At 63.9% G+C, this 56,415-nt stretch carries 57 protein-coding genes (1 of these 57 running past the window's edge); 27 read left to right on the top strand and 30 right to left on the bottom strand.

Going from position 1 to position 56,415, the window contains the following annotated elements:
• Positions 1-73 precede the first annotated feature (73 nt).
• From CDV46_RS17480 to CDV46_RS17455, 6 genes are all read left to right on the top strand, one after another.
• A complete protein-coding gene (locus CDV46_RS17480; protein ID WP_087723915.1) occupies positions 74-970 on the top strand; it encodes a LysR substrate-binding domain-containing protein in 897 nt (298 codons plus the stop codon).
• A gap of 138 nt (positions 971-1,108) precedes the next feature.
• The gene (locus CDV46_RS17475; protein WP_058380070.1) at positions 1,109-2,029 is read left to right on the top strand and encodes a LysR family transcriptional regulator; all 921 of its coding nucleotides are present in this window, start codon (positions 1,109-1,111) and stop codon (positions 2,027-2,029) included.
• A 175-nt stretch (positions 2,030-2,204) separates the two neighbouring features.
• Positions 2,205-3,068: a VOC family protein gene (locus CDV46_RS17470; protein WP_087723912.1), complete on the top strand. Its 864-nt coding sequence runs from the start codon at positions 2,205-2,207 to the stop codon at positions 3,066-3,068.
• A gap of 76 nt (positions 3,069-3,144) precedes the next feature.
• The gene (locus CDV46_RS17465) at positions 3,145-3,909 is read left to right on the top strand and encodes a class II aldolase/adducin family protein (protein ID WP_087723910.1); all 765 of its coding nucleotides are present in this window, start codon (positions 3,145-3,147) and stop codon (positions 3,907-3,909) included.
• A 139-nt stretch (positions 3,910-4,048) separates the two neighbouring features.
• The gene (locus tag CDV46_RS17460) at positions 4,049-5,389 is read left to right on the top strand and encodes an MFS transporter (protein WP_087689736.1); all 1,341 of its coding nucleotides are present in this window, start codon (positions 4,049-4,051) and stop codon (positions 5,387-5,389) included.
• 162 nt (positions 5,390-5,551) lie between these two features.
• Complete coding sequence (locus tag CDV46_RS17455; RefSeq protein WP_441339338.1) at positions 5,552-6,694, top strand: porin; 1,143 nt, start codon at positions 5,552-5,554, stop codon at positions 6,692-6,694.
• 27 nt (positions 6,695-6,721) lie between these two features.
• Here the strand turns inward: CDV46_RS17455 and CDV46_RS17450 are convergent, their stop codons facing one another.
• Entirely contained in the window at positions 6,722-7,771 is a 1,050-nt protein-coding gene (locus CDV46_RS17450) for an aldo/keto reductase (RefSeq protein WP_087723908.1), read from the bottom strand.
• A 343-nt stretch (positions 7,772-8,114) separates the two neighbouring features.
• Here CDV46_RS17450 and CDV46_RS17445 point away from each other — a divergent pair, with 343 nt between their 5' ends.
• Entirely contained in the window at positions 8,115-9,086 is a 972-nt protein-coding gene (locus CDV46_RS17445) for an AraC family transcriptional regulator (RefSeq protein ID WP_254916099.1), read from the top strand.
• Here the strand turns inward: CDV46_RS17445 and CDV46_RS17440 are convergent.
• Both CDV46_RS17440 and CDV46_RS17435 read right to left on the bottom strand, forming a co-directional pair.
• Positions 9,083-9,385, bottom strand: a complete 303-nt coding sequence (locus CDV46_RS17440; RefSeq protein ID WP_087723906.1) for a type II toxin-antitoxin system RelE/ParE family toxin — start codon at positions 9,383-9,385, stop codon at positions 9,083-9,085. The genes CDV46_RS17445 and CDV46_RS17440 overlap by 4 nt on opposite strands.
• A 3-nt stretch (positions 9,386-9,388) precedes the next feature.
• On the bottom strand, positions 9,389-9,694 hold the full coding sequence (locus tag CDV46_RS17435; protein ID WP_087723904.1) for a type II toxin-antitoxin system RelB/DinJ family antitoxin: 306 nt from the start codon (positions 9,692-9,694) through the stop codon (positions 9,389-9,391).
• Positions 9,695-9,970: 276 nt separating this feature from the next.
• Between CDV46_RS17435 and CDV46_RS17430 the strand changes: the two genes are divergently transcribed.
• Positions 9,971-10,624: a hypothetical protein gene (locus CDV46_RS17430; RefSeq protein ID WP_249277625.1), complete on the top strand. Its 654-nt coding sequence runs from the start codon at positions 9,971-9,973 to the stop codon at positions 10,622-10,624.
• A gap of 71 nt (positions 10,625-10,695) precedes the next feature.
• On the top strand, positions 10,696-10,947 hold the full coding sequence (locus tag CDV46_RS17425) for a hypothetical protein (RefSeq protein ID WP_087689731.1): 252 nt from the start codon (positions 10,696-10,698) through the stop codon (positions 10,945-10,947).
• Here the strand turns inward: CDV46_RS17425 and CDV46_RS17420 are convergent.
• The 3 genes from CDV46_RS17420 to CDV46_RS17410 all read right to left on the bottom strand — a co-directional run bounded on the left by CDV46_RS17420 (position 10,941) and on the right by CDV46_RS17410 (position 13,766).
• Positions 10,941-12,239 (bottom strand): MFS transporter, encoded by a 1,299-nt coding sequence (locus tag CDV46_RS17420; RefSeq protein WP_140413408.1) that lies wholly within the window; start codon positions 12,237-12,239, stop codon positions 10,941-10,943. The genes CDV46_RS17425 and CDV46_RS17420 overlap by 7 nt on opposite strands.
• Positions 12,232-12,507, bottom strand: a complete 276-nt coding sequence (locus CDV46_RS27285; RefSeq protein WP_217896748.1) for a carboxymuconolactone decarboxylase family protein — start codon at positions 12,505-12,507, stop codon at positions 12,232-12,234. Before CDV46_RS27285 ends, CDV46_RS17420 begins: the two co-directional genes overlap by 8 nt.
• A 119-nt stretch (positions 12,508-12,626) precedes the next feature.
• Positions 12,627-13,766 (bottom strand): aKG-HExxH-type peptide beta-hydroxylase, encoded by a 1,140-nt coding sequence (locus CDV46_RS17410; protein WP_176399101.1) that lies wholly within the window; start codon positions 13,764-13,766, stop codon positions 12,627-12,629.
• A gap of 339 nt (positions 13,767-14,105) precedes the next feature.
• Here CDV46_RS17410 and CDV46_RS17405 point away from each other — a divergent pair, with 339 nt between their 5' ends.
• Positions 14,106-14,834, top strand: coding sequence for a helix-turn-helix transcriptional regulator (locus tag CDV46_RS17405; protein WP_087689723.1), 729 nt, complete (start codon positions 14,106-14,108; stop codon positions 14,832-14,834).
• Positions 14,835-14,872: 38 nt separating this feature from the next.
• Here CDV46_RS17405 and CDV46_RS17400 read toward each other — a convergent pair whose 3' ends face one another.
• The 6 genes from CDV46_RS17400 to gtdA all read right to left on the bottom strand — a co-directional run bounded on the left by CDV46_RS17400 (position 14,873) and on the right by gtdA (position 21,208).
• Complete coding sequence (locus CDV46_RS17400; RefSeq protein ID WP_087724166.1) at positions 14,873-15,781, bottom strand: 2-hydroxyacid dehydrogenase; 909 nt, start codon at positions 15,779-15,781, stop codon at positions 14,873-14,875.
• 268 nt (positions 15,782-16,049) lie between these two features.
• Positions 16,050-17,393 (bottom strand): MFS transporter, encoded by a 1,344-nt coding sequence (locus CDV46_RS17395; protein ID WP_087723898.1) that lies wholly within the window; start codon positions 17,391-17,393, stop codon positions 16,050-16,052.
• 100 nt (positions 17,394-17,493) lie between these two features.
• Positions 17,494-18,711 (bottom strand): 3-hydroxybenzoate 6-monooxygenase, encoded by a 1,218-nt coding sequence (locus CDV46_RS17390; RefSeq protein ID WP_087723896.1) that lies wholly within the window; start codon positions 18,709-18,711, stop codon positions 17,494-17,496.
• Positions 18,712-18,766: 55 nt separating this feature from the next.
• On the bottom strand, positions 18,767-19,408 hold the full coding sequence (maiA, locus tag CDV46_RS17385; protein ID WP_087689716.1) for a maleylacetoacetate isomerase: 642 nt from the start codon (positions 19,406-19,408) through the stop codon (positions 18,767-18,769).
• Between the two features lie 13 nt (positions 19,409-19,421).
• A complete protein-coding gene (locus CDV46_RS17380) occupies positions 19,422-20,120 on the bottom strand; it encodes a fumarylacetoacetate hydrolase family protein (RefSeq protein WP_087723894.1) in 699 nt (232 codons plus the stop codon).
• Between the two features lie 50 nt (positions 20,121-20,170).
• Positions 20,171-21,208, bottom strand: a complete 1,038-nt coding sequence (gene gtdA / locus CDV46_RS17375; protein ID WP_087723891.1) for a gentisate 1,2-dioxygenase — start codon at positions 21,206-21,208, stop codon at positions 20,171-20,173.
• A gap of 193 nt (positions 21,209-21,401) precedes the next feature.
• Between gtdA and CDV46_RS17370 the strand changes: the two genes are divergently transcribed.
• A complete protein-coding gene (locus tag CDV46_RS17370; RefSeq protein WP_058377237.1) occupies positions 21,402-22,355 on the top strand; it encodes a LysR family transcriptional regulator in 954 nt (317 codons plus the stop codon).
• An 8-nt stretch (positions 22,356-22,363) separates the two neighbouring features.
• Here CDV46_RS17370 and CDV46_RS17365 read toward each other — a convergent pair whose 3' ends face one another.
• The gene (locus tag CDV46_RS17365; protein ID WP_170936041.1) at positions 22,364-23,110 is read right to left on the bottom strand and encodes a GntR family transcriptional regulator; all 747 of its coding nucleotides are present in this window, start codon (positions 23,108-23,110) and stop codon (positions 22,364-22,366) included.
• Between the two features lie 561 nt (positions 23,111-23,671).
• On the opposite strand from CDV46_RS17365, the gene CDV46_RS17360 reads away from it, so the two are divergent.
• The 11 genes from CDV46_RS17360 (at position 23,672) to CDV46_RS17310 (ending at position 32,984) form a co-directional block, all read left to right on the top strand.
• A complete protein-coding gene (locus CDV46_RS17360) occupies positions 23,672-24,703 on the top strand; it encodes an ABC transporter substrate-binding protein (RefSeq protein WP_087723887.1) in 1,032 nt (343 codons plus the stop codon).
• Positions 24,700-25,560 carry an ABC transporter ATP-binding protein gene (locus CDV46_RS17355; protein WP_087689707.1) on the top strand — a complete coding sequence of 287 codons (861 nt, stop codon included), beginning with the start codon at positions 24,700-24,702 and terminating at the stop codon, positions 25,558-25,560. The genes CDV46_RS17360 and CDV46_RS17355 overlap by 4 nt, the downstream gene beginning before the upstream one ends.
• The gene (locus tag CDV46_RS17350; protein ID WP_087723885.1) at positions 25,548-26,318 is read left to right on the top strand and encodes an ABC transporter permease; all 771 of its coding nucleotides are present in this window, start codon (positions 25,548-25,550) and stop codon (positions 26,316-26,318) included. Before CDV46_RS17355 ends, CDV46_RS17350 begins: the two co-directional genes overlap by 13 nt.
• Positions 26,319-26,423: 105 nt before the next feature.
• Complete coding sequence (locus tag CDV46_RS17345; RefSeq protein WP_087689703.1) at positions 26,424-26,846, top strand: cupin domain-containing protein; 423 nt, start codon at positions 26,424-26,426, stop codon at positions 26,844-26,846.
• Complete coding sequence (locus CDV46_RS17340; RefSeq protein ID WP_087723883.1) at positions 26,836-27,909, top strand: Ldh family oxidoreductase; 1,074 nt, start codon at positions 26,836-26,838, stop codon at positions 27,907-27,909. Before CDV46_RS17345 ends, CDV46_RS17340 begins: the two co-directional genes overlap by 11 nt.
• 31 nt (positions 27,910-27,940) lie before the next feature.
• A complete protein-coding gene (locus tag CDV46_RS17335) occupies positions 27,941-28,342 on the top strand; it encodes a RidA family protein (protein WP_087723881.1) in 402 nt (133 codons plus the stop codon).
• Positions 28,343-28,401: 59 nt separating this feature from the next.
• The gene (locus CDV46_RS17330; protein WP_087723879.1) at positions 28,402-29,322 is read left to right on the top strand and encodes a fumarylacetoacetate hydrolase family protein; all 921 of its coding nucleotides are present in this window, start codon (positions 28,402-28,404) and stop codon (positions 29,320-29,322) included.
• A 25-nt stretch (positions 29,323-29,347) separates the two neighbouring features.
• Positions 29,348-30,286: a VOC family protein gene (locus CDV46_RS17325; protein WP_087689697.1), complete on the top strand. Its 939-nt coding sequence runs from the start codon at positions 29,348-29,350 to the stop codon at positions 30,284-30,286.
• A gap of 63 nt (positions 30,287-30,349) precedes the next feature.
• Positions 30,350-31,312 (top strand): amidohydrolase family protein, encoded by a 963-nt coding sequence (locus CDV46_RS17320; protein ID WP_087723877.1) that lies wholly within the window; start codon positions 30,350-30,352, stop codon positions 31,310-31,312.
• Positions 31,313-31,456: 144 nt separating this feature from the next.
• Complete coding sequence (gene ruvA / locus CDV46_RS17315) at positions 31,457-32,038, top strand: Holliday junction branch migration protein RuvA (RefSeq protein WP_058377247.1); 582 nt, start codon at positions 31,457-31,459, stop codon at positions 32,036-32,038.
• 37 nt (positions 32,039-32,075) lie between these two features.
• Positions 32,076-32,984, top strand: coding sequence for a LysR family transcriptional regulator (locus CDV46_RS17310; RefSeq protein WP_058377248.1), 909 nt, complete (start codon positions 32,076-32,078; stop codon positions 32,982-32,984).
• A 43-nt stretch (positions 32,985-33,027) separates the two neighbouring features.
• On the opposite strand, the gene CDV46_RS17305 is transcribed toward CDV46_RS17310, so the two are convergent.
• Together CDV46_RS17305 and CDV46_RS17300 are read right to left on the bottom strand one after the other, a co-directional pair.
• Positions 33,028-34,053, bottom strand: coding sequence for a MerR family transcriptional regulator (locus CDV46_RS17305; protein ID WP_087723874.1), 1,026 nt, complete (start codon positions 34,051-34,053; stop codon positions 33,028-33,030).
• A 193-nt stretch (positions 34,054-34,246) separates the two neighbouring features.
• Positions 34,247-35,566 carry an MFS family transporter gene (locus tag CDV46_RS17300; RefSeq protein WP_058377250.1) on the bottom strand — a complete coding sequence of 440 codons (1,320 nt, stop codon included), beginning with the start codon at positions 35,564-35,566 and terminating at the stop codon, positions 34,247-34,249.
• A 557-nt stretch (positions 35,567-36,123) separates the two neighbouring features.
• Between CDV46_RS17300 and CDV46_RS17295 the strand changes: the two genes are divergently transcribed.
• Both CDV46_RS17295 and CDV46_RS17290 read left to right on the top strand, forming a co-directional pair.
• Entirely contained in the window at positions 36,124-37,071 is a 948-nt protein-coding gene (locus tag CDV46_RS17295) for a 2-hydroxyacid dehydrogenase (RefSeq protein ID WP_087723872.1), read from the top strand.
• A 5-nt stretch (positions 37,072-37,076) separates the two neighbouring features.
• Positions 37,077-37,835, top strand: a complete 759-nt coding sequence (locus tag CDV46_RS17290) for a GntR family transcriptional regulator (protein WP_087723870.1) — start codon at positions 37,077-37,079, stop codon at positions 37,833-37,835.
• Positions 37,836-37,848: 13 nt separating this feature from the next.
• Here CDV46_RS17290 and CDV46_RS17285 read toward each other — a convergent pair whose 3' ends face one another.
• The 11 genes from CDV46_RS17285 to CDV46_RS17235 all read right to left on the bottom strand — a co-directional run bounded on the left by CDV46_RS17285 (position 37,849) and on the right by CDV46_RS17235 (position 50,422).
• Positions 37,849-39,507: an ABC transporter ATP-binding protein gene (locus CDV46_RS17285; RefSeq protein ID WP_087723867.1), complete on the bottom strand. Its 1,659-nt coding sequence runs from the start codon at positions 39,505-39,507 to the stop codon at positions 37,849-37,851.
• Positions 39,508-39,557: 50 nt separating this feature from the next.
• Positions 39,558-40,343, bottom strand: a complete 786-nt coding sequence (locus CDV46_RS17280; protein WP_087723865.1) for an SDR family oxidoreductase — start codon at positions 40,341-40,343, stop codon at positions 39,558-39,560.
• A complete protein-coding gene (locus CDV46_RS17275; protein ID WP_087723863.1) occupies positions 40,340-41,902 on the bottom strand; it encodes a class I adenylate-forming enzyme family protein in 1,563 nt (520 codons plus the stop codon). The genes CDV46_RS17280 and CDV46_RS17275 overlap by 4 nt, the downstream gene beginning before the upstream one ends.
• Before the next feature lie 49 nt (positions 41,903-41,951).
• Entirely contained in the window at positions 41,952-42,863 is a 912-nt protein-coding gene (locus tag CDV46_RS17270; protein ID WP_087723860.1) for an ABC transporter permease, read from the bottom strand.
• Between the two features lie 53 nt (positions 42,864-42,916).
• On the bottom strand, positions 42,917-43,909 hold the full coding sequence (locus CDV46_RS17265) for an ABC transporter permease (protein ID WP_087723858.1): 993 nt from the start codon (positions 43,907-43,909) through the stop codon (positions 42,917-42,919).
• Between the two features lie 24 nt (positions 43,910-43,933).
• Positions 43,934-45,595, bottom strand: a complete 1,662-nt coding sequence (locus CDV46_RS17260; RefSeq protein WP_087723857.1) for an ABC transporter substrate-binding protein — start codon at positions 45,593-45,595, stop codon at positions 43,934-43,936.
• Positions 45,596-45,693: 98 nt separating this feature from the next.
• Positions 45,694-46,122, bottom strand: a complete 429-nt coding sequence (locus CDV46_RS17255; protein ID WP_087723854.1) for a PaaI family thioesterase — start codon at positions 46,120-46,122, stop codon at positions 45,694-45,696.
• The gene (locus tag CDV46_RS17250; protein ID WP_087689677.1) at positions 46,119-47,135 is read right to left on the bottom strand and encodes a quinone oxidoreductase family protein; all 1,017 of its coding nucleotides are present in this window, start codon (positions 47,133-47,135) and stop codon (positions 46,119-46,121) included. Before CDV46_RS17250 ends, CDV46_RS17255 begins: the two co-directional genes overlap by 4 nt.
• Before the next feature lie 178 nt (positions 47,136-47,313).
• Positions 47,314-48,429 carry a M14 family metallopeptidase gene (locus tag CDV46_RS17245; RefSeq protein ID WP_087723852.1) on the bottom strand — a complete coding sequence of 372 codons (1,116 nt, stop codon included), beginning with the start codon at positions 48,427-48,429 and terminating at the stop codon, positions 47,314-47,316.
• Positions 48,426-49,286, bottom strand: a complete 861-nt coding sequence (locus tag CDV46_RS17240; protein ID WP_058377261.1) for a VOC family protein — start codon at positions 49,284-49,286, stop codon at positions 48,426-48,428. Before CDV46_RS17240 ends, CDV46_RS17245 begins: the two co-directional genes overlap by 4 nt.
• A 188-nt stretch (positions 49,287-49,474) precedes the next feature.
• Complete coding sequence (locus CDV46_RS17235; RefSeq protein WP_176399100.1) at positions 49,475-50,422, bottom strand: LysR family transcriptional regulator; 948 nt, start codon at positions 50,420-50,422, stop codon at positions 49,475-49,477.
• Between the two features lie 125 nt (positions 50,423-50,547).
• Here CDV46_RS17235 and CDV46_RS17230 point away from each other — a divergent pair, with 125 nt between their 5' ends.
• Positions 50,548-50,991, top strand: coding sequence for a cupin domain-containing protein (locus tag CDV46_RS17230; protein ID WP_087723847.1), 444 nt, complete (start codon positions 50,548-50,550; stop codon positions 50,989-50,991).
• Between the two features lie 13 nt (positions 50,992-51,004).
• Here the strand turns inward: CDV46_RS17230 and CDV46_RS17225 are convergent, their stop codons facing one another.
• Both CDV46_RS17225 and CDV46_RS17220 read right to left on the bottom strand, forming a co-directional pair.
• Entirely contained in the window at positions 51,005-51,808 is an 804-nt protein-coding gene (locus CDV46_RS17225; protein WP_087723844.1) for an aldolase, read from the bottom strand.
• Positions 51,809-51,848: 40 nt separating this feature from the next.
• Entirely contained in the window at positions 51,849-52,559 is a 711-nt protein-coding gene (locus tag CDV46_RS17220; protein ID WP_087723842.1) for a haloacid dehalogenase type II, read from the bottom strand.
• A gap of 119 nt (positions 52,560-52,678) precedes the next feature.
• Between CDV46_RS17220 and CDV46_RS17215 the strand changes: the two genes are divergently transcribed.
• Positions 52,679-53,527, top strand: coding sequence for a LysR family transcriptional regulator (locus tag CDV46_RS17215; RefSeq protein ID WP_087723840.1), 849 nt, complete (start codon positions 52,679-52,681; stop codon positions 53,525-53,527).
• Positions 53,528-53,532: 5 nt separating this feature from the next.
• On the opposite strand, the gene CDV46_RS17210 is transcribed toward CDV46_RS17215, so the two are convergent.
• Both CDV46_RS17210 and CDV46_RS17205 read right to left on the bottom strand, forming a co-directional pair.
• Positions 53,533-55,158, bottom strand: a complete 1,626-nt coding sequence (locus CDV46_RS17210) for an MFS transporter (RefSeq protein WP_087723837.1) — start codon at positions 55,156-55,158, stop codon at positions 53,533-53,535.
• Complete coding sequence (locus CDV46_RS17205) at positions 55,136-55,690, bottom strand: GlcG/HbpS family heme-binding protein (protein WP_087724163.1); 555 nt, start codon at positions 55,688-55,690, stop codon at positions 55,136-55,138. Before CDV46_RS17205 ends, CDV46_RS17210 begins: the two co-directional genes overlap by 23 nt.
• Positions 55,691-55,910: 220 nt before the next feature.
• Between CDV46_RS17205 and CDV46_RS17200 the strand changes: the two genes are divergently transcribed.
• Positions 55,911-56,415: the 5' portion of a LysR substrate-binding domain-containing protein gene (locus tag CDV46_RS17200; RefSeq protein ID WP_087723834.1), read on the top strand. The gene runs 404 nt beyond the window's last position; 505 of the gene's 909 nt are visible here — the first part of the coding sequence; it begins with the start codon at positions 55,911-55,913; its stop codon lies beyond the right edge, outside the window.

The following is a 56,415-nucleotide window of genomic DNA, read 5'->3' as shown; positions in this document are numbered from 1 at the left end:
CGGCAGGGTGATAAGCTACTGCACTATTCGATAGCAAGCTGTGAGCCAGATTCACATCTACGAACGTCCCCCCATGAACGTAACGCCGCGCGCCCGTCCACCGTTGGCCAATCTCGAAACTGTCTGCCTCGTTGCGCGGCACGGTTCGTTCAGCGCAGCCGCCGACGCGAGCGGTCTCACGCACGGCGCGATCAGCCGGCGAGTGAGCGCCGTTGAAAACTGGCTCGGTTGCATGCTTTTCGAGCGGCACGCGCGCGGGGTGAGCCTGACATGCGACGGCCAGCGATTTCTTGGCCGCGTCGAACATGCGTTCGACGTGATCGATGCCGCGGCCGATCAATGGCATCAGTCGCGCAAGGCCCCGGCGGTGCGGTTGAGCGTCGTGCCGTCGTTCGCCAAGCTGTGGTTGCTCGACCGTCTGGGCTCGCTCGAAAAGGGTAAACCGTTCATCGATATTCAGGTGACCACCGAGCATCGCAACGCTGATGTGGGGGCGGGCGAAGTGGACGTCGCGATTCGCTACGGGCGCGGCGCATGGGCCAACGTCGATTGGGAGCCGTTGCTGCCCGAGACGCTCTACCCGTTGGCATCGCCCGAGATTGCCGCGCGCCTCAAGGGCACAAGTGCGGCTGACCTGCTGGCATTCCCGTTATTGCATGACTCCGACCTCACGGGGTGGCGTGCGTGGTGTGCTGCACAGGGCGTCGCACTGCGCCCGCGTGCGCGCGACCGGCGCTTCGAAGATTACACAGTGGTGCTCGCTGCGGCCGAGGCCGGACTGGGGATCGCCTTGGCACGCACGCCGCTCGCCGACGCGTGGCTCACGCGAAGCCGGCTTGTACGGGTGTCGGACGTGGAAGTCGAGTGTCCGCTGCGCTACAACATCGTGACGTCCAAACGAGAGAAACGCCCCGAAGTGCTCGAAGTGATCGCGCGCCTGCGCGCCGCTGTCACCGCGAGCGGGTACTGAGACAGAAATACAGGCAACGCGCACGCAAATACCACGAACGCGCTGCGACGCTGGCGGGGGTTTCCCGCAATGCGCACAACGCGTCAGGTTGCCTACAATGCGTCGCGTCACCGTTCTGGCATGGATACACGGCAGGGGATGAACCTACGCTCGCTCGATCTGAATCTGCTGCTCGTCTTCGAGTCGCTGCTCCGCACGCGCAGCACCACCGTGGCGGCCGAGGAGCTCAACCTCACGCAATCGGCCGTGAGCAATGCGCTCAAACGCCTGCGGCTGGCGTTCGGCGATCCGCTGTTCGTGAAAACACCGCAGGGCATGCTGCCCACCGATCTCGCGCGACAACTCGCCCAGCCGGTGACCGACGGCCTGAGTCTGATTCGCGGCGCCGTCGAAGCGCCGCAAGACTTCGTGCCCGCCAATGCGCAGCGCACGTTCCGTCTTTACCTGAGCGACATCGGCCAACTGATCTTCATTCCGAAGTTGATGGCCACGCTGGCCAAAGAGGCACCGGGCGTACGCATCGTTACCGTCGACACGACACCGCGTGAAGCGCAAAACGCGATGGCGATGGGCGATATCGATCTCGCGCTCGGACTGTTCACGCGCTTCTCGTCGGGCTTTCACCAGCAGCGTCTTTTTCGCGAACACTACGTCGCCCTCGTGCGTGACGGGCATCCGGCCGTGCAGGAAAGCCTCAGTGCCGAAGCGTTTTTCAGCGCCGCGCATGCGGTCTATCGGCCGACGGCGGGCAATCACGACGTGTTCGAGACCGCCGTCGAGCAGTGGTTTGCGCAGGCAGGCAGGCAGCGTCACGTGGCCCTTCGCATGGCGCACTCGATGGGACTCTCGGCGCTGATCGCGGCGAGCGATCTCGTGGTGTGCGTGCCGACCCGGCTCGGCCGCGCCCTCAAAGCGGCCGCCGAACTGCGCACGTGTGCGTTGCCGTTCGAGAGCCCGGTGTTCGACATCTCGCAACTCTGGCACGAACGCTTTCACACCGATGCCGGCCATCGCTGGCTGCGCAGCACGATGTTCCGCCTCTTTCACGGCGAAGACTGACCACCACCCGGTCCGGCACTTTCGCGCAATGCTGCACCCCTGATTCACACCGTAAATACCCCGCATTTACGCAATTCGTTGGCGTCATGCGGCGGCGCTCCTTATCGTGTTCATCACCAACCGGGCACTCGCCCGCAATACGAACAACACGAACAATATCCGCAGGAGACAGGCGGTGATCAATCTGCACGACATTCGTTACGTGCGGCTGGGCACACGCGACCTCGAAGGTGCCACGCGCTATGCACGCACCATTCTCGGGTTGCAGGAAGTGCGCCGCGAGGTCGGCTACGTGTACCTTCGCAGCGACAGCCGCGACCATTCCGTTTGCTATTTCGAAGGCGACCCCGTCGACCACACCGTGGCGTTCGACATCGCGAGCGACGCGCACTTCGACGCCGCTGCCGCTCAGCTCGAAGCGATGCACATCGACTTTCGCCGTGGCACCCGCGATGAAGCCGACATGCGCCGCGTGGCCGACTTCCTCGCGTTTCGCGACCCGACGGGCAACCAGATCGAACTGGTGCTGCGCGCAGCGCAAACCGGTCGCGGCTATCACGGCGAGCGCGACGCTGGTATCGACTCGTTCAGCCACGTGGGGCTCTGCACCACCGACGCGCGCCGCGACGAAGCGTTCTGGACGAGCGTATGCAATGCGCGGGTCTCCGATCGCATTGGCGACGCGCCGTTGCTGCGCATCGACGACGTGCATCACAAAATTGCGCTGTTCCCGGCCAAACGTGCGGGCATTCAGCACGTGAATTTTCAGGTGAACGGCATCGACGACCTGATGCGCTCGTGGTACTTCCTGCGCGAGCAGGGCGTGCCGATTCGCTTCGGCCCGGGGCGTCACCCGACATCGCACGCCATGTTCCTGTACTTCGCAGGGCCGGACGGCATGGTCTACGAATACTCCACCGGCGTGCGCAAGATCGCCCCCGAAGACGAAGCCACGTACGTGCCCCGCCAGTTCCCGTTCGATCCGACCGGGTTCTGCATGTGGGGCGCGAAGCCCGAGATTCCCGAGTTTTCGGCCTGATTGCCGTAGGCGGCGCGCCCCGGTATCGCCCGGGGCCGCTGCTTACCTACCCGTGGCGGCGACGCCCGGTTTCCCCATGACACAGAACACACACGCTGCGCCCTCGCTTGCGCTCGCCGCGACGCGCGCAGACGTCTCCGAAGCCGACCGCGCCGTGCGCGTGGCCGCCCGCACGTTGGCGCGTGCAGGACTGGCACACGCCTACGGGCATTGCAGTGTGCGTCTGGACGACGAGCACTTTCTCGTGTGCGCCGCCCGCCCGATGGGACTCATTGGCGTGGGCGAAGCGGGCACGGTCGTGCCTATCAACGGCCCGCTGCCTGACGGTGTCCTTGGCGAAGTGCGATTGCACCAGCAGATCTATCGCCGCCGCCCCGGCATCGGTGCCGTGGCGCGCACGATGCCGCCGAAGACGATGTCGCTCTCTACGCTGCGTCGCACCCCGCGCGCGCTGCATGGTCCGGGGACTTACTTCGCCCCGGGCGTGCCGCTGTGGGACGACCCGCAACTGATTCGCTCAGATGCGCAGGCACAGGCCGTCATCGACACGATGGGCGAGAACGCGGCCGTGGTAATGCGTGGCAATGGGGCGGTGGTAGCTGCCGACACGCTCGAAGCGATGGTGGCCCTCACGTGGTATCTCGAAGACGCCGCGCGCGTCGATCTCGACGTGCTCGCGCTCGAAGCCACTTTGCCCGCCGCTGTGCTCGACGCTACGGAGTGCGAAGCGCGCGCCACCCGCTCGGGCCGAATCATCGAGCGTATGTGGGAATACCTGTCGGCGGGCGATCCCGAGCTTCACGACATCACTTCCGACAACACGACGGCATCCATCCGATAAGTCATGTACCCGAGCACAACCGGAACACCCCGAATTACCTGAATCGCCCCCCCACCGGCACCGGCCTTCCAAGAGCGTTTTCAACAGACGCCACGGCCGCTGACGTTAGCCCACGGCAACTGCCGTACAGGAGACAGACATGGAAATAACCGCTTTGATGAATCGACGGGGCATCACGCCATTTCAATGGCGCGTGATTGCCCTGTGCTTTCTGATCGTGACGCTCGACGGCTTCGACACCGCCGCCATCGGCTATCTCGCGCCGGCCATCCGCAGCGAATGGACGATGGCGACGACCAGCCTCGGCACGGTCTTCGGTGCGGGGCTTGGCGGCCTGATGCTCGGCTGCTTCATCTTCGGCCCGTTGGCCGATCGCATCGGCCGCAAGCGCGTGTTGATCGTGTCGGTGGTGATGTTCTCGCTGGGCAGCATCGCGTCGGCGTTTGTCCATAGCCCGACCGAACTCGCGATCATGCGTTTCATCACAGGCATCGGCCTTGGTGGCGCTATGCCCAATGCGATCACGCTCAGCTCCGAGTACTGCGCCGAGCGCATTCGTTCGCTGCTGGTCACGGCCACGTTCTGCGGCTTTACGCTGGGCTTCGCCATCGGTGGCGAAATCGTTGCACAGACGTTGCCGCACATCGGTTGGCGCGGTGTGTTGATTGCAGGCGGTGTGGTGCCGTTGGCCGTCGTGCCAGTGCTCATGCGCTGGTTGCCCGAATCGATGCGCTACCTCGCGGCCCGTGGGGATCGTGGCGAGCAGTTGTTGGCGATTGCGAAGCAGATCGATCCGCTGGTCACGCGCATCGATCCCGAAGCGGCGCCGGCGGGCGCGGCCACGTCGGCGGTGGGCGGGCTTTTCACACGTCGATATGTGATCGGCACACTGCTGTTGTGGGCCACGTATTTCTGCACGTTGTGCGCGTTTTATCTGCTCACCAGCTGGCTGCCGCTGGTGGTCAAGGACTCGGGTTACACGCTGGCAGAAGCGGCACGCATCGGCGCCATGCTGCCCCTCGGCGGCACCGTGGGCGCCGTGATGATCGGCTTCGCGATGGACCGCACGAGCCCTTACCGCGTCCTCGCAGCGTCGTATGTGATGGCTGGCATTGCGCTTTGCATTCTCGGCACGGTGACCCATCAATCCGGCTGGCTGATGGCCGTGGTCTTCCTTGCGGGCTTCGGCATTGCCGGGTCGCAGACGGGCGCTAACGCACTTACCGCGGCTTACTACCCGACGGCCTCGCGGGCCACCGGCGTGGCATGGGCGCTGGGCGTGGGCCGTCTGGGCTCGATTCTCGGTTCCAGCCTCGGCGGAGTGCTGATCGCGACGGCATCGAGCACGGCGCAGGCGTTCCAGATCGTCGCCATTCCGGCCTTTATCGCGGCGGCGCTCATGCTCGTGATGCGTCGACGTGTCGGCCGTGACGGTGCGGTGAGCACCCATACCGCGAAGCCCGCAGCACGCGCCGTCTGATCCGTCGCTGGCGTTGCCGTCAGCACTGCGTCGGCGACGTCCTTCCCCCCGTTGATTGCTGTACCCGCCACGCGAGCGTCCCCCCCGACGCGTGCGTGGCGGTTTGCTTGTTACCGGCCGACACAGGCCGGACCACCACAACGCTTCACAGGAGACAACACCGTGACCCACAAGGTACTGCCCGCGCTTGCGCTGGCCGCCGGCATCGCGTTGGCGCAAACCCCGGCGATGGCGCAGAGCGTCACGCTCTTCGGCATTCTCGATGCCGGCGTCGAATACATTTCTCACGCGGGCACCAACAACAGCTCACTCGTGCGCATGCCCGCCAATACAGGCTCGCTGCCGTCGCGCTGGGGCATGCGGGGTGACGAGGACCTCGGCGGCGGTTTGCACGCCTTGTTCATGCTGGAGAACGGTTTCAACGTGCGCGGGGGCGATCTGAATCAGGGCGGGCGATTGTTCGGCCGTCAGGCGTGGGTCGGCTTGTCGAATCAATACGGCACGCTGTCGATCGGTCGTCAGTATTCGATGACGTTCTGGGTCATGGCCGACGCCGACATTCTCGGCCCGGACTTGTACGGCAGCGGCTCGCTCGACAGCTACATTCCGAATGCACGCAGCGACAACACTGTGGCCTACAAGGGCGTGTTTCAGGGGCTGACGGTGGGTGCGACCTACTCGTTCGGACGCGACAGCGGCGGCACGGGCAATTCACCGGGGCAGGGCACATGCGCAGGACAGGTGCCGGGGCAGATGACAAGCTGCCGGCAGGTGTCGACGATGCTCAAATACGACACGCCGTGGTTCGGTGTGGCGGGCGCATGGGACGAGCAGCGTGGCGGCACTGGCGCGGCCGCGAGCTTCTTCAACGGTGCGGCGGCGGTGCCGCTCACGAGTTCTGCCGACAGGGACACGCGTTGGCAGTTGAACGGGTATGTGAAGGGAGGAAACTGGAAGGTCGGCGCGGGTTGGCTGGGCCGACGTGTGCAGACCGCGTCGGCGGCGGTGGCCGACGTCAATTCCGATATGTTCTACGTGGGTGCGCTGTACCAGTTCACGCCGACATTCGCGGTGGATGGTGAAGTGTTCCGCATGCTTAACGCGCGGCAGAACACGCGGGCGACGATGGCGACACTGCGCGGCACGTACTTCTTCTCGAAGCGCACGGCCGTCTATACCCAAGTGGGCTATCTCGCCAACAGCGAGCATGCGGCGTATTCCGTGAGTTCGGGCGGTGCGGGCGGTTCGCCCACGCCGGGCACGAATCAGCTCGGCGTGAACGTGGGCATGCGGCACACGTTCTGATGACGTGCACCGCATGCCCTGCGGTGCTTACAGCAGACCGGCTTCGGCCAGTTGCGCACGGCGCGGGTCGCCCTGACGCGAGAGCATCCAGCCCGGATACTCGGCGGGCAGGGCGCTCGCGGCGTCGATCGCGGCCAGCTCACGGGCTTCGAGCTTGACGCCGGTGGCAGCGATGTTGTCATCGAGCTGATCGGTACGCTTGGCGCCGATGATGACCGTCGAGACGACCGGCTGGTGCAGCAGCCACGCGAGGGCGATCTGCGCGACCGACACGCCCTTTTCCGTAGCGATGCCACGCATCACGTCGATGACGTCGTAGGCGCGCTCCACTTCCACGGGCGGGAAGTCGAAGCTTTGACGGCGGCTACCCGCTTCCGACTGACCGTCGCGGGTGTACTTGCCCGAGAGCAGACCACCGGCGAGCGGGCTCCACACCATGAGGCCGACATTTTCGCTGCGCAGCATCGGAACGATTTCGCGCTCCAGATCCCGCCCGGCGACGGTGTAGTAGGCCTGTAGCGATGCAAAGCTCGCGAGGTTGAGCCGGGCCGAGATGCCGAGCGCCTTGGTGATTTGCCAGGCGGCCCAGTTCGATACACCGATGTAGCGCACGTCGCCCTGACGCACAAGGGTGTCGAGTGCCGAGAGCGTTTCTTCGATGGGCGTGGCCGGGTCGAAGCCGTGCACCTGATACAGATCGATGTGATCGAGGCCGGTGCGCTTCAGGCTGGCCTTGACGCCGTCCATGATGTGATAGCGCGACAGCCCGCGCGAGTTGGTGCCTTGGGCACCGGTCGCACCGAAAACCTTGGTGGCGACCACGACGCTGTCGCGCGGCACCTTGAGGTTGCGCAGTGCCTGCCCGGTGAGAATTTCCGACTGACCTTCCGAGTAGACATCGGCCGTGTCGATGAAGTTGATACCGGCGTCGAGTGCGCGGCCCACGAGGGTGTCGACGTCGTTCTGCTGCAAGTGTCCGATCTTGCTCCACAGCTCGCCCTGACCGCCGAAGGTCATCGTGCCGAGGCACAGTTCCGAGACGAAAAGGCCGGTGTTGCCAAGTTTTCTTTGTCGCATTGCATTGCTCCGTTGAAGTCGCCACCCGCTGCGGGTGCCATCGGGGGAGATGGCAGGCACGGGATGGGATGCATTATGCGTCGCGGTGCATCAGGCAAGCAGTACCTGTTTCTACATATTTCCTGCCTGATTCTGCAATGACGATCCGGATGCCCGGAGATGACGCGAAATATGGCTGTGAGATGACAGGCGGGGTGGCGAGAGAGCATGGAAATTGTCGGATTCTCCGAGTTTCGTGCTTGATCGTGTCGATCTGTTGTTGGAGGATCAGGCAAATTCCTTCGGCGGGCGTATGCTGTGCAACATTGCTGTCTTGCACGGCTTGGCTTGTGGAGCCTTTCAAATGCATCTGATCAAAACACAACCGCCGGTGACGCCCGCGAGCGCGTTTGCCGACGATCCGTCGCACACGGCGCGAAGTGAACTGGTGAGATTGCTGGAGCGCGCGACGCACGGGCTGGAAGGGACGACGCCCACGGCGGTCGAGGGCCTTTTTGTCCACCGTATTCTGCATCCGGGCGGGCCGAAACCGGCGTTGCAATTGCCTGCGTTTGCGGTGATCGCACAGGGCGCGAAGCGCGTGCGGATCGGCGACGAGAGTTATGCCTACGATCCAATGCACTACATGGTCTCGTCGGTGCACTTGCCGGTGGTGGCGCAAGTCAGCGGGGCAAGCGAGCATGCGCCGTATCTTGGTTTGCGGCTCGATCTCGCGGTCGACGACGTGACGGCGTTGATTGGCGATGAACACTTGCCGCCGCCCGCGCCTGCGGAGAGCGGCCGTGGCATGTATGTGAATCGTCTTGATGCGTTATTGCTCGATGCCGTGTTGCGTCTGTTGCGTTTGCTGGAGACACCGCGGGATATTCCGATTCTTGCGCCGATGATCAAGCGCGAGATTGTCTATCGTCTGCTGATGAACGGGCAGGGCGTGCTGCTGCGGCAAATGGCGTTGCAGGATAGCCAGATGAACCGCGTCGCGCATGCGGTGCGCTGGTTGCGCGAGCATTACACGCAGCCGCTGCGGGTGGAGACGCTGGCGCAGGAGGTGCACATGAGCGTGTCGTCACTGCATCACCACTTCAAGTTGGTGACGGCGATGAGCCCGTTGCAGTATCAGAAGCAGTTGCGATTGCAGGAAGCACGCCGGCTGATCTTCGCGGCAGACATTGCCGTGGCCGCCGCTGCGCAGGCGGTTGGGTACGAAAGCGCGTCGCAATTCAGCCGTGAATATGCGCGCGTATTTGGTGAAGCGCCGCTGCGTGACAAACGTCGATGGCTGCAAGAGGGCGATGCGGGTGTGGGGGCACGTTAGTGCCTCGATCGCTCTTGTGAGATGTCAGGCCACTGTTGCGCCGAGTGCAGAATGCGAAGCACCCGGACACGCATGGGCAACAGACGATAAGCCGCAATATAAGGCGTGCGTGTGATGACCAGTTCGCGTGTGCCGCGAACTCGGCCCAGTCTTCCGGAGGCGGGATGCCGAAGCAAGGCACGAAGCTGCTGATGGATCCGTGAGTCGATCCAGACGGCGGCACCCGGGCTGTGTTGCTCGATGAAATCGAAAATATCGTTTCGATCCTGAACTGCGTGTTGCGACCACTCTAATCTCACGGATTACCTTTTGCTCGAAGTGCGTTTGCGGGCGGTTGCCCGGCGTGCTGCGAAATGGGCCTCGACCTCGTCGTCGGGGATGGCGGGACGGGTGTCTTCGAGCGCTTCGTGCACTTTGCGGCGAAACCAGGCGTCGTGAGCCTCTGGGTCCACTGCGAACGCGAACGGCAACGTTCCCTCGTTGGCGATACGCGTGAGAAGTATGCGGACGACGTCCGAAACGGTCAGGCCCATGTTCTCTAATACGGCAGTGGCGCGCTCCTTGAGCGCGGGATCGATGCGTGCTTGCACCAATGCGCTAGCTACCATGGTGGGGGCTCCTTGGCAAAGTTGATTGGCATGAATTGTAATTCAATTGAATGACAAAAGATTTTCCTACGTTGATGACGTCGAGACCCTCATTGAGGGATGAGCGCCTTGTGATTGAAGGTTTATGCGATGCCGTCACGGCGGGGTGTTCGCGTATTGATTTTCTCAATGCGTACGCGCCGCATCCAAGAATTCATCAATGAAACAAAGTGGAAAACCTTCCATCCCACAGTAATGGGTGCCGTAAGTCAGCACCAGACTGAAGGGAGGTTTTCGATGGCGATGATCGTGGCAGGCCGATTCACGACGTTCGATCAGGCGAATCTGGTGGCGCGCCGGTTGTATGACCGGGCGTTTCCACCGACTGACGTGTCGGTTTTCTTTCTGAACCCGACCGGACAGCATGCGAAGTTTCCGACGGGGGGCGACGTAGACGCCGATGCAGCCGCACGACCGGCAGGTAAGGGCGCGGCGCAGGGGGTCATTGCGGGTGGTGCCTTCGGGTTGGCCGTCGGCGCGTTGTTGTTCGTCGTCGCGTGGCGATTCTGGCTCGTGCCGGTGGTCGGCATGATGGCCGGTGCCTATCTGGGTGCGTTTCTCGGCGCACTGCGCCGCTTGCGTGGGCGCGAAGCCGTGACAGCAGCGCAGGCAGGCATGCGTGACGCGGGCGTGATGCTCGCAACGCACGTGAGCGAATCCAATGCCGATACGGCCATCGCAGTATTGCGCGACGCCGGTGCTGCGTCGATCGAGCAGGCCAACGGTGTCTGGGAGGATGGCGAGTGGCGCGATTTCGATCCGCGCCAGCGGGGCCGCAATGCAGGTGCGACCGACGGTCCCGGTGAGCCGACCGTGGGCGTCGCGGCAAACGATCATCCGGCGTCGGACGCGTCTACGAGGCGAAAACCTCGTCGCACCGATTGGCTGTGAGCCATCCCGCGACGAGCAATCCTGATCGGGCCCATGTATTCTTTAGCGACCTACCTCGCAGGAGGCTTGCCATGCTGTCGATTCACACCGGGTTCGTTGTTTGTCCGACCTGCAAGTCCCGCTTTGCCGTCGTCGCGAGCGAGCCGACCGTGCAGGCCCTCCACGACTATCTCCACTCCGATGCGCAGGTGAAATGCCCCACGTGCGACACCGTCTTCGCGACGGGGAGTGCAAAGAGCAGCATTGAATTCGAACCCGTCAACGACGGCGTGACACTCTCACCCTCTCCCGAGCGGAGCGTCGACGGGCTCGATAATCACTGACCGCGCTGTTCGCGTGCTCTGAAGGCTTCGGGGTAGCGCCGAAGGTAGGCGCCCTCAAGAGAATTGTCGTCCAGCGCCATCAGATACCGGAAGTTCGGCACAAGCATCAGCGCAATCGAGCAGGCCAGTAGCCCGAAGCCAGCGTAGCCGATGATGTCGGAGACCTCTGCGCTCACCATCGCGCGGGTAAAACATGCGGTGCCAAATGGGATGGAGGCGGCGCAAACCATCAAGAAGCAGGCCTCAAGGCGGCTCCGGTATTCGGGCGGTGTGGCCATGCAGCGTACGGTCATCGTGTTCACATTGAAGAGAATCAAACCCGCGCCTCCCAACAGTGCGCCGACGCAGATCCATAAGAGCGATTGGGTGCAAGACGCCCAGATCAGCATCGTGGCCATCGCGACACCGCCGATGACGGTTGTCATGGCACGGCCGAAGCGGTAATTGGCGGTGGATAGAACCCTGCCGCTGGCAAGCATCATGCCAACGCCGAAGGCGCCTTCTGCACAGCCGAGTGCGAGCGCGCCTAGCGACAGCCGTTGAAGGATCAACACGGGCAGCAGAAGCGTCAGCCACGGGACAATGACAAAGTTGAACGCTGCCGACAGCAACGCCAGTGCTCGCTCAGTCGGCAGACGTAGCAGTAATGCGGTGCCCGACGGCGTCCCCCCGCTACGTCTGACGGCGGGGGAAGGGTATCGCGAACACCGCTGCGTACCACCCAGAAAAAAGCACGCCATGAGCGCGGCAGAGAACGAAAAAACCGTCGTCGCTGCGATACCCGCCAGTGAGATCAACCCGCCGGACAATGCAGGTCCCAGAATCAGGTTCGCTGAGCTGACCTTGCCACGATGCGCGAAGGCTTCAGCGGTCTTTCCTGTCGGACAGAGTTCGGGGGTAATGCTGACATGTATCGGCTGACAGACGCCGCCCGCCGCAGAAATGAGGCAGAACATGCCGGCGAGCCAATAAGGCGAGCCCGATGCACCCATCAGCGCGAATACCAGCGTTGCGACACATCCCGTCATCACCGCGGTCATCGCAATGCGCTGTTTCGGAAAGCAGTCACCGAGCTTGCCAGCGACATACATTCCCACTAGTTGCAGCGACCACGCCAGCGTAAGCGCATTACCGAGAAAGTTGTCGTCGTGATACCGCTCGATCATGATCCACGCAAAGCTCATCGCGCAAATCCTGATAGATGCGGAAAAGCACAGATCGGAAAACTGATAAAAGACAAAGGCCGTCCATGCGTCCCGACCCGGGGGGATGCTGCTGCGTGCGTCAGACACCTTCACCCTCCGCTTCAAGGGCGTGGTACGCCTCGTTTAGCACCAGCGCTGCATTGATGGCTCGCGAAAAGCCGCAAAAGGCGGCGTTCTGAATCAAAATTTCCTCGATGTCGCGCCACGTGAATCCATGACGGAACGCTGCATGGCCCTGGAATCGAAGTTGCCGCTCCGTGTCACCGAAAGCCACCAGCGCTGACAAGGTTGCGATATGGCGCTCGCGAAACGACAGTCCGTCACGTTGATAGGCATCTTCATAGATCGATTTCACAAGCCGTTCGACGAGGTGCGGGGCAATCGGGTGCAAGGTCTCGTCAATACGCGTCAGTGCCCGCGGATCGAACGCGTCGATCAGTTCGCGAGCGCGCGGGCTCAGACTCTCGGTAAAACTCACGCGTGTACCTCCTGCATAAGATGACGGCATTGTTCGAGCATGTGCTTTGCGCCTGCCGTCAACTTGCCGTGCTCGATCAACACGTGATGGGCGTCGACAAATTTTCTTTGGTATTGCGTGATGGCGTCCGCGATATAACCACGTTCCGCGTCCGTCAAGCGTTGCGTGGCGAGCGTGCGCCGAAAGCAATGCACGATGCGGTAGACGACGAACATCGCGTGATAAATACCGGTCACCGTGCGAGGCTCTTTGCGCAAAGGCGAGGTATAGCGCTCGCTGTCGTCGTTCAATACGAACTCGTCGTGAATCATCAACGACAACATCACCTGATGTGCGGACTCGTGCACCAGCTTGTCGAGCCAGAACCAGGCGGGTTTTGAAGTTGCGATGACATTGACGTAGAGGCATCCGAGCCGGTGAAAGTCGCTGCCGGCATACAGCGTGTCGCGCGAGTGGCATGTGGTCGCCTCGAACAGATATATCTCGTTGACGATCTCGGCGACTTCACCGTGCAGAACCGGGTCGATGTCGCGGAGTCGTCGAAAGCAGTCGTCGAGTGTATGCATTCGCGCGAGTGCTGCGTTCGGGGAGGCATCGTGAAAGACGGTCTTGTAGGTGTCGTCTCCCAGGCCGTGAAGGAAGTTGCGATCGGCGTCGCACGCCCCTGCCGTGCTTCCCACGAGGAATCGACACGACCGGGCACTCAACGCTGAGCCCATCACCAGATTGGTGAGCACCACGTGAATCTCGGATTCATCCTTGCGCCGTATCGCATTCGCCAGACGCCAGATGGCCGTGAAAACCAATCCGCTTGCCCGTGTCGTTGCGTCGTCAGATAGCGAACGAAGGAAATCGTGACTCGCCGCGTGCAATGCGTCGGGAAGGCAGCCTTCACAGGCATCGAGCAGGTAGTCCAACGATTTTTGACTGTGCAGCAGGTTCTCTCGCGCCAACCAGGCAGCGCGTTCCGTACTCGGGCGCGGGTCAAAGATATCCATCAAATCGCTCCTCATCCTCATTCGCAGGCAACCTGTCCGAACGGTGTCCGAGCGGTGAAGACCCACCCGGACACCCGCTATGCGCGATTCGCGACGATGGCGGATCAGCCTTCGCCAACGGTCACGATAATGGCGCACGAGGACTGATTCTTGAGATGAACGATGCGACGGGCGTCGATGTTCTTGATCATGGTGAAAGCTCCTGAATGAGTGAACGGAATGTGCGCCACAGGCATCGCCGGTCGAATGTTCGGTAACGCACGACCCCATCCTAGGACGGCCGGCATGCCGATGGAATCGTATCGATTACGAGGGACGCGAATCGCGCAGAAGCGGTCACCCATCGAGCACATTGGGGCGCACAGAGACGGGTGCTTGGGATTTTTCTGATGAGGCTATTGCTGGATCCCCAATGACCGATGGGTGACGTGCAACGCGGCATGATGTGGGTCATCGTCAAGACGAGGGGACACACGAATGACCGTCGATATCGGACAGCGACTCAGGAGTTTTTTCGACGCCATGCCCGGGTGCTGGGGATGCAAGGACGCGGACTCCGCATTTCTCTATGTCAACGAGAGCTACGCACGGCTAATGGGTATTGCCCATCCACGGGATCTTCCGGGACGAACAGACTTTGAGCTGCCCTGCCGGACCGTCGAGTGCGCGAGCGAGTTTCGTGCGCAAGACGCTGAAGTCATGCGTACCCGGCGGACATTGGAGGTGTTCGACTGGCATCCGTACGCCGGTGACGCGTGGCAGGCACACGTCGTCACGAAGACGCCGTTGATGGACGATGCCGGTCAAGTCGTCGGCACGATCTTTCACGGCGCGAATTTGTCCAGCGTGCCGGCGTATGTCGCGCTCGGGCCTTTGCTGAATCAGATGTGGTGCGGCGACAGGGTAACGATGCGCGAAGGACAGACCAGTCTTGCGATCGATCGGCATGTCGATATCGCGCTGTCGTCACGTGCTTGCGAGGTCATCTTCTTCTATGTGCGCGGCTGGTCAGCCAAAATGATAGGAAAAGTCTTGGGCGTGTCGCCGCGCACGGTCGAGATGCATCTGGAGGTTTTGAAGGATAAGTTTCGCGCGAGTACACGAGCCGAGCTGATGGATGCGGCCATCGCGCTCGGCTACCTGACCCGGATTCCCGCCTCTTTGTTCAACCGTCAGTTGTCGGTGGTGTTGACGCCACGCCAGTGAGATTGACGAAAGATGAGATCCGAGGCGACTCACCCAATTTACAGCGGCGTCAACACCGCTTCGCCCGCCTGATAGCGACGCGTGTTCTCGATGAACATGGCGATCGTGGCGGCTTCGGCTTCCGGCGACCGGCCGGCGACGTGCGGGCTCAGCACGATGTTCTGCAAGTCGATGAGTGCCTTCGGCGGTGACGGTTCGCCCTCGTACACATCCAGCCCGGCACCGGCAATCGTGCCGTTGCGCAGGGCATCGGCGAGTGCGGCCGTATCCACCGCGCTGCCTCTACCGAGATTGACGAGAAAGCCGTGCTCGCCCAGCGCGCGCAACACCTCGGCATTCACCATGTGCAGCGTTTCCGCGCCGCCCGGTGCCGTCACGACCAGGTAGTCGGCCCATTCGGCCAGCGCGACTACGCTATCGAAATATTGATAGTGCGCAGGCACGTCGTCGCGCTGTTTGCGATTGCGATAGCCGATCTGCATGTCGAAGCCTTCGCCGCGTTTGGCAAACTGCTTGCCCACCGCACCCAGCCCCACGATCCCCAACTTCTTACCCGACACGCCCGGTTGCATCGGCAACGCGTCGCGCCACACGCCCTTACGGCATGCGGCGTCGTATTCGGGAATGCGGCGCACGGCGGCCAGCAGCAGCGCAAATCCCTGATCGGCCACGGTCGGCGCATTGGCCCCGGCACCGTTCACGGCAACGATCTTGCGCGCATGCAACGCGTCGAGATCGAGGTTTTCGTAGCCAGCGCCCAACGCACTGACCAACTCGACCTTCGGCAGATGCGTCAGCTCGGCGGCGCTTATGCCGCGTGAGCCATTGGTCAGCACGAAGCGTGCGCGCGCGCCTTCGTCACCCCAGCCTTCCGGCGTGGCGTGATGGCTCGGGCGATAGATCACATCGAAATGGGTTTGCAGTTCGGACAACTGCTCGGGATGCATCGGGATAATGACCAGCAGTGGGGGCAGCGACACCTTCAATCTCCGGCGACAGGGTGGAATGACAGCCGATACTGTATTCCTATCTGCGATGTCTTGCGCAATGCAGCAACGCAATTTCTTTGTGTCGACGAGAGGCAGGCCCCAAATGCCTGCGGGCGCCTTCGCATGAAGCGAAAGGCGCCCGCATCGCATGGCATTACGTCACATCATCAACGGCGTTACGTCTGACGAAACGACGAGCAAAAATCACGTGAACTGACCGCGTCCCTCAAGCCGTTGCCTCCAACGCCATCGTCGCTTCGCGATGACGCAAACGTCCCAGCGTCAGCATGGTCGCACCGGCCAGCACGGCCGGCACACCGATAGCGGCGAACAGTGCCGGCATCGACCAGCCCATGGCAAGCATCGACGCACCGCCGACCGACCCGACCACCGACCCGAGACGGCCCACGCCGTTGGCCCAGCTCACCCCGGTCGCACGGCAGTCGGTCGGATAGAACTCGGCCGACAGCGCATTGGCACCGACTTGCCCGCCCGACACGCAGAACCCTGCCCAAAACACGGCCACCGACGCGAGCACCGGCGAACTGGCGAGCGGGCCGACGGCAGCGACACAGACACCGGCCAGCGCATAAGCTGCCGCGAGCACGTAGTGCGGATTGAAACGGTCCATCAGCCAGCCGAGCACAATCGCCCCGAGCGTGCCGCCGACCTGAAACATGGCGGTGACGATCGCGGCATTGCGCAGCGTCAGGCCGTTAGTGCGTAGCAGCGTGGGCAGCCAGCTCGAGAGCAGATAAATCACCAGCAGGCTCATGAAGAAAGTGAGCCAGAACAGCAGCGTGCCGCGTAGCAGCGCCGGTTTAAACAGATGCCTCACGGGCGACGTGGTCGACGGCTTGGTCGCGATGTTGAACGTTGCGCCGCGCAGGTCTTCATTCGGGGCGATCCGTTGCAGCGACGCCGCAATACGCGCCGGTGCCTTGCCGGCCATCACGAGGTATCGCACCGATTCCGGCAACGCACGCACCAGAACGGCACCGAGCACGAGCGGCATCACACCGCCGACAATCAGCACCGAGCGCCAGCCGAACACCTCGATGAGCCCGGCAGATGCCAGTCCACCGAACGCCGAGCCCAGCGTGAAGCCGCAGAACATCGTGGTCACGAGAAACGACCGGCGCGACTCCGGGCAGTACTCCGAGGTCAGCGTGATCGCATTGGGCATTGCACCGCCCAAGCCGAGCCCGGTCAGAAAACGCAGCGCAATCAGTTGCCACAATTCCATCGACCATGCCGAGGCCAGACTCGCCAGTCCGAAAAAAACGACCGAGAAAATGAGGATCGACTTGCGGCCGAACTTGTCGGCAAGCGGTCCGAACAGGAACGCACCCGCCATCAGGCCGGCCAGACCCGCACCGAAGAGCGGTGCGAGATGCGCGGGCGTGAGCGACCACTCGGCACGAATGGCTGGAGCGATAAAGCCGATGGCGGCCGTGTCGAAACCGTCGATGGCGACGATCAGAAAACACAGCACGACGATCATCACCTGAAACGGCGAAATACGATGCCGGTCGATGAACGCCGTAACGTTGATGGGACTCACTGGCATAGGTTGTCTCCTCGAAGGTGCCAGAAGCGTCGCGGCATGACTGCCGCGTACGCGAATGCATTGCGTTGTTTTTGTTATCTGAACGGCAATGCCACTGCTGTTATGCGTTGCGCAACCACGGGGTTTGCGACAGGCAGTTCTCCGCGCGCCAGCCGTGCAGCCATTGCAGCGCGTCGTAGAACTGCGGCTGTGTGCGACCCTGCCAGAGCGAATTGCGCACCCAGCGATCCACACCCTTGGCGTGATACACGCGGCCCATGTCGCGAGCGCCGTACAGCACGCGTGCCGTGCGCGGAATGCGCGCGTATTCATAGCGGCGGAAGGCGTCGACGAAGTCGCCCTTGGCCGCGACGTATGCGGCGCCCAGCGTGACCGCGTCTTCCAGTGCCTGACAGGCGCCCTGCGCGATGTATTGCGTCATCGGATGCGCGGCATCACCGAGAATGGTGGCGCGGCCAAAGCTCCATTGCTCCACCGGGTCACGATCGGCTGTCGCCCAACGGCGCCACGAGGTCGGGCGATCGAGCATCTGGTGCGGCAGCGGGTCGATGCCGTCGAAGTACGACAGCACTTCTTCCTTGCTGCCGTCGCGCACGCCCCAAACTTCCTGCTCGCGGCTGTGAAACGTCACCACGAGGTTGTATTGCTTGCCGCCGCGCAACGGGTAATGCACCAGATGGCAATGCGGGCCTGCCCACACCACCGGCGCGTTGACCTGCAAATCCTTCGGCATGTTCTCGACGTCGACTACGGCGCGATACACCACGTGCCCGGTCACACGCGGCTCGTCACCGATGAGCGCATCGCGCACGGCAGACTTCACGCCGTCGCAACCGATCACGGCATCGGCCGTGTGCCGCTCGCCATGCTGATCGATCACGGTGACGCCGCTGTCGTCCTGCTCCAGCGAGACGACGCGGGTGGCCGTCTTGAACTGAATCAGCGGATTGCGTTGCACGGCTTCCAGAATCGACAGATGGATGTCGGCGCGGTGAATCACCGCATACGGGTTGCCGAAGCGCTCGCGATACGGTGCGCCTACGTCGACTTCGGCAATCACGCTGCGGTCGATGGCGTCGCGCAACGTGATGTGATCGGTGAAGACCGACCGGTCGCGTGCGGCCTCGCCGACACCCAGCGCGTCGAGCGCGGCGAAGGCGTTGGCCGCAAGCTGAATGCCTGCGCCAATCTCGCCGATGGTCTCGGCCTGCTCAAGCAGTTCAATGCGTACGCCCTGATTCGCGAGGGCGAGCGCGGCGGCCAGACCGCCGATGCCGCCGCCGACGACGAGCGCTTTCGGTTGATGGGGTTGTGTCATGGTTGTCTCCTGCTGCCTCTTCTGGCGCTACTGCTTTCTTTCCCGGCCGTCGATCTCACGCCGTGAAATCTGGCTGCTTGTCCGGCGCTGCCGCCACGAAGGCGGGGTGGGCTGCGGCGTGCTCGAACACGGCCAACGCGCGCGGATACGCCGATAAATCGCACCCCATGCGCCGGGCATTCGCGATCTGCGGGATCAGGCACACATCGGCCAGCGTCGGTGCTTCACCGAAACACCACGGGCCGTGGCCGTGCTTCATCAGCAGACGCTCCACGCCGGCCATGCCTTCGGCGATCCAGTGCTGATACCACGCGTCCTTTTGCGCAGCGGTCAGGCCGAGCGTGCCTTGCAGATACTTCAGAATCCGCAGGTTGTTGACCGGGTGAATGTCGCAACTGATCAGCGCGGCCAGTTCCAGCACCCGGGCACGCGCTTCCATGTCTTGCGGCAACAGGCGCGGCGTGGGGTACTTCGCGTCGAGGTAATCGAGAATCGCGAGCGACTGGCCGAGCGAGAAGTCGCCATCGACAATCGCGGGTACCACGGCCGACGGATTGACCTCGTCGACATAGGCCTCAGCGCGATGCTCGCCGACGCGAATGTTCACGCCGATGGTGTCGAACGCGAGACCCTTGAGCGCCAGCGCAATGCGCACGCGATAGGACGTCGAGCTATTGAAGAAGCTGTAGAGCTGCATGACCATAATTGCCTCAGACCACGCGCACGGTGATCTCGCCCAGACCTTCGACGGCCGTGACCATCGTCTCGCCTGCCTTGACCGGACCCACGCCTTCGGGCGTGCCGGTGTAGATCAGGTCGCCCGGTTCGAGGCGGAAGAACTGCGACAGATACGACACGGTTTCCGCCACCGACCAGATCAGGTGGGTGATGTCGCTCTTTTGCTTTTGCACGCCGTCGACGGTCAACGAAATCGCGGCCTTCGCGATGTGACCCACGCTCGACACCGGATGAATCGGGCCGATCGGTGCCGACGCGTCGAACGCCTTGCCGATTTCCCACGGACGGCCCATCTCGCGCATTTTCATTTGCAGATCGCGGCGCGTCATGTCCAAACCGACGGCGTAGCCCCATACGTGTTCCAGCGCTTGTTCGAGCGGAATGTCGGAACCCGCCTTGCCGATGACCGCAACGAGTTCGGCTTCGTAGTGATAGTTGCTCGTCTGCGCCGGGTACTTCACTTCCAACGTTTCACCGTAGGCGACCGGCAGCACGGCGTCGGCCGGCTTGCAGAAGAAGAACGGCGGTTCGCGGTCCGGATCGAAGCCCATTTCACGCGCATGGGCGGCGTAGTTGCGGCCCACGCAATACACGCGGCGTACGGCAAATTGATCGTTGCTGCCGGCAACGGGGACGACGACAGTGGCAGGCGGAGCGAAGACGAAAGACATAGTGTTTGACTCGACGAAGAAATGAAAAATTGTGGGGTCGTGTGCGGCGATCAGGTGCGTGATTCGCGCAGCAGATTCAGCGCGGTGAGCACCGGGCGGTCCGAATAGCTGAACAGCACGGCGTCTTCCAGCGCGGCGAGCTGCACCGGCGCCCACGACGGCACGACAAAGTGATCGCGCGGTTCGAACTGGAACTGCTCGTCGCCAATGCGCACCGTGCCGCGCCCTTCGACCACCGAGAACACGGTGGCGTCGGTGCTGCGGTAGGTCTTGCCTTGGAAGCCGGCCGGCAGGTATTGCATGAACGTCGCCATGGTCGGCATCGGCCAGCCACCTGTGGCCGGATTGACGTAGCGCAGCTTGATGCCGTCCCACGGATCGAGTTCGCCATTGCGATACAGCGTGTCCAGCGCTTCGCGCGAGCGGGCGTACGGATAGCTGAAAATCGGCGACGTCGGGTCGCTCACCTTGTGGCGCACGGGCAGCATGTTGAAGCCGTAGCGCGCGAAGCTGTCGCCCTCGGGGCGTTGCACCGGCTGCTGCGACTCGGGGTAGTTCTCTGCAAAGCCGGCGTCGAAATACTGCACCAGCGGAATATCGAGCCCGTCGAGCCAGACCACCGGCTCGCCATCGGACGGATTGCCGTGGTCGTGCCACGTCCACGAGGGCGTGATGATGAAATCGCCCGGATGCATGGTGGTGCGCTCGCCATTCACGGCGGTCCACGCGCCACGGCCTTCCACGATGAAGCGCAGCGCCGATTGCGTGTGACGGTGGCTCGGGGCGATCTCGCCCGGCAGAATCAACTGCAACCCGGCGTACAGCGAGCCGGTAATGCTTGATGAGCCCGGCGTGCCCGGATTTTGCAGAATCAGCACACGGCGCACGGCTTCCTCGGCGCTGATCATGCGGCCGGCTTCCATCACCAGCGGGCGCACTTCGTTGTATTTCCAGATGGCGGGCACCACACGCGGGCGCGGCTGGGGCGGCACGAGACTGTGCAGCGATTCCCACAGCGGGGCCATGTGGTTGCGGCCAATGTGCTCGTAATAGGCAGCGCGCTCGGCGCAGGGGGCGCGTTCGGACATGCGTGTCTCCATATCGGTGTTTTTGGCCCGGCGGCCCCGCTGGATGGGGCCCCGGTCGGTCTATGGATAGCGTTATACTCGGCCAGACATAACTTCTGAAATGAAAAAATCATCGGATCCATACGAAAAATCGTATGGCTCGGACGGTGTTTGAATCGAATTGAAGGCACCGACGTGTGCCCGGAGACTGCGCATGGATTGGACCCACCGCTTGCGTCTGCGCAACTTGCAGATGCTGCTGACCCTCGCGGAGACCGGCAACATGAGCCAGTCGGCGGCGTTGCTCAACACCACGCAGCCCGGCCTGTCGAAGTGGCTGAAAGATCTGGAAGACGATATCGGCCTGCCGCTGTTCGAGCGTCAGGCGCGCGGCTTGCGGCCGACGGCCTACGGGGAAGCCCTGATCGAACACGCGCGCCGCATCGAGGCACAGCTCGACACCGCACGCGACGATCTCGACGCGATGCGCGAGGGCGGCAGCGGGCTGGTGGCGATCGGGACGTCGGGCGCATCGTCGGCGGATACGGTGCCGCTGGCAGTGCTACTGCTGTTGCAGCGCATGCCGCGCGTGCAGGCGCGCGTGATTGAAAACACGATGGACCGGTTGATGAACCAGCTCGCGCACAGCGAAATCGACATCGTGGTGGGACGTTCGGCGCCGGAATTGCAGGATCGCAGCGTGCGCGCGGAAGCGCTCTATCTTGAGCCGCTGCACTTTGTCGCGCGTGCCCGGCATCCGGTGTTTTCGCTCGATCAGGTGGATTGGCCCGACATGCAGCGCTATCGCTGGGTAGTCTGGCCGCGCGGCACCCCGATTCGTAACGCATTGGAAGCGGCGCTTGCTGAGGCGGGCTACCCGTTGCCGAGCGATACGGTCGAATCGAATTCCACCATCCTCAACCTCACGCTGCTCAACAATAGCGACATGATCGGGCTGGCGTCGCATCGCACGGCGAGCCGCTTGCAGGCACTGGGCGCATTGCGCATCGTGCCGCTGCGACTCGCAGGCTTCGGCGCCATTTCGATGTACTGGCGCGACGACGGTGCAAACCGCGCGGCCGTGGTGGCCGCGCTGGATTGCCTGCGCAGTGCGGCGAATCGCTCGTTAGGCGACGCCGTTGCGGGCATCGAAAGCGACGGGCAGTAACTGGGTAATCAGCCTGCGGGCGCGACACGCCGGCGTCGCAGCGACGCCAGATGCGCGGCCATCGCATTGGACGCCGCCACACTATCGCGCGCTTCAATCGCGTCGAGCACGGCGTGGTGCTCGTCCTGCGTGTGCGGAAGGTCGCCGGGCGCCAGCACCCGCAGCTTCCAGAGCCGTGCGGAGCGCTCGTGCAGCGAGCGCATGATGTCGGTCAGTGCGCTGTTGCCTGCCGCCTCGGCAATCACGGCATGAAAGTCGTGATCGATCTGCATGAAGCGGTCGCGATCGTCGTCGCGATTCAATTCGCTCGACGCCGCCAGCAGCGCGCGCATGCGAACCAGTTGCTCGTCAGTGCGACGTTGTGCAGCCAGTGCTGCCACGTTGGCTTCCACGGCCCATCGCGCTTCGAGCAGATCGAGAATCTCGTCCATCGACTCGCGGCGAATCTGCAAACCCTTACGCGGAATGATGTCGATCAGGCCTTCGAGCTTGAGACGTTGAATCGCGTGATGCACCGGTGAGCGGCTGAAGCCGATGAGCTCACAAATCATCAACTCGTTGAACAACTGACCGGGACCGAATTCGAGCGACAGAATGCGGCGCTTGATCTCGTCGTAAGCTTGTTCGGCAAGCGACGGCCCCTTGCGGATACGTGTCGACGTGTTGCCGTTGGCGTCGCGTGAGGGCGCGGCGTGTGACGTGCGGATCGGTTGTGCGGCGCTGGCCGTGGCGGGCATCTCTTTAAAGCTTTTCATCGATTCTTTCCAACGGGATGACGCCTGCGGGGCAGGCAAGCGCGGCGATGCCACTTCGGGGTCAGGCAAATGGCCAGTTGCGCGAGGGCAACCGAGCGGCGTACGTCGCGCCAGGTGGCGATTGCATCGGCCACGACAGGCTGCGCGCATTCTATCGCAGCGCCATCTCGCGTCTGCCGCTGTCGACATGCGGCCAGCGACGCGCCGCACACACCAGCCGCCATGAGGCGCCGCGTCAGCAGTCCGACTGCCGCGCGACGGCATAACCGCAACGCCCGGCGTACCGTCTGACGCATCGACTGATGCAGCGCGCACCGAACCACGCCGCCAATGTTCAGAAGCCGCGTCGACATCGCTTCACGACCCAGAAACCTCGACATGAATAATTTTCCGGTTGCAATTCTGTAACATATCACACAACATTTCACACACTATATTACGACCCGCAAGCGCACACAACTGCTTTTCTGGGAAGTGTGAAGGGTGTAGTTCCTACCCGCAGCGGGGCGTGAGCATTGGCGTGCAAGTGTCATCGGCTGGTATCTCCTTGGGAGTCGGGTAATGGCAATGAACAGCAAGCGTCGGCAGGTAGTACAGGCGATCGGGGCCGCGACAGCGGGTTGGATGGCGGGGTCGTGGGGCAGCGCGCACGCGCAGAACAAGCCGCCGGGCGAGCTCACCTTGTCGCTCGATTTCACGGTACTCGGACGTCACGCGCCGTGGTACGTCGCCCTCGGCAAGGGGTACTTCAAACAAGCCGGTCTGAACGTCAAGATCGTGCCGGGGCAGGGCACCGCCCAAGCCATTCAGGCACTCGAATCGGGGATCGCGCAGTTTGCGTTTTCCGATGTGGTGTCGCTGGCACTGGCCCGCGCTCGCGGCGCCAGCAGCGCGCGCTTCGTGGCGATGAACTACCAGAGCGCGCCCTACGCCATCTTCTCGCTCGCGTCAGGCGCCAACGCCGGCTCGCCCGACAAGCTCACCGGTCTCGAAGTCGCCAGCGGCGCGGGCAGTTTCTCGCCCAAGGTGATTCAGGGCTTCATGAAGCAGCACAAGCTCGACCCAGCGTCGATCAAGTTCGTCAACGTCGACGGCTCGGCGCGCGTGAGCATGCTGCTGAGCAAGAAGGTGCCGGCCATCGAGAACTTCATCTTCAGTCAGGTAGGCATCGAGAAAGTCTTGCCGCCGGGGCAACTGACCACGTTGCTGCTCGCGTCCAACGGACTGGAGTTGTACGCCAACGGCCTGCTGGTGAAAGACGAAATGATCAAGGCGCAGCCCGACACCGTGCGCGCTTTCGTCAAGGCGGCGATGCAGGGTTGGCGCGACACATTGGCCGATCCCGAGGGCGCCGCCACTGTTATGGCGAATTACGTGCCCGGTCTTAATCACGAAGTTGCCGTGGGCGAAATCAAGTTGCTCGCCACGCTCGCGCAGAGCCCGGCGACCCAGCAGAACGGGTTGGGCTGGATCGACGCCGATCGCATGAAACGCAGCCTCGACTTCATCGCGCAGAACATCGGCATCACCGGCAAGGCCCCCACCGCGGCCGAGTTGTACACGACAGAATTTCTACCGAAGGTGGGCGCATGAACGCACCTCGCGACGCCGCGCACGCCATTGCGTCTCAAGCCAGCGCGGCTCCCGCTGCTCAACCCGCTGTTCAACGTGTTTCCCAGCCGTTCGCCGAAATCGAAGGCGTGAGCAAGGTCTACCCGCCGCGCGGCAAGAATGCGCAGACGGTCGCGCTGGAGAGCGTGAGTTGCAGTTTCGAAGCGGGCCAGCTGGTCGCGCTGCTGGGGCCGAGTGGTTGCGGCAAGACCACGTTGTTGCGTGTGGTCGCCGGGCTGACTCGCCCGACGACCGGCGTGGTGCGCATCGACGGGCAGCCGATTACCGGCGCGCAGCGCGACTTCGGCATCGTGTTCCAGAGTGCGAATCTGATGCCCTGGCGCAACGTACTGACCAACGTGTTGTTCCCGATGGAAATCCTCGGGCGCGCCGACGCCGCAGCCAAGTCACGGGCACGAGAACTGCTTGAGCTTGTCGGTCTGGCATCGTTTGCCGACGCCCGGCCGCACGAACTCTCCGGCGGCATGCAGCAACGCGTGGCGCTCTGCCGTGCGCTGATTCACGCGCCGCGCCTGTTGCTGATGGATGAGCCCTTCGGTGCACTCGACGACTTCACCCGCATGGAGATGCACGACTTGCTGCTCAATGTGCGCGAGCACACCCGCGCTGCGGTGATGTTCGTCACGCACAGCATTTCCGAGGCGATCTACCTCTCCGATCAGGTACTCGTGTTCAGCCGCCGCCCGGCGAAGATTGCCGAGCGCATCGACATCGATCTGCCGTATCCGCGCACGCAAGAAATGCGCTTCACGCCGCAGTTCACCGCGTACGAGCGCCATGCAAGCGCGTCGCTGGGAGTCGTGAAATGTCAAAAGTGAATCTCCGTGCCGTGGCCTATCCGACGCTGGGCATCGTCTTCGTCATCGTGCTCTGGCAGCTCTACGTCACGATGTTCAACGTCTCCATCGCGGTGTTGCCCACGCCTGCCCAGATTGCGCAGTCGTTCGTCAGCGACCGTGCCGCGCTCGTCTCGCAAGGCTGGGTGACGTTGCAGGAATGCATCTACGGCTTCGGACTGGCGTTCATTGTGGGCGTGCCTATTGCCTTCGTCATCGCGAATTCCCCCGTACTCAACCGCATGTTCTATCCGCTGCTCATCGCGATGCAGTCGGTGCCGAAAGTCGCGCTCGCACCGATCATTCTCGTGTGGCTGGGCACCGGCATCGAATCGAAGCTCGCGCTCGTCTGGCTGGTGGCGTTCTTCCCCATCGTGGTCGATACCGCTGCCGGGCTGCGTAACACGCCGGTGAGCCTGCTGGAACTGGCGACGTCGTTGCGCGCCACGCGCATGCAGATATTCACCAAGATCCAGATGCCGGCGGCGCTGCCGCACATCGTCTCGGGGGCCAAGATCGCGGTGACGCTGGCGGTCATCGGTGCGGTGATCGGTGAGTTCGTGGGGAGCAACGAGGGTTTGGGCAATCTGTTGCTCGTGGCGAACTCGCAACTCAACACGCCGCTGGCGTTCGCCGCCTTGATCTCACTCGCGATTCTGGGGCTTGGGTTGTACGGCGCCGTCGCGCTGATCGAAGTGGCGCTGCAACCGTGGCTGCCGCATACCGCCGAGGCCGCGTAGCAGGAGCGGAAGCCGCATTGAAAGGTTACGCATCAACAGACGCGCCGTTGTGCAGGCACACCGACGCACCGATACGTCCGACACGTCATACAGGGAGATCGCTCCATGAGCAGTGAAGACCGCCAGTCCGCACCCACGGGTGCCCCGATGCCCTCGCTTGCCGAGATCCTGCTGCACAGCGAAGCGATGCCGTGGCGCGACAAGTCGCTCGCGGGCATTGCCGAAAAAATGTTCTGGCGCGACGAGGCCACCGGCGCATCCATCGCGCTCATCAAGTTCTCGAAAGGCGCGGGTATTCCGGCACCGCATTCGCATGCGTCGAACCAGTTCATGTACTGCCTGAGCGGGAAATACGAATACACGTCTACGGGTGTGACGCTGCTGCCCGGCAGCTTCTACTGCAACCCCAAAGGCAACGTGCACGGCCCGACGATGGCACATGAAGAAACCATCGTGGTCGAGATTTACGATGGTCCGCATTACCCGCAAAAGCCTGACTGGTACACGGACGAGCGCGATGCCCACTGAACACGTTCCTGACGGTCTGCCGCCCGCGCAACTGCACACGCTGATCGCCGCGTTGTTCACGGCGGCGGGCGTGTCGGCGGCGGGCGCGGAGATCGTCGCGCACGCACTGGTAGCGGCCGACATCAGCGGCAAGGCGTCGCACGGTGTCATGCTGGTGCCGATGTATCTGGCACGCATGAAGGCAGGTTCGGTGACGTCTGCCGACGAAGCGCAGATCGTGCACGACGGCAAGACCACGCTGGTGCTCGACGCCGCGAACGGGCTCGGCCAATTGAGCGCGCATCAGGCCTGCCATCTCGCCACCGTTCGGGCGCGGGAATATGGCCTTGCGATGGTGACCGTGCGTAACGCATTTCACTTCGGCGAAGCGGGCTACTGGGCGCGTCGCATGGCGGATGCGGGATGTGTGGGCATCGCCATGGCCAACACGCGGCCATTGATGCCTGCTCCCGGTGGTGCGCAACGGCGTGTCGGCAACAACCCGCTCGCCATCGCCATGCCTCATGCCGACGATGTGCCGGTGGTGCTCGACATGGCGATGAGCGCCAGCGCGATGGGCAAGATTCGGCTCGCGGAACGCGCTGGCAAAACCCTTCCCGACGGCTGGGCCACCGACGCACAAGGTGCACCGACCCGCGACCCGGCGACCGCCATTGCCGGCATGTTACTGCCGGCCGCGGGGCCGAAAGGCTTCGGGCTGGCGTTCATGGTTGATCTGTTGTGCGGCGGCTTGTCTGACGGCGCAGTGGGCAACGAAGTACAGCCGCTGTATGGCGACACCGCCACACCCTACGGCAGCGCTCAGGCATTTCTCGCTATCGATCCCTCGCACTTCGGCTTGCAACAACCGCTCGCACAACGTGCCAGCGATTTCGCGCGCGCCGTGCGCGAATCGCAGGCTGCACCTGGTGTCGCGCGTGTCTTCAGTCCCGGCGAACAGAGTTGGCAGTTCGCGCAGGACCATTGCGAACAGTGCCCCGTGTCAGCTGATACGGCCAGACAGTTGAGCGAACTCGCGCGCGCGGCCGGCATCGACGTGCCTGCCGCATGGCAATCCCTTTGACGTTTTCCCGCAGCAGAACAGGACTCTCATCATGGCAAAAGAACAGATCAGTACCGACGCCCTGCGCACACCCAATGGGCATTTCGCGCAGGCAACGACCATCGAGGCACGCGGCAAGCTCGTGTTCATCTCGGGCATGACGGCACGTTGCCCCGACGGCAGCATTGCGGGTGTCGGCGACATCGAAGCGCAGACGCGTCAGGTGTGCGAGAACATCAAGAATGCGGTGACCGCTGCGGGCGGCACGCTCGATGACGTGTGCCGTGTGGATGTGTACGTGCGCAACATGGAGCACTTCGAAGCCATTCACAAAGTGCGTCGCGAATACTTCCGTCCGCCACTGCCCGCATCGACGATGGTCGAGGTCACGAAAATGGTGTCGCCCGACTATCTCATCGAAATCAATGCGATCGCCGTATTGCCCAACGCCTGACGGCTTTTCTTGATGCGATTCGAATCCTGCAAGACAACGCGAGACAACTGAGACACGTCATGGCTTTCGCTACGCTGCTTCACAAGAATCAACAACGTATCGCCATTCGTCACGACGACGCATGGGTGCTGCTGCCGGTCGCCATGGGCGATATGGTTTCCCTGATCGAAGGCGGTGCCCCCGCACTTGCGCAGGCGCGCGAGTACGCCACGGCGGCACAGGCCGAGCGCGTGCTGGCAAGCGATGCGCATTTGCTCGCCCCCATCACGCGTTTTCGCCGCGACGTACTGTGTACGGGCTGGAACTACTGGGATCACTTCGAAGAAGGCAAGGGCAAGCGCGACGGGCAGGATGTGCCGAAGCCGACCGCGCCGACGTTCTTCACCAAGGGACCGGACACCGTCCTCGGCCCGTACGACGACATTGCCTACGACGCCACCGTCTCCGCCAAATGGGATTACGAAGCCGAGATGGTTGTCGTGATCGGCAAGCCGGGCCGCAGCATTCCGGTGGAACGTGCGATGGAGCACGTGTGGGGCTATTGCCTCGCGAACGACGTATCGCAACGCGATCTGCAACGCCGTCACGGCGGGCAATGGCTAAAGGGGAAGTCGATCGACGCCTCGATGCCGCTCGGCCCGTGGCTGGTGCCTGCCGACGAAATCGACCCGGCACGCGTGCATCTCGAATGCGTGGTGAACGGCACGGTGCTGCAATCGGCCAGCACGGCGCAGATGGCCTTCTCCATTCCTGAGCTCATCGCGGAACTGTCGTTCGGCATGACCTTGCGCGCGGGCGATGTGCTGCTCACCGGCACGCCGAGTGGCGTGGGTAACGCACGCGAGCCGCAGATTTTTCTGCACGAAGGCGACGACGTCATCGTGCGCGGCAGCGGGCTGGGCGAGTTGCGCAATCGTCTGGTGAAGGCGAATCTGCGTGGCGAATCCGGTGTGAAGATCGACGCACCGGTACAGGCCTGACGACGGCAACTCGACGAGGATTCTCATGGACAAGGTGGCAGTCAGCGGACTCAATGGCTTCGGTATGACGGTGCCGGATCTGGAGAGCGCGAGCAAGTTCTACGGCACGTTCGGTCTCGACGTGACGCCGTCCGCCGATGGGCGGGCGCTGTTGTGCAATTGCCTCGGCCGCAGCGGCGACGAAATCGTCCTCACGCGCGGCGATCAGAAGCGGCTGCATCATCTGTCGTTTCGTATCGAGCCCGACACCGTCGACGCCTTCGTCACCCAAATCGAAGCCAACGGTCTGAAGGTGCACACGCAAGCGCCCGGTGACTGGCAACGCGAGGGCCTGTGGTTCGAAGACCCGTGGGGCACGTGGATTCATCTGCTGCCCGCGGCGGCGCAAGCCCTGCCGCGCGTGGCGATGCCGACGTACAACTTCGGCGGCGAGTCGCGGCGGGTAGACGTCAATCTGTGGCAAACGCTGGACAAGTCGCGCGTACCGTTGCGTATCGGTCACCTGCTGATCTTCACGAACGAATGGGAGCGCGCCGAGCGCTTCTATGCGGATGTTCTCGGCCTGCGAACGACGGACCGCGCGGCGGGCAAAGTGGCGTTCATGGCGGCAGGTGTGGGCGTGATCGACCACCATTGCTTCGGGCTGATCAACAGCACGCACCGGGGCTTTCAGCACGCGAGCTTTCAGGTGCCGGGCTTCGACGATATCGGCTACGGCGCGTGGCGCATGCGTGACGCCGGCTATGGCGACGGGTTCGGGCCGGGGCGGCACGCCATCGCGTCGAACCTGTTTCACTACGTGCGCGACCCGTGGGGCAGTTGGGTCGAGTTCTACGCCGACATGGACAAGATCACCAGCGCGTGGGTGTGTCGCGACTGGAATGACCTGCCTTACACGTGGGGGCCGCGCTGGTCGCCCGAGTTCTGGGGCAAGGACATGAACGCGAATCTGGAGCCACGCTGATCGTCGCTGAAGCCGGCAGATGACCGGCATGCGGCAGTGGGCAACACAACCGGAGCAAGGGCCATGGCAATACCTCGCATTGCGCTGGATGTACACGCGCACCTCGCCCCCATCGAGCCATCGCGGCTGTTGGGCATTGACGGCGTGCGCTGGGACGCTTCGCAGCGCAAGCTCGACGTCGACGGTCACATCGTCGGCATCGGCGCACTGTTCTCGCCGGAATCGCTGATCGCGTGGATGGACGAGCAAGGCATCGAGCGCGCTTGGGTGTCGATTCCCCCGCCGCTATATCGCGCGCATCTCGCTGAAGAGGGCGCGCGTGTCTGGTGCCGGTATGTCAACGATGCGCTGGCCGATGTTTGTGCGAAGCACGAGTCGCGACTCTCCGCGCTGGTGCATCTGCCGCTTGAGCATCCCGAACTGGCGCAAGAAATCGCGGCGGCAAATACTCGGGAGACGCGTTACGCAGCGGCGGCTGGCGGGTACGACGGCACGCTGTCCGACGACGCTTATGCACCGTTATGGCGTGTGCTCGACCGGCAGGGGGCGTTCGTGTTCCTGCATCCGGGCCATTGCTGCGACACGCGCCTCGCCAACTTCTATCTCGAGAACCTGATGGGCAACCCGGTGGAGACTGCCGTGGCGGCCTCGCATCTGGTGTTTGGCGGCGTCGCCGCACGGCATCCGAAGATCCGCTTCTGTCTGGCGCACGGCGGTGGCGCAACAGCCATGCTCGCCGGCCGGTACGAGCGCGGCTACCGGACGGCCCGGCCCGGCGTCGATACGTCACTGCCGACGCCGCGCACGACGCTCGGGCGCTTCTATGTCGACAGCATCGTGCACGATCCGCAGGCGCTTGCGCTGAGCGCATCGGTGTTCGGGCGAGACCATGTGCTGTTCGGCTCCGACTGGCCGTTCCCGATGGGGCTGCTCACGCCGCACACGCAGTTGGCCGACGCCGACCCGGCGCTGGCCGAGGCTATCCGTACGGAGAACGCGCACAAGCTGCTCGACGGCCTGCGCTGAGCATTTTCGGATGACATTGCGCGGTTTGCTGCCGGGCGTGCGTCGTCGTAACCCATGCTGGCCGGGGCGCCGAAAGCTGGCCCCCGCGTCATGCCCGCCGTTTGCTACACTTGCCGCCTGAAAAGTCACTCTCTCGGGGCGTCAATGATTGGCCGCATCTCCGGCATCTTGCTGGAAAAGAATCCGCCGCATCTCCTGGTCGATTGTCAGGGCGTTGGCTACGAAATCTCGGTGCCGATGAGCACCTTCTTCAATTTGCCGAACGTTGGCGAGCGTGTGACGCTGCTCACGCAGTTCATCGTGCGCGAGGACGCGCAACTGCTGTTCGGCTTTGGCTCCGTGGACGAGCGCAACACCTTCCGCGAATTGCTGAAGATCTCCGGCGTGGGCGCACGCACCGCGCTCGCGATCCTCTCGGGCATGAGCGTGGCCGACATTGCGCAGGCCGTGACGCTGCAAGAGTCGGGCCGTCTGGTCAAGATTCCGGGCATCGGCAAGAAGACTGCCGAGCGTCTGCTGCTCGAACTCAAGGGCAAGCTCGGCGCAGAGCTGGGCACGGCGCCCGGTACCGCGAAGCCACACGATCACAAGAGCGATGTGGTCAACGCGCTGCTGGCACTGGGTTACTCCGACAAGGAGGCGCTCGCTGCCGTCAAGACCGTGCCCGAAGGCACGAGCGTGTCCGACGGTATCCGGCACGCGCTCAAGTCGCTCTCGAAGGGCTGATCTGACGCTCGCAAACCTGTTGGCGTGAGGAAACGGCATGCAACTCCGGTGGCTTGAAGACTTCGTCGAACTCGCACGCACGCGCAGTTTTACGCGGGCGGCCGAGAACCGTTTCGTCACGCACCCGGCGTTCGGGCGGCGCATTCGTGCGCTGGAAGAATGGGTCGGCACCCGGCTCGTGGAGCGCACCAAGCCGCTCGAACTCACCGCCGCAGGTACTGTTTTTCTCGATGCAGCGACCAACGCGCTTGAAATTCTGCACGGCGCCCGCACGCATTTGCAGGACGCCGCCCCCACGCTCGAAAACAACCTGAAGATCGCGACCGGCCGCACGCTGGCCGCGACGTTTTTCCCCGACTGGTATGAAGCGACGGCCTCGCGCATCGGCTTTTTCACGGCCACGCTCTCGACCAGCGGCGCCGAAGAAGCGATTCTGCGGCTGGCGTCGGGCGAGGTCGATCTGCTGCTCGTCTATTCGAGCCCGCACACACGATTGCTCATCGATCGCGAGCGCTTCGACTGGCTGACGGTGTCGCGTGAGGTGCTGGTGCCGGTGAGCGCGCTCGATGCCAAGGGGCGCGCGAAATACCGTCTGGCTGCCGGACCGACACCGATCCCATGGCTGGCGTTTGCCCGCACGCTCACCCTGCGTGCGGTGCTGGCGCGCCATCTGGCGGAAATGCCGAACCGGCCGACGCTCAAGCCTGTCTATCAGGCCGATTCCTATGAGGCGATTCTCGCGATGGCACGGCGTGGTGCCGGCATCGCGTGGCTGCCGCAGCGCTTGGTGGCCGATGACGTGAGCCGAGGCACCCTCGCCATCGTCGGTGGCAAAGACTGGCAGATCGGTTTCGACATCGCGCTGTACCGGCGGCGCCACCAGCCGCATCACGTGCTCGATGCCATCTGGCAGGCCGCCCAGCGCGACGCCGACGACGCGCCCTGAGCGCGCCGACCGGTCCCGTTTCCTCTGGATCAACTCACCTGCGTCATTGCGGCCGAAGCGACGCCATGCCCTGCTTGAGGTAGTCGATCAGGCGCGCATCGACCAACGTCCCCGCCATCAATTCCGGCTCGTTCATATGGGCGGTGCGAATCTTCGCGTGCGTCGCCGGGTTGTTGCCGGCATACGAACGGAAGTACGTCATCCACCGTTGCACGAGCGTCTGGACGTCGGGCGACTGCGGCGGCGTGCCTTTTTCCAGATGATCGCGTAGCTCGCCGATCAGCACGGGCCATTCATACGTGTAGGTCAGATAGTTCGCCTGCAAGAAGCGGAATTCATCCTCGTCGAGGTACTTCGCGTAGATCGCGAACTTCGTTTGCGCGAAGGCTTCCTGCACGAAGCGCATCAGTTCGGGTGTGATGCCGGTTTGCGTCACCATCTGCGATTCGGTCGTGTGCATGTGATTGAGCTTGGCGAGCAGCCGGGCGTCGCCGCCCGTGTCGCGCTCGACCATCGCCATCCAGCGGCGCGCGGCTGCCTGCGCCGCCGTGCTCCGGGGTGTGTCGCCGCTCGCCATCAGCGCCTGCACATGGGCCACCAGTGCGGGCCATTCGGTCTCGCGCGCGACGTCGTTCTGATACAGCGGCAGGCGGGCGAGTTCGTCTTTCGTGAAGTACTTGTCGTACATGGTCATCAACTCCAGCGTTGTCAGCCATTCGGCAAGATCCGGCGCTTCGCCGCTGTCCAGTTGCGTGCGCAAGCCGGTGAGCCGGTCGCGCAGCCGGGCGGCCTCGTCGATCTGATGCGTGAGCATGTCGATCTGGCGGGTAATCAGCGAGGCCAGCGGAACGTCGGGTCTTGCCAACCAAGTCCCGATGTCGGTGAGCGACATCCCGAAACGGCGCAGCGCCTGAATCTGGTGCAGGCGGGCAACGTCGTGGCGGTCGTAGAGTCGATAACCGGCATCGGAGCGCGCCGAAGGCGTGAGCAGGCCGAGCGTGTCGTAGTGGTGGAGCGTGCGCACCGTCAGGCCGCAGCGTTTGGCTAATTCACCGACTTTGAGCAGCATCCGGGCACTCCCATCATCTTCTGGCGTATGACAAGGCTGAAGGCTCACGTAACGTGAGGGTCAAGGGATTTTATGCGACTGATTCGGGGGAAGGGGGACTGAAGCAAGGCGGGAGGCTGAGCGTCCCGCCGGGGAGGCGGGACGTGTCATGCAGTGACAGACCGGCGCGAGCCCAGCGCGCCGGTCTGCGGCATCAATGCTCGTGATGCAGGTACTTCGCCTGGCGTGGCAAGCGCAGGCTGACGAAGAACGCGATCACCATCATGGCCGTGACATACCAGTAGAACGTCGGCTCCTGACCGGCCTTCTTCAGGCCGAGGGCCACGTATTCCGCCGAGCCGCCGAAGATCGCGTTAGCGACCGCGTAGGCCAAGCCCACGCCCAGTGCACGGACTTCCGTCGGGAACATTTCAGCTTTCACGATGCCGCTGATCGACGTGTAGAAGCTCACGATGGCCAGGGCCAGCGAGATCAGCAGGAACGCCGCGATCGGGCTTTGCACAGTCTTGAGCGCCGTCAGGATAGGCACCACGGCAATCGCACCGAGAAAACCGAACAGCAGCATGTTGTTACGACGGCCGATACGGTCCGACAGCATGCCGAAGATCGGCTGCATGCACATGTACACGAACAGACAGCCCGTCATGATGTAGCTGGCGGTCTTGATCGGCATGCCGGCCGTGTTGACCAGATACTTCTGCATGTAGGTCGTGAACGTGTAGAAGATCAGCGAGCCGCCGGCCGTGTAACCCAGCACCGTGAAGAACGCGGCCTTGTGGTTACGGAACAGACCCGCGAGCGTGCCGGCTTCGCTATTCGTACGGCTGGCAGCCGTCGAGGTTTCGTGCAGCGTACGGCGCAGCATGAGCGCCACCACGGCCGTGATCGCACCGACCACGAACGGAATGCGCCAGCCCCATGCCTTGAGTTCGGCTTCGTCGAGCAACTGCTGTAGCACCACGACCACGAGCACGGCGAGCAACTGGCCGCCGATGAGCGTCACGTACTGGAACGACGAGAAGAAGCCGCGACGGCCCTTGAGCGCGACTTCACTCATGTAGGTTGCCGTGGTGCCGTACTCGCCACCGACCGACAGACCTTGCAGCAGACGTGCGAACAGCAGCAGCGCCGGTGCCCAGTTGCCGATGCTGGCGTACGTGGGCAGCGCGGCGATGAGCAGCGAGCCGAAGCACATCATCATCACGGAGATGACCATCGAGTTCTTGCGGCCCTGACGGTCGGCGATACGGCCGAAGATCCAGCCGCCGATCGGGCGCATCAGGAAGCCCGCCGCGAACACACCCGCTGTGTTGAGCAACTGCGCCGTCGGGTCGGAACTCGGGAAGAACGCCGGCGCGAAGTAGATCGCGCAGAACGCATAGATATAAAAGTCGAACCACTCGACCAGATTCCCGGACGAGGCCGCCACGATGGCGAAGACGCGTTTGCGCACTTCTTCCGGCGTGGGCGGGGCGTTGGTGGTGTCGGCGCTCGTTGTGACTGTGTCTCTCATTTCTATTGGCGATGTGCGGCATCGCGTTAATCACGTTGCAACATGACGCAAATGCGATGGGTCCATCCAATATGCACTTCACACATTAACGAATCCGCACATCGCGTCGCGGGGGCGGGGCAACTATAGCGGTTACCCGCAGGCCGGGGCAATGCCCACGCGCCGGATTGATCATTTCGGAATTGGAAATAATCGCCGGGATTGTTGCGTTGCAGCATGGTGATCAACCGCGTCAGGCGGTGATCTGCACAGGGTGACGGCCTGTTTCGGCAGGGAGTACGAGGGCGCAAAAATTCTTTGAATTTCTCGCCATGCGAGACAGGGCCGGGCACGCGACCCGTTGTGAACCGCTGCCAACCGCTGCCAACCGTTATGACCCGGATGCAAAGCTTATTTCTCCCGGGCACTTATTTGCTTTTCGATATCCATTGGTTAGCCGCGCGTGGGCGGGTCATTACCATGAAGGGCTACTTCGTCCGCTGGGCCGCACACATGCCGGCCGTCTGAAGTGGTCCGATTTGGCCCGATTCGGCCAGAAGCAAACCAGCAGTGAAGTCATGCAAGGCGATACGTTATTGATCAAGTCGGGCGGTGAGGCGGCGCTCACGGAGTGGCAGCATCATTTCGCTCGCCTGATGCCCGGACTGCGGGTGTACGGCTGGGACGATCCCTTCGTCGATGCACGCTGCGTGAAATACGCGCTCGTGTTTCAGCCCGATCACGGGCGGCTGGCCGACTACCCGAAATTGCGATTGATTTTGAGCGCGGCAGCGGGCGTCGACCATATTCTGGCGGACCCGGCGTTGCCGGCGGATGTGCCGATCGTACGCATGATGACCGACGAAACGCGCGAGCGCATGAGCGACTACGTGACGTGGGCGGCGCTCTCCATCGTGCGGGACATGCCGGTACTGATTGCCGCGCAGCGCGATGGCGAGTGGGCCAACGCGCGCACGGGGCGGCTCGCCCGCGACACACGCGTCAGTGTGCTGGGGCTGGGCGAACTGGGCCGTGCCGTGGCGACGCGGCTGCGAGTGCATGGCTTTCAAGTGAACGGTTGGGCGCGCACGTCGAAGTCGCTCGACGGCGTGAACGTCTTCGCCGGTGAATCGCAGCGCAACGCGATGCTCGCGCAGACCGACATTCTGATCAATCTTCTGCCCGATACGCCTGCGACGCGGGGCATTCTGGATCGCGGGTTATTCGCTCGGCTACCGACCGGCGCCAGTCTGATTCAGGTCGGGCGCGGTGCGCATCTGGACCGGCAGGCGTTGCTCGACGCCCTCGACAGCGGCCGATTGCGCTCGGCTGTGCTCGACGTCTTCGATCTCGAACCGCTGCCCCCCGGCGACGCGCTGCGGCGGCATCCGAAGATCGTCATCACGCCGCATATCGCCTCCACCGTGTCGTATGCGGCGCGGGCGCGGCAGGTGGCCGATGTGCTCGGTGCGCACTTGCGAGGCGCGCCACTGCCGTTTGTCTACGACGCTACGCGAGGGTACTGACGCCCATGAAATTCTCATCGAATGCTTCACCCGACGCGGGGGGAGGCCCGGCACCCGCCGATGTCGCCGCCATCGCACGCGGCGAAGAAGCGTATGAACGCATCCGGCGCGACGTGCTGGCCTGCGCGATCATGCCGGGCACGATCATCAGCGAGGCGGAACTGATGCGCCGCTACGAGATTGGCCGTGCCAGTTGCCGGGTCGCGCTCGTACGGCTCGTGCATGAAGGGTTCGCGCGTGCGATTCCCCGGCAAGGCTACCGCATCGCGCCCATCACGCTGGCCGACGTCGAAGAGATCTTCAACCTCCGCGCGCAGCTTGAGCCCATGGCCGCCCGGCTGGCCTGCGGCAATATCGACACCGACCTGCTACAGCGCTTGAACGACGCCTGCGAAGCCCCCAATGCACACAAGCCCATCGGTCATCAGATCGACTGGTTTTTGCATACCAACCGAAAATTCCATCTGACGATCGCGGCGGCCAGCGGCAACGCCCGGCTGTATCGAACGCTGGCCGGGTTGATGGACGATATGGAACGGCTGGTGTCGCTGGGCTTTGGCGTGCAGGGCATCCGGCCCCGCATCGAGAGCGATCACGAAAGCATCATCTCGGCCTTGGCGGCGAGCAACCCGTCGCGCGCCGAAGCGCTCGCCCGCCGTCATATCGAGACCTTCCTTGCGCAGACGAAGGAACAGGTGTTCGCCAGTCTGTCGACGGCAGGTGCGTGGCTGCCGTACTTCTCCATCGCCGAATTGCGCAAGTAGTCTCATCGCCGGATCAGGCAGCGGAGAGCGACGGTGCGTCGCGCCAGCCGCGCCCCGGAATGGCATCGAGCAGCGAGCGCGTGTACGGATGCGACGGCGCGCCGAAGATCGCCGACGTATCGCCATACTCGACCACGTTGCCCGACTTCATGACCGCGATGTGATCACACAATTGCGCTGCCACACGCAAATCGTGCGTGATGAATACCATCGACAGGCCAAGCTCCGATCGGAGCCGTGCGAGCAGTCGCAGCACCTGCGCCTGCACGGAGACGTCGAGCGCGGAGACCGGCTCGTCGGCCACCAGCACTTTGGGCCGCATGGCCAGTGCGCGAGCGAGCCCGATGCGTTGGCGCTGTCCTCCGGAGAATTCGTGCGGAAAGCGATCGAGTGCGTCGGCAGATAACCCCACAAGTTCGAACAACTCGCGCGCGTGGTCATGGGCCTGCTGGTGAGATTCACCACGCGCCATCGGCCCTTGCGTGACGATATCGCCGACGCGACGGCGCGGGTTGAGCGAACTGAACGGATCCTGAAACACCATCTGGATATCGAGCCCCTTCACGCGCGACGCTGCATCGAGAGATTCTGGCGCTAGGTCCGCATCGCGATAGAGAATGCGCCCGGCGTCGGGCGTCACCAATCGAAGGATCGTTCGCGCGAGTGTCGACTTGCCCGAACCGCTTTCACCGACGATCCCGAGCGTCTGACCGCTGCCCACTTGCAGATTCACATCTCGCAAGGCGGCCGTGTGAAGGTGCTTCTTGCCGAGCCAGCCATGTTTGCCGTAGGACTTCTGGACTTTCTCGATACGCAGCACCGGTGGCGTGACGTCCGGTGTGTGTGGCGTGTGGCCACCCCGCGCTGACGATGGCTCGAACGACGGCAACTCAGGCACCGCTGCAATCAATGCACGCGTGTAGTCGTGCGATGGACGTGTGAGCACTGCATCGACCGTCCCCTGTTCGACGATCTTGCCGTGGCGCATCACCGCGACGCGATCGGCAATCTCGGCAACCACGCCAAAGTCGTGCGTGATGAACAACACGCCGGTGCCCTTGCGTTGCTGAAGATCGCGAATGAGCGTGAGGATTTGCGCTTGCGTGGTCACATCGAGCGCGGTAGTCGGCTCGTCGGCAATCAACAATTCGGGTTCCAGTGCAAGCGCCATTGCAATCATGGCGCGTTGCCGCTGCCCGCCGGAGAGTTCGTGCGGGTATCGCTTCGCGGCGTCGGAGGGCGACGGAATCTGCACCGCATCGAGCCAGTCGAGCATGCGCGCCCGGATGGTACTGCCGGGCAGCCGCGTGTGCGTGCGATAGACCTCGGCGATCTGATCGCCGATGGTGCGCAGCGGGTTGAGCGCAGTCATCGGCTCTTGAAAGATCATGCCGATGCGCGAGCCTCGCCACCGGCGGCGCTCGGCTTCGGGCAACGTCAGCAGATTGCCTTCGCCGTGCCACGCGATACGTCCGGCACTGGCCTGTACGCCAGAGGGCAGCAGTCCCAGCAGCGCGCTGGCGGTCATCGACTTGCCCGAGCCGCTTTCGCCCACCATGCACAGGATTTCGCCCTGCCCGAGTGAGAACGACACGTCGTGCAGTGCATGACGGCGATCTGCATTGGGCGGCAGATCGAGGGTGAGATGTTCGACGTCGAGCAGAGAGGTCATGGTGACGATCCGTGAAGTTCGCGAAGGGGCCGCGAGTCGTTGGTGAGCGCTCAGAGGCGCTGACCACCGCTCGCGTCAATACATTGGCCGGTGATCCAGCGCCCGGCGTCGCTGGCGAGAAACGCCACGATGTCCGCAATATCGCGGGGCTCACCGACGCGCCCGAGGGCGACCGTGCGGGCGATCTCCTGACTCGCGACCGGGTCGCTCGCGCGCCGGTTCAGATCGGTGGCGGTCGCGCCGGGCAACACGGCGTTGACCGTGATGCCGCGTGCGCCCAGTTCTGCGGCGAGCAGCAGCGTGAACGCTTCCAGTCCGGCTTTCGCTGGCGCATAAATGCTCATCTCGGGATAGGCCGCGCGTGTGCCAATGGACGACACATTCACGATCCGGCCCCCGTCGCGCAGTGCGCCCAGTGCCCGTTGCGTGAGGAAGAACGGCGATTTCAGGTTGACTTGCAACACGCGGTCGAAGTCTTCCGGCGTCACGGCATCGATGCGCGCGCGCAAGCCCACGCCAGCGTTGTTCACGAGAATGTCGAACTGCGGCGCAAGATCGTGTTCAGTCAGTGCCGAAAGGAAGCGCTCGACGAGTGCGCTCGCGCCATCCGCTGCGGACAGATCCGCGTTCACCGCGAACGCTTTCGCCCCACTGGCGATGAGTGTTGCAACGAGGTCGTCGGCGTCCTGTTTCGCGGCGTTGTAATGCACGGCGACCGTAGCGCCGCGTGCGGCCAGTGCCTTGGCGATCGCGCGGCCGATACCACGGCTTGCGCCGGTGACCAGCGCGACTTTGCCGTCGAGACGAATGGGGTCTGTCGGGGGGACGAGCGTCATGACGTGAGGGCTCCGGAGGTGTGGGTGTTGTTGTGACGGCTGTCGCTCCAGCCACCTTGAGATTCCAGCGCCCGAGCCTGTTGCAGCAACGCGTGGCGATCGACCTTGTTGGTGCCCGCCCATGGCAGTTCGGTGACGAACGAGACGCGGCGCGGATGCTGATAGGCCGGGCCGTTGGCGAGCGCGTGTTGCTTGAGCGCTTCAACCGTGAGCGTGCTGCCCGGCTGGCGCACGACGAACGCGACGGGCACGGCAGCGCGCTCTTCGTCGGGCAACGGCACCACGCTGGCCTGACGAACTTCCGGGTGCGCTTCGAGCAGCTTCTCGACTTCGACCGGATAGATGTTTTCGCCTGCGCAGACGAACATGTCGTCGGCGCGACCGACAAAGTAAAAGAACCCATTGGCATCGCGGCGCATCACGTCGCCGCTGTAATACCAGCCGTCATCGAGCACTTGTGCCGACTTCTCCGGCAGACGGTGATACCCATGCATGACCGCCGGGTTGCGCATGCACAGCACGCCTTGGTTGGCGTCGGGGCCGTCGACGAGCTTCACGGCGTCGGGCGAGATCGGATAGCCGAGCGCGAGCGGGGGCAGGGGGATGCCTTCGGGATGCTGGCCGAAAATGCTGGGCCCCGCCTCCGTCGTGCCGTAGCCGTGGTGGATGTGCGTCTTGGGGAATGCGGCCTGAATGCGGTCGAGCAGCGCCACGCTCATGGGGGCTGAGCCGAGCATGACGCGTGCGAGCGCCGGGAAATCGCGCCCGGCCAGCGTCTGCGGGTCTTTGATCAGACGCGCGAACATCGTCGGCACGGCGGTCAGTACAGTGATGCGGTAGCGCTCCAGTGCGTCGACATACGACGGTACATCGAACGACGGCAGAATCACGATCGTGCCGTTCACCGAAAACGCGCGTTTCGCCATGAACAAGCCATTCATGTGAAAGAGCGGTTGCGCGAGCAGATAGCGCTCTGCCGCCGGGTCTTTCGGCTTGGCGTAGTTGACGGCCAGCGCCCAGAGTTGTCCCGCATGCGTGAGCGGCACGCCCTTGGGCTTGCCGGTCGAGCCGGACGTGTAGAGCATCTGCGCGACGTCGTCATCCTGCGGTTGCACGGACGGGAAGTCGGCCGGCTGCACTTGCGCGGCGAAGCCTTCCGGACCGGCGTCGTCGAAGTCGATCACGGGCACGCGCGCAGCGAGCGCCTCGCGGCGGGCACCGTCGACGAACGCGAGGGCGATGTCGGCGTCATCAATCACGTAGTCGAGAATTTCGCGCGACTGCTTGATGTTGATCGGCACGGCAATGTATCCGGCACGCATGATGCCGAAGTAGGCGATCAGGAACTCCGCGCGGTTGAGCGAGGCGATAGCGACATGCGCGCCAGCGGGCAGGCGGCGCGCGCGCAACGTGGCGGCAACACCGCCCGCCAGCCGGTGAATATCGGCGTGCGTGTACGTGACCGGACGGGCCGCATCGCGCAGGTCGACGATGGCGGGCGTGTCCAGAGGAAGGGTTCGGTCGACAAGGTCGCCGAGGTTATGCCAGCGGTGAGTCATGACGTTCAGGCAACAAAAGAGGTAACAAGGTCAGCGCAAAGTCGCGGAATCAGCGTTTGCGCAGTGACGGATTGAGGGCGTCGTTCAGGCCGTCGCCGACGAGGTTCAGCGCGAGTACGGCGAGCATGATCGCGATGCCGGGTTCGGCGCACAGATACCAGGACGAGCGGATCAATGTGCGGCCCTCGCCGATCTGGCGGCCCCAGCTCGCGACGTTCGGATCGCCCAGACCGAGGAACGCGATGACCGACTCGTACAGAATCGCGCCGGCCACCACGAGCGTGCCCATCACGAGCACGGGCGGCAGCGCATTGGGCAGCACTTCGCGCAGGGCGATGCGCCACGGCGACAGGCCGACCGTGCGGCACGCCTGCACGAACTCGCGTGACTTGAAAGAGAGGCATTCGGCGCGTGTCAGCCGCGCAATGGGCGGCCACGACACGAGCGCTACGGCGATCACCGTGTTCTCGATGCGCGGCCCGAGAATCGCCACGACGGTCAGCACGAACACCACGTTGGGGACGATCTGGAACAGTTCGGTGAAGCGCATGAGCACTTCGTCGAGCCAGCCGCCCCACCACGCCGCCATGGCCCCGATGCTCACGCCAATCGCCGTGGCGGCCAGACTCGCGACGAGCCCGATGGCGAGCGTGGCGCGTGCGCCATGGGCGAGCAGGGCGGCAATGTCCCGTCCGAGCGCGTCGGTGCCGAGCGGGTATTGCCATTGCTCGAACGGCCAGAGTTCGGGTGCTGCCACGATGCGCAGCGGGTCACCCGGATACCACCATCCCGCCCCCAACGCGACGATGACGATGAGCGCGAGCAACACCGCGCCCGCCACGGCGCCGCGATGACGCACGAATTGTTGCCACGCGCGGTGGTCGCGCTTGGTTCGGGCTTTGCCACCGGAGGCACCGGCCGGGGCAAGCGCATCGAGTGTCGGATCGGCGGAAGAAGTCATAAGCGTGTAGCCGGGGGCTTTGGAAGTACCTTGAAGTGCCGCGAGCGAGCCGCTCAGGACGCTTGTGTCCGGATGCGGGGATCGAGTCGCGTGTAGAGCAGATCGACGGCGATATTCGCGACGATGACGAGCGCCGAACTCAGCACGAGCAGACCGAGCACGACCGGGTAGTTGCGGCTCATCACGCTGTCGAACAGCACGCCGCCGATGCCGGGCCAACTGAACACGGCTTCGACGACGATGCTGCCGCCGAGCACCGTGCCCAATTGCAGGCCGAGCAGCGTGACCACCGGCAACATGCCATTGCGCACCATGTGCCGCACGATCACCGCGCGGCGTGTGAGTCCTTTGGCGAGTGCAGTGCGCACGTAATCCTGCCGTGCGACTTCGAGCATCGACGCGCGCATGACGCGTGCATAGGTGGCCGCGTAGAAAAGGCCAAGCGTGAGGGCGGGCAGTGCGAGGTGATGCAGCACGTCGAGCGACGCATGCCACGCGCCGATGACACCGGTGCCGTAGTCCATGCCGATGGTCGTCATGCCGCCCACGGGAAACCAGCCGAGCTTCACCGAGAACAGAATGATCATCATGATGCCGAGCCAGAAACTCGGTGCGGCGAAGCACACCACGGCGGCGGCCGAGACGAGCGTGTCGCGCCACGTGTTGACGTTCACCGCCGCCACGACCCCTGCCGTCACGCCCACCAGCACGGCAATCACCAAGCTAGCGAGCATCAGCACGAGCGTGGCCGGCAGGTGCGCCATGATCACGTCGAACACCGGCAGGTTGTGACGATACGAATAGCCGAGATCGAGATGCGCGACGGCGTTGACGTAATGCAGCAACTGCTCCCACAGTGGCTTGTCCATGCCGTACGTCACGCGCAGGCGCTCGATCAATGCCGGGTCGGTGACCTGCTGCTCGGCGGTCATCACGTCGAGCAGCGTGCCGGGCACCGACTGGATCAGGCAGAAGTTCATGACGATGACGCCAAGCAGCAGCGGCACGGCCTGCACCAGACGGCGGAACAACAGACGCGTCACCATGGCAGTCGCCTCCTCATCGAGCCGTCACGACGCAAGCCAGACGTCGGCGAGCGCATCGCCCTGCACGTTGGCACTGGTCGTGGCGCTGCGCACGTTGGTGCGCGAGAGCGTGAACGATTCCATCTCGACGAGCGGCACCAAAGGCGCATCGGTGGCCGCCAGACGGGCGAAGTCGTGCGCGAGCTGCTTGCGTTTGGCGTTATCGGTCTCGACCGTGAGCCGGTCGACCAACGCATCCATGGCCGGGTTCGAATAGCCCGTCGCGTTGCGGAACGCCGCGCCCTTGACGATGCCGTCCGTCGTGAAGAATTGCGTCACCACCGGCACCAGCTCCAGCGGCGCGGTGAAGTTCGACACGGCGATGTCGTAGTCGTAATCGCTGTAGATGCGCTTGAGTGCCGTGGCACGGTCCACCGAATCGAGCTTCACGGTGATGCCAACGTCCTGAAATGCCTGCTTCAGATACTGGCCGAGCTTCGCGTTCTCTTCGAACCACGCGGCGGCGACGAGATTGATAGTGAAGCGCGAGCCGTTCTTTTTGGGCAGCCCGGCGGCATCGAGCAGCGCGTTGGCCTTGGCCGGGTCGAACGGATACTTGGGCACGTCGTCGGTGAAGAACTGCGGGTTGCTGCGGAAGATCGGCGACACCGCCGGTTTGCCGCGCCCGAAGTAGATCGTGTCGATGATGAACTTGCGGTCGATGGCGAGCAGCAGCGCCTGCCGGACTTCACGGCGTTTGACGTGTTCGCGTCGTTGATTGAATTCGACGGTGACCGTCCACGCGGCGTTTTCATAGCCCTTGGTATCGAGCACGATCTTGCCGGTCTTGACCAGACGGTCGATCTCGCGCCCGGGCACCGGGTTCGAGAATGCCACGCCGAGTTCGCCGGTTTCCAGCGCGGCGGCGCGCGACGCCGGGTCGCCCCACCAGCGGATGATCAGCTTGTCCGGATACGGCTGCGCCGCGTTCCAGTACTGCTCGTTGCGGGAATACGCGACGTGGCTGCCGCGCACCCATTGCCCGTACTTCCACGGGCCGGTGCCGACGGGCGTGTTGTTGAGCGGGTTCGTGATGATGTCTTTGCCCGCATACAGATGCTTGGGCACGACGACCTGATACTGACCGGCGAGAATCGACTTGAAGAAGAACTCCGGCACCGGGGTGGTGAATTCCAGCTTCACGGTATGCGCATCGACCGCGCTCACACGCTTGAGCGCCTTGAGCGCGACACCCGCAGAGATCGGCTTCCAGTGTTCCTGCACGTTGTAGACGACATCTTCGGCAGTGAACGGCGTGCCGTCGTGCCAGCGCACGTTCTGACGCAGCGCGACGGTATAGGTTTTGAAGTCGGCAGAGGCGCGCACGTCGGTCGCAAGCACCGGCTGAAACGCCAGCTTCTCGTCGATCTTCAGCAGGCGTTCGAGAATCTTGGTCGAGGTCATGAACGGGCTGGAGCCACCACCGCCCGGCACAAACAGCGCCTGCGGCTCGAGCCCGCCCCAACTGGCCACGAGCGTGCCGCCACGGCGCGGGACAGCAGCACCCGGCGCATCGGCCGCCACGGCACGCGTCGGCGAGATCAGCCAGCCCGTGGTGCCGGCAACAGTGGCAGCGGCGGTGGCGAGCGTGCCGCCAGCGGTGCGGTAGAGGAAGTGGCGTCGGGACATGCCCCGGGTATTGCGCATGATGAACTCCGGAAAACGCGGCACTCACGCGTTTGCGCTGGTGCCTTGATACGTGTGGCGAATGTCGTTGCGGCGGGTTGGCCGCATCAATTAGTGCTTCAGGCCGGTGGCAGCGTGGCGTAGCTCGCGCGGCCGATGGCCACGAGGGCACCCTGCGAATTAAAGAGATCGACGTCGGCTACGCCGATGCTCTTGCCGAGGCGGCGCACACGCGCGACGGCGCGCAGATCGGTATCGATGGCCGGGCGCAGATAATCCACGCGGAAGTTGACCGTCGGCAGACCGCGGCCGACGAGCATGCCCACGGCAAAGTCGCCGACCGTGTCGATCACGGCCGCGAGCGGGCCGCCATGCCACTGACGGGTGCCCGAGCCGCGCTCGAACGCGTTTTGAAACGGAATCTCGACGTCGAGCGTTTGCGCGTCATGGTCGATGCCGGTCACGCGCATGCCGAGCCACGCGATGAAGGTCGACTTGTCGAAGGCCTGCTGTACCTGTTCGGCGGATAGCGTAGTAGAGGTGCTCATGCGGCCACCAGTACCTTGCCGACGATCTGGCGGTTTTCCAGCGAGGCGAGGGCGTCGGCACCTTGTTCCAGCGGCCACTTCTTGTCGACGAGCACGCGCAGCTTGCCGGAGGCGACGAGGTCGAGCAGTTCGTGCAGGTCTTCGCGCTCCCAGCCGTTCGAGCCGCGCACTTGCAATTCGAACGTCCAGATGAAGCGCAGGTCTTCCTTGGGATCGAAACCGGCAGTGGCACCGCACGTCAGAATTCGGCCGCCTTGGCGCAGGCATCGCAGCGAGCGCGTCCACGTGTCGCCGCCGGTGAAGTTCACCACGACGTCCACGCCGCCGTTGTTACCGGCGCCGCGACGGCGTGCCGCCTTGCCGTAGCGCGTGCGCACGACTTCCACAAAGTCTTCTTCGGTGTAGAGAATGATGTCGTCCGCGCCGATTTCGCGCAGACGCTCGCCTTTCTCGACCGAGCCTGCACAAGCAATCACTTCTGCACCGGCCAGCTTGGCGAGTTGCACGGCGCACACGCCGACGCCGCCGCTGGCGCCGAGAATCAGCACGCGCTCACCGGCTTTCACCTGCCCGATGCGCTGCATCATGCGCAACGCAGTGCCATAGGCCACCGGCAATGCTGCGGCGTCGTCGAACGAGACGGCGTCCGGCAGACGCACGAGCTGGTGCGCTGGTACGCGGCACAGTTCGGCCAGACCGCCGTGGGTGGTCTCGCCTACGAGGCCGCCGGTCACGCGATTGATCGGGTCGACCAGCACGCGCTCACCGACTTGCCAGCCGTCGACGCCCGGGCCGATGCTGGCGATTTCACCGGCGACATCGAGCCCGATGATGACGGGGAACGGCAGCTTGATGCCGGGCATGCCGCGACGGGTGAACACGTCGTGATAGTTCAGCGACGAGGCGCGCACGCGCAGCACCACTTCGCCGTCACCGGCCACGGGATCGGGGAAATCGGTTTCGAGACGGAGGGCGTCGTTGCCGCCGTGTTCACGCAGGACAATGGCTTTCATAGTGGCGATTCGTCAGTTTCAGGGTGAGCGACGCCCTCGGGCAGTCGCCGATCATTTAAAAAGGAAAGCGGGAAACGAACCCTGTTGGTGCCTATCGATGCAGGACGCGGCTTATGTGGCTTGAGCCGCGGGGCACCGAGTCGGGGTTGGCTGGGTTCGTATCAGGAAGGTCAGACGCTCATGGGGCTTCAGGCGCGCTCGCCAGTCCGTGAATGGCCTGCGCCGTGATTTGCAGGCCATGCGTGAGCACGCTGTTGCGCCACACCGACGACACCGGCACGAACGCGTCGAGCACGTCCGCGCGCAATTGACGGTCGCGCAAGGCGTCGGGCTTGGCCGGTGCACGCGAGCGCAGCCATTGATCGAGCCGGTTGGCGACGCTGGCGTTCGAACCACGCGTGCCAAATTCGACTACGGCCCCGATGACCGGGCGGCCTTTGGCAAATTGCTCCACGCCACGGAACACGAGTCCCTGATAGTCGGGGCGGCGCAGGCCGTGCGGCCGTTGATCGAGCACACGTTCGGCACCCCACCAGCGGGCGGCTTCGCGTTGCTCGGCACTGTCTTCGCCGTTGAAGCAAAGGAAGAACGGCTCGCCGTACTCGCCAATACCCGTGTGCCAGTCGATCAGGCCGATGCGCTGCGCCTGCGACAGGTCGCGCTCGATAATCGTCTGGAGCGTGACATTCGACCATTCGCGCGATTGGCCGCCATAAATCAGGCCGTCCGGGTGCGTGTACTGGCCGCTTGCCAGCGTGTTGAACAGGGCGTCGGCACCCTGCTCGGCACGAAACGCATCGATGGTGCGTGCGCTTTGCGCCAGGCCGTCAGTCGTCCATTCCAGCGGAATCAGATGCTCGTGCAGCGTCGCGTAAGCGGCGTTCTGCGGATACGGCTTGGCATGGTCGACGAAGTTGCGATTCAGATCGACGTTGTGCTCGGTCGTCCGCGTGGCATGGGCAAAGCCGTAGGGATTGAGCGCATGTACAAACGTCACGGCGACATCGGTGGGCAGCGAGTGGGCGGCGTGCGTGAGCCATGCCGTTTGCACGGCAGACCCTGCGCCGCCTTCGAGCCCATGCGTGCCGCTGATCGCGAGCAGTTGATGCGGTGCGCGAGCCGGGCCGAGCCGGGCGACGTCAATGCTCAGCTCACTGCCGTCGGGCGCTTTCGCGTCCGGGTGAACGTAAGTGCTGAGGTCGGCACCGGCGTGATCGGCCGCCGTGCGAAAGCGCTGACGCGCGTCCGCATAGTCCACGCCGAACGCCTGCCACCAAGTGGGTTGCTGGCTCATGCCAGATCTCCCTCGATGAATTGCAGTGCGACGTGGAAGCCATCGGCGGCGGCCACCAGCACGCTGCCGTCGGCCAGTGTTGTCGACGGCACGCGGTTTTCCTTGAGCGTAGCGAGTACTTGGGCGAGCGAGCGCGTGCGCAGAATCAGTGCGACGTTGCGCTCGCTGCCGTCTTGCGTTGTCTCGACCTTGCCGAAGCGGCGCTCGGCTTCAGCGGGCGTGACGAATTGCACGCGTGCGCGGCCGGCTTGCAGCGCGTAGCCGTCGTGACCCGAGGCCGTGAGCACGCCCGGGCCGAAGACGCGGTCGTAGAGGGCAGCGGTCACGGCAGGGTTCGGCGACGCGATGACGAAGCCGACGATATCGGTCACGCCATTCGGGTGTTCGCGCCACTCATCGCGCCACACGTGTTCGGGCGTGAAGTGGTGGCAGAAGAACGTGCGGCCGTTGCGCACGAGTTCGGTCGACAGGCGCACGGTGCGGAAGCGGGCATCTTGCGTGGTGCCGTCGGGCAGGCGCACCGGGCGGAAGAATTCGGCGGGCGTTTCCACGGCGACGCCGCGCGCTTCCAGTCCGGCATGCAGCGCGTGCGAGTCCTGCGTCTTGAAGACGAGTCCGGTGAGGCCGAGCGGGGCCTGCGTCACGTCGGGGCGGGCGGTCGACTTGCCGGCCTCGTAGCCGAGCAGTTCGAGATAGTTCTCGCCGAAGATGGCCAGATGGTTGCTCGTGCCCAGCGAATGGTGACCGCGCTCGGTCAGGGCGAAGCCCAGACGGCGGTAGGTGTCGACGGAGGCTTCGAGTTCGCCTTTGACGTTGATGACAACGTGATCGAGGACCGGGGCAGGGATCTGGCTCATGCGCGGCCCCCGTTGCTGTGGCGTTGGCGGCGCTGGATCAGCGGGGATGAAATGAACGAAACGAGGGTGGCGGCAAAGGCAACGCCTTGATCAATACGACTGGACACGACAGCTCCCGGCAGAAATAGGACGACGCGTCCATTCTAGGAGGAAGTGTCCGCCGGGCAAACTGACCGTTTTTGCTTTGCTTAGCGACGCGGGCGGGATCGTGAGGCGCTCACGACGCCGGGAGTCTCGGCAGGGGCTTCATGGGCGCCATGAGCTTCAAGGGTGTTCACGAGATGGTCGGAGAACGCCTTGACGCGGGGGCTCAGTTCGCGCCGTGAAGGGTACACGAGATAGAGGCCCGCTTGCGAGGACGTTGGCGAGGACTGGCCCGCCGGTGTGGCGAGCGCCCAACGCACGAGTTCGCCGCGCGCAACTTCGGGCTCGCAGGCGTGTTCGGGCAGGACGGCGACGCCGGCCCCCTTGATGGCCAACTGCTTGAGCAAAGCGAAGCTGTTGGTCGCCACCACCGGATGAGCGGGCGCATTCAGCGCAGCGGAGCGGGGCAGCGCGGCGGGGGCGGCGCGGCTTCTGAATGCCAGTTGAGGCGCGTCGGGCGTCTCAGCCTTTCCATAGGCCGGATTGACGAATCTCCCGAAGCTGAAGGAGGCAATGCGCCGCGCGATGACGTGATCGCCGCCCGGGTTGCCGCCGCGAATCGCCATATCGAGGTTGTCGTCCACAAAATCGCTCACGCTGTCGTCGACGAGGATGTCGAAGCGAATCTGGGGATGCGCGGCCCGAAACGAGACGACGGCTTCGCTCAACGTATCGAACGGAAAGTCGAATGGCACGCTCATGCGGATCGACCCGGCGAGCGCGGTCACACCCGACACACTCGCGACACCCTGATCTTCGGCCTCGCGCAGCGCTGCAATCGCCGGGGCGACACGGTCGTAGTAAGCGCGCCCGTCGTCGGTCAACGCGATACGCCGTGTCGTACGGCGCAACAGCACCGCACCGAGATGCGCTTCGAGGGCCGCCACACGGGCGCTGACCGTTGAGCGGGGAATATCCAGCAGACGCGCCGCGTCCGAGAAGGCGCCGCACTCTACGACGGTCACGAAGGCGAGGGTGGCGTTGAGATCCATTGTCCATTCCATTGGCAAGTCTTGCCAATTTTAGACGGCTTATCGTGCAGATGGCGAATCGGCAGAATGCAGGTGAATCTCACCGTGCGTGAGCTTAACGTTCCGCAAAAGGAGCCAGACGTTTCATGCAATCCGAATTCAATCCGCATGCCGACACCGTGTCTTTCGCCAACATGGAGGTCCGCCTGATCGAAGGCGTGAGGACGCCTCGCCACGGCAGCGCACGCGATCTCACCATCATGGACATGACGGTCAACCCGAACGGCGGTGCGCCGATGCATCGTTCGCTCGATGAGGAAAAGACGTTCGTTCTCACGCAGGGGCGCTTGCGATTCACGGTGGGCGAGACGACGCAAGACGTCGCCGCTGGCGACACCGTCAACGTCGCGAAGGGCGACGTGCACGGCTTCACGAACGACGCCGACACGCCCGCCCGCATGCTGCTGGTGTCGACGCCCGCGCGTCACGACGCGTTCTTCCGCGCCATGGCGGCGCTGCCGGTGCCGCACGAGCCCGAGGCGGTGCGTAGGGTATGCGAGACCTACCGGCAGGTGATTCTGGGGTTGTAATCCCTCCCCCGAATTACTGGTCGAACGGCACGCCCGCTGCGCGCAGCCGCCGCATGGCGCTATCCAGATGGGCCCGCGCACTGTGCGGGTCGCCTGCGCGCATCTCGGCGGCGGTACGGCGTGCAATGGCTTCGGGCACCGGGCGAAGTTCGCGCCCGGTACTCATGGCCTTGCATTGCACTTCGCAGGCACGCTCGAGGTAGTAGAGGTCGTCCCACGCTTCTGCGATGTTCGGCCCCGCGACCATCACGCCGTGATGTTTCATGAAGACGATATCCGCGTCGCCCATTGCTGCGGCGATGCGGTCGCCTTCCTCATTGCCCAGCGCGAGCCCGTTGTAGTCGGTGTCGAGTGCTACACGGCCGTAGAACTTCAGCGCCGTTTGCCCTGCCCACACGAGCGGCTCGCCTTCGCTCATTGCGAGTGCGGTAGCCCACGGCATGTGCGTGTGGAAGGCGACGCGTACGCGCGGGTTGGCACGATGCAGCCGCGCATGGATGTAGAACGCCGTGGCCTCGGGCACACCGTCGCCTGCGACGACACTGCCGTCAAGATCGCAGACCAGCAGACTCGACGCCGTGACTTCCTCGAACGCGAGCCCGAACGGGTTCACGAGAAAATACCGGTCGCTGCCAGGCAGCATGGCCGAGAAGTGATTACAGATGCCTTCTTCAAAACCATGCATGGCCGCCAGCCGAAAGCACGCCGCGAGTTCTTCGCGGGCGGTGCGTACGGCGGGGGCGTCGAGATCAATGTCTGTCGTACGGCCGTGCGGGGATGTTGTCGCACCGTTGTTCAGGGTCAGCGTGTGTGCCATGTCGTCGTCTCCATGAGCGAAGGGGCTGGCGTCGCGCGCGTTACCAGCCGCATCCGTCGAATAATGGCACCACGGCGTCGAGCGTGGGAAGTGTGGCGTCGGGCGTGTAATCGGGCAGGCGCTGACGGCCCGTGCCGCGATCGATCCAGACGCAGCGGAAGCCGATGTCGCGTGCCGCCGCATGATCGAGATGCGGGCTGGCACAGATATGCACCACATCCTCCTTCGTCACGCCGAGCTGCGCATGCGCGTGGTCGAACAGGCGCCGGTCCGGTTTGTACGCCCCGGCCTGCTGCGCGGTGATCACGCGATCAATATGGCCGCCGAGCTGCGCTACGTTGCCCGCGATGATGTCGTCATCCGTGTTGGAGACGATGCACAACCGGTAGCCGCGCGCCTTGAGTGCGGCCAGCGTGGCGACGACTTCGGGGAACGGCGGCATCGCCGAAATATTGCCGGTCAGCACTTCGATGTCTTGCGGCGAGGCTTGCAGCCCGAGGTCTTGCAGGGCGAGCCGCAAGCCTTCACCGGCCACGTCGCGAAAGCGCTGGAACGGCGGCGTTTGCTCAAGCCGGTGCTCGTGATGATCGAACCGCGCGAGCAGGTCGCGCGTGGCGATCCGGTGATCCGGCTTGCTCGCGAGAATGCGCTCGACGGCATTGCGCAAGCCTTCATCCCATTGGATCAAGGTGCCGTAGCAGTCGAAGGTGAGCCATTGCGGCCGGGAGCTTTGCTTGAGCGAGAGGGACATGGCGGGTGGCGCGGGACGCGCGTTATCGATGGGAACACCGCCAGCGTATGGCGACTGCATCATATTTTGAAATTAAATTAAAATGCATCACTTATCGATAATGTAAATATGGTGCCGCCATGCTCGATCTTGGCTTGCTCAGAACACTCGTCGCCGTTGTGGACGAGGGCAGCTTCACGCGCGCGGCCGAGCGGGTGCACCGCACGCAGTCGACCGTGAGTCAGCAGATCCGCCGTCTCGAAGACGATTTGGGTCGGCAACTGCTGATGCGTGATCGCTCCGGTGTGCTGGTCACGCCCACGCCGCATGGCGAGTTGCTGGCGCAATATGCGCGCAAGTTGCTGGCGATCTCGACCGAGGCGCTCGATGCCATGGAGAGCGATAACCGCGTGACGACGGTACGTGTGGGCATGCCTGAAGACTTCGACGCGCGACGCATGGCCGACATCCTGTCGCAGTTTGTGCGGGCGCAGCCGGATATCCGGCTCGAAGTGCTGGCGGGGATGAGTACGGATCTGCGTCAGCGGCTGGCGTCGGGTGATCTTGAACTGGCGCTTGTGAAACGCGAGCCCGGACAAGGGGAGTGTCTTGCCGCGTGGCCCGAACGATTGGTCTGGGCGATAGCGGCCGATGCGGGGACGCAGGCCTTTGCCGATGCCCCGGTGCCGCTCGCGCTGTTTCCACAGGGATGCATCTATCGGCAGCGCGCCATTCGCAGTCTGGATGCGCAGCACCGGCCGTGGCGCATTGCGTTCGGCAGTCACAGCCTGACGGGGATTCAGGCGGCGGTGTCGTCAGGACTCGGCGTATCGGTGCTGCCCGAGAGTGCGCTGCTCGACGATCACACGGTATGCGACACGCTGCCCCCGCCACCGCCGTCGGAAATCGCGTTGATCGACGGTGGCGGTCCGGCATCGGCGTCGCAACGCGTGCTGGCCGATTTTCTACGTCATACGGTGATGGCGTAACGCGATCACGCTGCCTCCGACGCCGACTCGCCCCGGCGCTCGCGCGCGTCGGCGGGGCCCATGCTCATTTGCACGGCCAGCGCACACAGGAACGCAAAGATGCCAGCGGCAAGAAATGCGCCGCTGAAGCCGCTGCTGTACGCCACCCGACCGGCATCAAGCAACGCGGTGTTGAGTGCGGCGGGATACAAATGCAGTGCCTGCGCAAAGTCGCCTGCCGAAATAGCATCGGCGAAATCGAGCCGGGTGGCGACGTCGTGAGCAGCAGCGAGCGGCGCTGCACTCAGCACTTGCGGCAAATGCGCCGCGACGCTGCGATGCACGCCCGCCGTGAGGACGGCGCCCAGCGCGGTATAGCCGAGCAAGATCCCGGAGAAGCGGAACGTTGTGCTGATGCCCGAGGCCATGCCCGCGCGCTCGCGCGCAATCGTGCCCATGATGGCCTTCTGCGTTTCACCGTTGAGCAAACCGCCGCCGCTGCCGAGTACGAACATCGCGAGCATCAGCGATAACGTCGAATGGGCCAGACCCTGCGACGACACATACGACATCGCCAGATTGCCCACGCCGGTGAGTCCCAACCCGATCACGAGAATCCGGTACGACGGCAGCCATGCCGCCAGACGCTTTCCCACTTGCGGCAGCAGCAACATCGCCACGGCGAACGGCAGCATCGCAATACCGGCACCCAGCACCGACTCGCCCCGAGCGTTCTGGAGAAACTGCGGCAACAACGAGGCCATCACTTGCGCACACGCGGCGTAAGAGAACATGGCGAGCGTGGCACCGGCGAAAGGCCACGAGCGGAACAGCGACAGGTCGAGCATCGGATGCTCACGTGCGCGCTCCACCATCGCGAAGACGATGAACAACGCACCGCCCGCCGCAATGCGCAGCAGAATGCCCGGGCTGGTCCATCCCTGCGCGGGGCCGATGATGAACGCCCATGTCACGCAGAACATCGCCGAGGCAAACAACGCGATGCCGGGCACGTCGACAGGGCGCTGCACCTGCGCTTTCGATTCAGGCACGATGCGCACGACGGCAAACGCCAGCGCTGCACAAATCGGCGCGTTGACGTGAAACGCCCAGCGCCAGCCCAACGTGTCGCCAATGATGCCGCCGATGAGCGGCGAGAGCACCATCGTCAGACCCATCACCGCGCCCCACAAGCCCCATGCGCGGGCACGGGCTTCTTTCTCATGAAACCCATGACCGATGATGGCGAGCGCGGGCGCGAGCAGGAAGGCCGCCCCGACGCCCTGCGCGGCACGAGAAAAATAGAGCCATTGCGCGGTCGGCGCGAGACCGCACGCGAGCGAGGCCAACGCGAAACCGGCGATGCCGCACAAAAACACCCGCCGGCGGCCAAAGCGGTCGGCAATCGACCCGGCGGGCAGCAACAACGCGGCGAAGCACAGCACATAGGCACCGATGACCCACTGCACGTCGGCGAAGCTCGCATGCAACTGTGCGGAGATCGTGGGCAGCACCACGCCGACGACGTTGGTGTCGAGCACCGTCATCGCGCAGCCGGTCGAGGCCGTCAGCAACAGCGCGAGACTGCCCGTCGCCGAGCCTTCCGGCGACGTGGCGGCGCTGCCTGAATTAGCGGACTTGGGCGTTGCCATGGTTGCTATCCGGTTGTGTCAGGCCGTCGACACCGGCCTTGGCGATTTCTTCGTCGTGCTGCGGCGTGTCGGCCGACACGCCAATGGCGCCCACGACCGTGCCGTTCACCACGAGCGGCAGACCGCCGCGCATCAGCACATAGCCGGGGGCTGTGCCTACGGCACGCCGGCTGCCGTTCAGCGCATCTTCGAGCACACCGCTCGGGCGGCGGAACAGGGCGGCGGTACGCGCCTTGCCCGGTGCGAGATCGACGCCCGCCGGGACGGATGCGTTGTCCATGCGCACGAGCGCGATGGGCAGGCCGCCGGCATCGACGACCGAGATGACGCACGGCCAGCCTTCGGCTGCGGCTTTGGTTTGCGCGGCGCGAATGACGTTCTGGGCTGCGTCGAGCGTGAGCACCGGGCGCGTGGGCAGTTCGGCGGCACGCGCGACGAGGGGGGCTGCGCCCGCGCACAAGGCGATCGACACGGCAATGGCTTGTGCTGCACGACGGGTCTTAGTGGTATTGAGCGTGTTGAAACGGGACATCGACATCATCATGAAACTCCCTGCAAAGGTGACAAAAGCATGCGAACGCGCGACGTTAGTTGTGGGCGATTCGAATGTCGTCATTCGATCACGCGAGGGCGCGGGAGTCATTGCCGGGCGGCGGCGAAGTTATTAGGTTCAACCTAATGAAATGCACGGTGACGGGTGAACGGCGGGCGCGGTAGCATGGCGGGCAACCCTTGCCAACGATGAGGACTTCGTGGAACTTCGGCACTTTCGCTACTTCGTGACGCTTGCCCAGACGCTGCATTTCGGCCGCGCTGCACAGGCGCTGGACATTGCCGCACCCACGCTGACCGTGCAGATTCAGGACATCGAGCGCGATTTGGGCGTGCAGCTATTTGTGCGCAGTCGACGCGACGTGCGGCTGACGCCGGCCGGAGAGATGTTCTTGCTGGAAGCGCGACAGGTGCTTGCACAAGCCGAGCGGGCCGTACTCGCGGGGCAGCGGGCGGGCCGTGGCGAGACCGGGCGGGTGGAGATCGGCTATGCCGGCTCGGCCGTCTTCTCCGGCGTCTTGCAGTCGCAACTCGCGGCCTTCCGGCAGGCGTGGCCCGGTGTCATCGTCACCGCGCGTGAAGTCCCGCAGGGCGAGTTGCCGATGATGCTTGTCGAGAACCGTATCGACATTGCACTGCTGCGCATGCCGATGAATCTGCATACCCGCCACCGCGCGCATGTGCTGTTTCGCGACAGCTTTTGCG

Source organism: Pandoraea sp. PE-S2T-3 (assembly GCF_002179965.1).
Classification (GTDB): domain Bacteria; phylum Pseudomonadota; class Gammaproteobacteria; order Burkholderiales; family Burkholderiaceae; genus Pandoraea.
Note: the sequence above shows the minus strand (reverse complement) of the source record. Positions and strands in the feature narration are given on the sequence as shown.

Bases quoted from the DNA above. Each gene is read 5' to 3' on its own strand.
- CDV46_RS17480 (WP_087723915.1), top strand. From the start codon at position 74: ATGAACGTAACGCCGCGCGCCCGTCCACCGTTGGCCAATCTCGAAACT.
- CDV46_RS17475 (WP_058380070.1), top strand. From the start codon at position 1,109: ATGAACCTACGCTCGCTCGATCTGAATCTGCTGCTCGTCTTCGAGTCG.
- CDV46_RS17465 (WP_087723910.1), top strand. From the start codon at position 3,145: ATGACACAGAACACACACGCTGCGCCCTCGCTTGCGCTCGCCGCGACG.
- CDV46_RS17460 (WP_087689736.1), top strand. From the start codon at position 4,049: ATGGAAATAACCGCTTTGATGAATCGACGGGGCATCACGCCATTTCAA.
- CDV46_RS17450 (WP_087723908.1), bottom strand. From the start codon at position 7,771: ATGCGACAAAGAAAACTTGGCAACACCGGCCTTTTCGTCTCGGAACTG.
- CDV46_RS17445 (WP_254916099.1), top strand. From the start codon at position 8,115: ATGCATCTGATCAAAACACAACCGCCGGTGACGCCCGCGAGCGCGTTT.
- CDV46_RS17435 (WP_087723904.1), bottom strand. From the start codon at position 9,694: ATGGTAGCTAGCGCATTGGTGCAAGCACGCATCGATCCCGCGCTCAAG.
- CDV46_RS17430 (WP_249277625.1), top strand. From the start codon at position 9,971: ATGGCGATGATCGTGGCAGGCCGATTCACGACGTTCGATCAGGCGAAT.
- CDV46_RS17425 (WP_087689731.1), top strand. From the start codon at position 10,696: ATGCTGTCGATTCACACCGGGTTCGTTGTTTGTCCGACCTGCAAGTCC.
- CDV46_RS17405 (WP_087689723.1), top strand. From the start codon at position 14,106: ATGACCGTCGATATCGGACAGCGACTCAGGAGTTTTTTCGACGCCATG.
- CDV46_RS17400 (WP_087724166.1), bottom strand. From the start codon at position 15,781: ATGCATCCCGAGCAGTTGTCCGAACTGCAAACCCATTTCGATGTGATC.
- CDV46_RS17395 (WP_087723898.1), bottom strand. From the start codon at position 17,393: ATGCCAGTGAGTCCCATCAACGTTACGGCGTTCATCGACCGGCATCGT.
- CDV46_RS17390 (WP_087723896.1), bottom strand. From the start codon at position 18,711: ATGACACAACCCCATCAACCGAAAGCGCTCGTCGTCGGCGGCGGCATC.
- maiA (WP_087689716.1), bottom strand. From the start codon at position 19,408: ATGCAGCTCTACAGCTTCTTCAATAGCTCGACGTCCTATCGCGTGCGC.
- CDV46_RS17380 (WP_087723894.1), bottom strand. From the start codon at position 20,120: ATGTCTTTCGTCTTCGCTCCGCCTGCCACTGTCGTCGTCCCCGTTGCC.
- gtdA (WP_087723891.1), bottom strand. From the start codon at position 21,208: ATGTCCGAACGCGCCCCCTGCGCCGAGCGCGCTGCCTATTACGAGCAC.
- CDV46_RS17370 (WP_058377237.1), top strand. From the start codon at position 21,402: ATGGATTGGACCCACCGCTTGCGTCTGCGCAACTTGCAGATGCTGCTG.
- CDV46_RS17365 (WP_170936041.1), bottom strand. From the start codon at position 23,110: ATGAAAAGCTTTAAAGAGATGCCCGCCACGGCCAGCGCCGCACAACCG.
- CDV46_RS17360 (WP_087723887.1), top strand. From the start codon at position 23,672: ATGGCAATGAACAGCAAGCGTCGGCAGGTAGTACAGGCGATCGGGGCC.
- CDV46_RS17355 (WP_087689707.1), top strand. From the start codon at position 24,700: ATGAACGCACCTCGCGACGCCGCGCACGCCATTGCGTCTCAAGCCAGC.
- CDV46_RS17350 (WP_087723885.1), top strand. From the start codon at position 25,548: ATGTCAAAAGTGAATCTCCGTGCCGTGGCCTATCCGACGCTGGGCATC.
- CDV46_RS17345 (WP_087689703.1), top strand. From the start codon at position 26,424: ATGAGCAGTGAAGACCGCCAGTCCGCACCCACGGGTGCCCCGATGCCC.
- CDV46_RS17340 (WP_087723883.1), top strand. From the start codon at position 26,836: ATGCCCACTGAACACGTTCCTGACGGTCTGCCGCCCGCGCAACTGCAC.
- CDV46_RS17335 (WP_087723881.1), top strand. From the start codon at position 27,941: ATGGCAAAAGAACAGATCAGTACCGACGCCCTGCGCACACCCAATGGG.
- CDV46_RS17330 (WP_087723879.1), top strand. From the start codon at position 28,402: ATGGCTTTCGCTACGCTGCTTCACAAGAATCAACAACGTATCGCCATT.
- CDV46_RS17325 (WP_087689697.1), top strand. From the start codon at position 29,348: ATGGACAAGGTGGCAGTCAGCGGACTCAATGGCTTCGGTATGACGGTG.
- CDV46_RS17320 (WP_087723877.1), top strand. From the start codon at position 30,350: ATGGCAATACCTCGCATTGCGCTGGATGTACACGCGCACCTCGCCCCC.
- ruvA (WP_058377247.1), top strand. From the start codon at position 31,457: ATGATTGGCCGCATCTCCGGCATCTTGCTGGAAAAGAATCCGCCGCAT.
- CDV46_RS17310 (WP_058377248.1), top strand. From the start codon at position 32,076: ATGCAACTCCGGTGGCTTGAAGACTTCGTCGAACTCGCACGCACGCGC.
- CDV46_RS17305 (WP_087723874.1), bottom strand. From the start codon at position 34,053: ATGCTGCTCAAAGTCGGTGAATTAGCCAAACGCTGCGGCCTGACGGTG.
- CDV46_RS17300 (WP_058377250.1), bottom strand. From the start codon at position 35,566: ATGAGAGACACAGTCACAACGAGCGCCGACACCACCAACGCCCCGCCC.
- CDV46_RS17295 (WP_087723872.1), top strand. From the start codon at position 36,124: ATGCAAGGCGATACGTTATTGATCAAGTCGGGCGGTGAGGCGGCGCTC.
- CDV46_RS17290 (WP_087723870.1), top strand. From the start codon at position 37,077: ATGAAATTCTCATCGAATGCTTCACCCGACGCGGGGGGAGGCCCGGCA.
- CDV46_RS17285 (WP_087723867.1), bottom strand. From the start codon at position 39,507: ATGACCTCTCTGCTCGACGTCGAACATCTCACCCTCGATCTGCCGCCC.
- CDV46_RS17280 (WP_087723865.1), bottom strand. From the start codon at position 40,343: ATGACGCTCGTCCCCCCGACAGACCCCATTCGTCTCGACGGCAAAGTC.
- CDV46_RS17275 (WP_087723863.1), bottom strand. From the start codon at position 41,902: ATGACTCACCGCTGGCATAACCTCGGCGACCTTGTCGACCGAACCCTT.
- CDV46_RS17270 (WP_087723860.1), bottom strand. From the start codon at position 42,863: ATGACTTCTTCCGCCGATCCGACACTCGATGCGCTTGCCCCGGCCGGT.
- CDV46_RS17265 (WP_087723858.1), bottom strand. From the start codon at position 43,909: ATGGTGACGCGTCTGTTGTTCCGCCGTCTGGTGCAGGCCGTGCCGCTG.
- CDV46_RS17260 (WP_087723857.1), bottom strand. From the start codon at position 45,595: ATGCGCAATACCCGGGGCATGTCCCGACGCCACTTCCTCTACCGCACC.
- CDV46_RS17255 (WP_087723854.1), bottom strand. From the start codon at position 46,122: ATGAGCACCTCTACTACGCTATCCGCCGAACAGGTACAGCAGGCCTTC.
- CDV46_RS17250 (WP_087689677.1), bottom strand. From the start codon at position 47,135: ATGAAAGCCATTGTCCTGCGTGAACACGGCGGCAACGACGCCCTCCGT.
- CDV46_RS17245 (WP_087723852.1), bottom strand. From the start codon at position 48,429: ATGAGCCAGCAACCCACTTGGTGGCAGGCGTTCGGCGTGGACTATGCG.
- CDV46_RS17240 (WP_058377261.1), bottom strand. From the start codon at position 49,286: ATGAGCCAGATCCCTGCCCCGGTCCTCGATCACGTTGTCATCAACGTC.
- CDV46_RS17235 (WP_176399100.1), bottom strand. From the start codon at position 50,422: ATGGATCTCAACGCCACCCTCGCCTTCGTGACCGTCGTAGAGTGCGGC.
- CDV46_RS17230 (WP_087723847.1), top strand. From the start codon at position 50,548: ATGCAATCCGAATTCAATCCGCATGCCGACACCGTGTCTTTCGCCAAC.
- CDV46_RS17225 (WP_087723844.1), bottom strand. From the start codon at position 51,808: ATGGCACACACGCTGACCCTGAACAACGGTGCGACAACATCCCCGCAC.
- CDV46_RS17220 (WP_087723842.1), bottom strand. From the start codon at position 52,559: ATGTCCCTCTCGCTCAAGCAAAGCTCCCGGCCGCAATGGCTCACCTTC.
- CDV46_RS17215 (WP_087723840.1), top strand. From the start codon at position 52,679: ATGCTCGATCTTGGCTTGCTCAGAACACTCGTCGCCGTTGTGGACGAG.
- CDV46_RS17210 (WP_087723837.1), bottom strand. From the start codon at position 55,158: ATGGCAACGCCCAAGTCCGCTAATTCAGGCAGCGCCGCCACGTCGCCG.
- CDV46_RS17205 (WP_087724163.1), bottom strand. From the start codon at position 55,690: ATGTCCCGTTTCAACACGCTCAATACCACTAAGACCCGTCGTGCAGCA.